The sequence below is a fragment of the Micromonospora sp. NPDC005220 genome (assembly GCF_040607895.1).
In the GTDB taxonomy this organism is placed as follows: Bacteria; Actinomycetota; Actinomycetes; order Mycobacteriales; family Micromonosporaceae; genus Micromonospora.
Genome location: NZ_JBEXHP010000042.1, coordinates 1 through 46,601 on the forward strand (window position 1 = coordinate 1; position 46,601 = coordinate 46,601).

Genomic DNA, 46,601 nt, shown 5'->3' on the forward strand with positions numbered 1-46,601 from the left:
GCGCTCGCCGGTGACCTCGACGACGCGCTCCGGCTGGCGGACCGACTGCTGGCCACGGCCGCTCCCCCGGACCGCTCCGAGGCGGCCGTGGTCGCCGCCACGGCCCTGGCCCACCGAGGTCACGTCGGTCGCAGCGTCGAGCTGTTCCGGTGGTCGGGCACCGCCTCGGCGGCGGCGTTCGCCATCGTCGGCGGGCTCGCCACCGGCGACCTGGCCGCCACCGCCGAGTCACCGGCGGGTGACCCGGCGGGCGAACCGCCCACCCTGCACGCCAGCGCCGCCCGACTGATGGCCAACGGCGTACGGGAGAGCGTGACCGGCCCGCCGACCGCCGCGCTGTCCGCGCTGGTGCAGGCCGCCGCGCTGTTGGAGCCGGACGGACGAGCGGCGCTGCTGCCGGACAGCCCGGCGGCCCTCGCCGCGTTGACGGCGGTGCACTGCGGTGAGCTGGAGATCGCCGAGCGGGTGCTGCACCGCGCCCTGGGCGCCGGTGTCGGCGGCCCACTGATGGCGCGCCGCCACCGGCTGTTGCAGGCCTGGATCCTGATGGTCCGTGGTGACATCCACGCCGCCGGCGAGCGCCTCGCCACTGTGACGCTCGACGGGCGGCAACTGGAGTCCCGCGACCAGCTCTTCGCCGCCGCGATCCGGATGGGCATCGGCCGGCGCAACAGTGACCTCGGGGCGCTCAAGCGGGGTTGGGGGCAGGCGCTGGAGGCCGTGGTGCGCCACCCCGTCGACCTGTTCACCCTGCTGCCGCTGGGTGAACTGGCCATCGCGGGGGCGCGGCTGGGTGACCTGGCCCGGCTGGAGCCGTACCTGCACCAGGGACGTGCGCTGCTGGACCGCCTCGACAACCCGCCACTGTGGAGTGTGCCGCTGCACTGGAGCGGGCTGCACGCCGCCATCCTGACCGGTGAGCCGACGGTCGCCGACGAACACGTCGCGGCGCTGCTCGCCGCCGCCGGCCACAGCCGGTACGCGGCCGTGGTCGCCGCCGCAGCGGAGAGCTGGGTGGAGGTGCTCCGCGGGGTCGTCGAGCCGACCCGGGTGGAGGCCGCCGCCCGCGGGCTGCACGACACCGGGCTGTGCTGGGACGGCGCCCGCCTCGCCGGCCAGGCCGCCATCCGCACCGCGGACCGGCGGGCGATGACCACCCTGCTGGAGTGCGCCCGGGCGTTGCAGGGGCGGCCCTCCGGTGGGCACGGCGGGCAGACACCGACAACCGGTGCGAGCACACCAGGAGCCACCGGTCCCACTCAGCACGGGCTCAGCGACCGCGAGTACGAGGTTGCCGAGCTGGTCCTGGCCGGATTGACCTACCGGGAGATCGGCGACCGACTCTTCATCTCGGCCAAGACCGTCGAACACCACGTGGCACGGATGCGTAACCGGCTGAACTGCGCCAACCGTGCCGAGCTGCTGGCGCTGCTGCGCACCCTCGTCGCCGACCGGGCCAGCGACACCGCCGGGCAACCGTGGCCGCAGCGGGCGAGCCGATGACCCACACCGATGTTCGGCTGCTCCGGACCAGGCTGGCCGTGCTGGCCGCCGTGCTGATCACGCTCTGGTCGTACGCGGCCTACGTGTCCAGCCAGGATGCCGTCGACCTGCTGCGCGTCCGGGCGCTGGCGGACACCCTGGGCCAGCCCATCGACCGCCTGATCCTGAGCCTGCAGACGGAACGCCGGATCACCGCCGAGACCATCGCCGGGGCGGGGCAGACGACGCCCGAGCTGGTCGCGGCCCGGCACGGCACCGACCGGGCCGCCGCCGAGATCCGCGAGTTCACGAAGGGCCGCGACCTTCGACTGCTCAGCGCCGGCCCGGTCCGCGACCGGGCCGGCGAGCTGGTCCGCCGGCTCGACGGCCTGGGCACCACCCGGTCCCAGGTGGACACCGGGAAGCTCGACCAGGCCGCCACGATCGACGGGTACGACGAGGTCGTCGACGTCGCCTTCCGGGTGTACGGGCCGGAGTGGGGCGCGTACGAGAGCGGGCTGGCCGCCGACACCCGCGCGGTGATCGCGCTGGCCCGTGCCCGGGAGTTGCTCGCCCGGGAGGACACAGTGGTCAGCGCGGCCCTGACCGGCGCACGGCTCGACGTCGACGAGCGGCGTCGGCTGACCGCGCTGGTCAGCGTCCAGCGGTACGCGCGCACCGAGGCCGTGGTCGGGCTTCCGCCCGACGACCGCGCCGAGCATCAGCGGCTGGCCACCGGCCCCGAGTTCGCGGCCCTGCTCGCCCTGGAGGACCGGCTGTTGCTTCAGGCGGGCACCGCCAACGCCCTGGCCGGTCTCACCGTGCAGGGCTGGCGGGCCGCGGCGGACGCCGCCCTCGGGGCGCTGCAGACGCTGGTGACGGACACCGCCCGCAGCAGCGTCGAACGGGCCACCCCCGGCGCTGCTGTGCTCATCGCGCGGACCGGGGCGGTGGTGGGGCTCGGCCTCATCGTCGTGCTGGTGCTCCTGCTGAGCTGGGCGGGCACCGTCCGACGCCTGACCGACGAGCTGACCAGGCCGGACGACGTCCCTCCGACCCCGGCGCAGGACACGCCGGCGCCAGCCCGGGAACCGGCGACGCCGAGGGTTGACGCCGAGCGGGAGCTGTTCCTCGGGCTGACCAGACGCAACCAGGCCCTGCTGCGCGACCAACTCAGCCTGCTGGACGGGATGCAACGTCGGGAGCGGTCCACCGAGGAGACCGGCGAGCTGTTCCAGCTCGACCACCTCACCACCCGGGTCCGACGCAACGTGGAGAAACTGATCTCGCTGGCCGGCGCGACACCCGCCCGCCGCTGGCGACGCCCGGTGCCACTGCTCGACGTGGCCCGCGGCGCGGTCGCCGAGGTGCCGGACTACCACCGGGTCCTGATCGCGCCGCACTGGCCGTGGTCGCTCGCGGGGCCGGCCGTCACGGACGTCATCCACCTGCTGGCGGAGTTGATCGAGAACGGCCTGGCCTTCTCCGGGGCGGACACCACCGTTCGGGTCAGCGGCGAGCACCGACCGCAGGGGTGCGCCGCCGTCGTCGTCGTCGACGAAGGGCCCGGCCTGAACGCCGCCGCGCTGACCGAGGCGAACCACCTGCTCGGCAACCCATCACCGGGCGGCCCGCCCGCGGGCCGCGCCGGTTGGTACGCCGCTGCCGTACTGGCCCGCCGCTGCGGCGCTCAGGTCTCGCTGCGCCCCAGCCGGCGCGGTGGGACTGCCGCCATCGTGCTCCTCCCCTCGACGCTGGTCACGGTCACCGACACCGGCCGCACCCCGGCCAGCGCACCACCCGGCACCCCGTACCCACCGGCCCGCACCCGCGCCGAAGTGCCCGACCCGCGCGGCGACGGCGCGCTGCCGACGCGGGTCCGCCACCCCGGGCCGGTCGGCCCGGAACAGGGCAGGACCAGCCTCGACACGGTCGAGTTACCAGTCGCGAAAACAGCAAGGAGACATCAATGACGTCTGCAGTGGTCACCGAGAACGGCCTGACCGACGCCCTGAACTGCCTGGTCGACCGAGTGCACGGCGCGGAGTTCGCCGTGGTGCTCTCGCCGGACGGGCTGCCGCTCGGCAGCTCGCGGCAGGTCGGGGAGAACCTGGCCGAGCAGATCTCCGGCGTGGTCGCCGGCCTGATCGCGTTGGGGCTCGCCGCCACCCGGACCTGCGACGCGGGTCGTCTGCGCCAGGTCGTGGTGCAGATGTCGCGCGCGTTCCTGTTCATCGCCACCATCCCGAACGGCACCATCCTTACCGTGCGGATCGCCGGTGACGACGTCGAGGTCGGTGACATGGCGTACGAGGTGGCGCTCTTCGTGGGGCAGGCCGAGCGGCACCTGCCGATCACGCTGGGGCCGGCCTCCTCGGTGACGATCGGGGACACTGGTGCACTCCAGCGGCGCCGCTGACGAGGCGTGGTACGACGACGACGCGGGCCCGGTCGCCCGGCCGTACACGATGACCGGGGGGCGTACCGCGCCCGCACGCGGCCAGTTCGACCTGATCTCGCTGGTGGTCGCCCGGCGGGGGGTCACGCCCCCCACACCGCTCTTCCCTGAACAGGCGCGGATCGTTGAGCTGTGTCACCATCCAGTGTCGGTGGCTGAGGTCGGTGCCGAGTTGGACCTTCCGCTGGGGACCGTCCGGGTGCTGCTCGGCGACCTGCTCGCGACCGGGCTGATCGAGACACACCAACCGCCGATGCTGTCGGAGCTGCCGACCGAGGATCTGCTTGAGGCGATACTCGTCGGGCTTCGCGCGCTGTGACCGGGCTGGTGCCACCCGCCACCCGGACGGATCGTGGGCGCGCACCCGGCGACGAACTGAAGGAGAGACAGGCAGTGCCGGCAACACCACCCCAGCCACGCCGTACCGTGGCGATCATCCTGCTGGATCGGGTCGTGGCCCTCGCCACGGCCACACGGCGGGTGCTCACCGGTCGGGAGGACGTCTCGCGGGCCACCTGGGTGGCCCTCATCGCGGCGCTCGGGGTGCTGATCGCGACCGTCGTGTCGGTCGTTGGGGTGCTGCGTACGCCGGAGAAGCTGACGCCGGTGACCCTCGACCCGCCGCCGTCCGTGGAGCAGGTGGGCGAGTCGCCGTCCGGTACGCCCCGGGCGCAGGCGCGACCGGCGGTCACCAGCCCGGCGGTGCCCGCTCCCCCGCCCGCCACGGCGTCCTCGGTCCCACCGGCCGCCGCGTCGTCGACCAGGCCCACGCCTACCGGTGCGAGCGCCGAACCCACTCCGGCGGCCCTGGGCGCCGACTTCGCCATCACGGACAACGCCCTGCTCAGCTACGGCGCGACCGTGACGATCAACAATCCCGGCTCGGTCCCGGCGCCGCGGTGGACGCTGGTCGTCACCCTGCCCCGGGAGTCGCTGGGGATCAGCGACGTCGAGGGGGCACAGGCCAGTCGGGACGGTGCGGTGTGGACGTTCGTGCCGGACGGGACCACCGGTCAGGTGCCCGGCAGCGCCTCGGTCCGGGTGGCGTTCCGGGTCAATGGTTCGTTGACGGGTTCCGCCCCCAAGGCGTGCACCATCGACGGGGCCGCCTGCGCCGGTCTGCCGAACTGACCGGCGGCGGTGGACGCGTGGTCGACCCGGTCGGCGGGTGGCGAGCATGTTTCATGCTGGAGTGGTGATTCGTTTCGTACTGAATGTGCTGTGGCTCATTTTCGGCGGTGGCCTCGTGCTGGCGGTCGGCTACGGCTTCGCCGCGCTGATCTGCTTCGTCCTGGTCGTCACCATCCCGTTCGGTGTGGCGTCGCTGCGCCTCGCGGTCTACTCGCTGTGGCCCTTCGGTCGCACATTGGTGCCCAAGCCGGGCGCGGGCGTCGGCTCCGGCCTGGCGAACATCCTCTGGGTGGTGCTGGCCGGATGGTGGCTCGCGCTCTCCCACATCCTCGCGGGCATCGCCCTCTGCGTCACGATCATCGGGATCCCGTTCGGCATCGCCAACTTCAAGCTCGTTCCGGCCGCGTTCTGGCCGCTCGGCCGCGAGGTCGTCGACGCACCGTGACCCGCTCCGGGTCGGTCCACAGCGGACCCCGCCCGGTCACCCGCAGCACACACCGCAGCTAACCCTCATCCGACGCCAAGACCGCCGTCACGGGCCGTTCCTAGCCTGTGCGGGCATGGCGACACCACCCGTCGTCGCCGTGCTGAGCAGGAACGGGGTTCGCATGCCACCGCCGACGACCGCCACCCGACCGACCGGTGCCGCCGCCTGGTTGAGCTGCGCCGCACCGCGCCCTACCGCCCGGCTGCGACGCCGTTCGACCAGCTCACCGAACAGACCCCTTGATCAGGTGATGAAAAGTAGTCGCCAGGAGCGTTTCTGACCTACTTTTCATCACCTGATCATGTCGCGGAGGCGCCGCGACCGGTGGAGTGGGGTCATGGACAACTGGTGGGACGGATTACCCGACCGGTTCGCGGTCTGCTCGCGTACCGACCGGGTGAACGTAATGGCGCTGCTACCGGCTACGGGCAGGTTCGTTGTCGCCCGGCTCGACGGAAAGAGGATGACGGACGCGGACCACACCTTCTACGAGTTCTCCGACGCGCTGCTCTTTCCCGGCTACTTCGGCTGGAACTGGAACGCGTTGTCCGACTGTCTCCGTGATCTGCACTGGTTGCCGGCGGACGGGTACCTGGTCGTGATCGAGAACGTCCAGCGGCTGTTGTCGAACAGCGCCGAGGACCGCCACATCCTGTTTCAGATCCTCTGGCAGGCCGTCGAACGCTGGGCGAGCCCACTCGGCGGAGTTGTCCCATTCACGGTGCTGCTGCTCTGCGACAGCGACGTGGAGGCTTCAGAGGTGCGGCACGAGGTTGCCGCTGCGTCCGGACGATCACGGAGAGGGGAACCAACGCACCCCTTCCACTCCTAACGCCCGTTCGCGCACATCGTCGAGCCGGGTTCGGCAGCGCCCAGGGCGGTGTCGCATTCAATGACGACATACCACAGAGGCAGAGTCAGTGAAGGCGAATCCCATGACGCAACCCACGCCTGCCCGTGTTCGGCTCGACGCCAGGCCGCGCACGGGTGCGATTCGCCCGCCGCCCACGAGGCGTACGCCCGGCTGGCCATGCTGCTCGACGCGGCGACCGGCGACGCGTCGGCGGCCCGGCGGCGAGCGCAGCCGGCGGAGGGGCTGCGTAAACACCCGGTCTGACCCGCACCGCCCCAGGGCCGCCCGGGGGCGGCCCTGGGGAGATGTCGAACCTAGCTGCCGAGCGTGACGTGGAGGATCTTCTCGTTGCTGTTGTTCGGGGTGCTGTCCTTGTCACCGACGTTGGTGGTGGTCAGCCACAGTCCCCCGTCGGGGGCCGGCTCCACCGTCCGCAACCGGCCGTAGGTGCCGCTGAAGTAGGTCTGCACGTTCGTCAGGCTGCTGCCGCTGATCACCGCGCGGTACATCCGAGCGCCTCGGGCGCAGGCCACGTAGAGCGCGTCACGCACGATCGTGATGCCGGAGCAGGACCCTTCGGCGGTCGGGTAGGTACGCGCCGGCGCGATGAACCCGGCCGTACCGCAGGAGCCACTCGTGCCCTCGCACGCCGGCCAGCCGTAGTTTCCGCCCTTGGTGATCAGGTTGGTCTCGTCCATGATCGAGTTGCCGAACTCCTGCTCCCACAGCCGGCCCTGCGAGTCGAACGCCAGCCCCTGGGGGTTGCGGTGGCCGTAGCTCCACACGTAGTTGCCGAACGGGTTGTCCGAGGGGACGGTGCCGTCCGGGTTGAGTCGCAGGATCTTGCCTTCGAGGCTGGACCGGTCCTGGGCGTAGTTGCCGTTCTGGGCGTCGCCGGTGCTGGCGTACAGCTTGCCGTCCGGGCCGAACCGCAGCCGACCACCGTCGTGGTACTTGTTGCGCCGGATCCCGGTGAGGAGTACCTGCTCGCTGGCGGTGTTGAGTCGCCCGTTCTCCAGCCTGATCCGGACGACACGGTTGTCGCTCGGTGAGGTGTGCATGATGTACAGCCAGCGGTCGCTGGAGTAGCTGGCCGAGATGGCGAGCCCCAGCAGGCCGCCCTCACCGTCGGTGCTCTGCACGTTCGGCACCGTGCCCAGGTTGGTCTTGGCCCCGGTGGTCGGGTTGAGCTGGATGATGTCGTGCGCGTCGCGGCGGTTGTAGAGGACGCTGCCGTCCGGCAACGTCACCAGACCCCACGGGATGTCGGTGTCGGTGCCGACCTGCCGCACCCCGCACACCGGGTTGGCGCACGCCGCACCGGTGGTCACCGTCGCGGTGCCGCTGCGCGACGAGGCGTTGTCCTGCGCGTCCCGGGCCACCACGTAGTACTGGTACGCGGTGTTCGCCGCCAGACCACTGTCGGTGAACGTGGTCGCCGGGGGCGCGCCGGTGACCGTGCCCACCTTCACGCCAGCCCGGTGGATGTCGTACGCCCGAACCCCGATGTTGTCGGTCGACGCCGTCCAGCGCAGTGTCACAGTCGTGCCCGACGCGGTGCCGGTGAGCTGTTGCGGCGCCGTCGGTGGCTGGCTGTCGGCCTGACAGGGCGGTGGGGTGATCGAGACGGTGGCACTGGCCTGCGACACGTTGCCGGCGGCGTCGCGGGCGTTGACGTACAGGCCCCAGGTCGCCCCGGCGACCACCGTCAGGTTGGTGGAGAGCGTCGTGCCACTCACCGACGTCATCAGCTGGCCGTCGTGGTAGATGTCGTAGAAGGCCACCGCGACGTTGTCCGTCGAGGCGTTCCAGGCGAACGTCACCGAGTTGCAGGTCAGGCCGCTCACCCGCGGGCTGCCCGGCGCCGTCGGCGGCTGGGTGTCGGCGCTGCCGAGAGACGTCGTCCAGCGCTGGTTGGACTGCCCGTTGCAGGTCCAGAGCCCGACGGTGGTGCTGTTGGCGGTGCCCGCGCCGGTCACGTCCAGGCACAGGCCGGACTGGACGCCGACGATGGTCCCGGAGGTGTTGATCCGCCAGCGTTGGTTGGCGCCGCCGGTGCAGTTGTTGATCTGCAGCGCGGCCGGGGCGGTGGTGTCCTGGCCGACCACGTCCAGACACCTCGTCTCGCCGTAGACCCGCAGCTCGCCGGAGGAGGTGAAGGTCCACGCCTGGTTGGCCTGGCCGTTGCAGTCGTAGATGTTGATGCCGGCGCCGACCGTCTGGACGTTGCCGACCACGTCCAGGCAGCGACCGCTGGCCACGCCGACCACCGTCGACGGTGCGGCGGCGGACGCCGGCACACCGACAGCCAGGCTCAGCAGCGTCACCGCCGCCATCGCCGCCGGCAACAGCCGCCGTCGTGGGTGGCTCGGGTTTCTCCGCGCGACGACTCGCATCCGTCCTCCAGGGTCAGGGCATCGACCGGCCCACCCAGACGACCATCCGCCCGACCACGCCGAACAAATACATTCACCATCAAAGATGTGTCTGCCGCCCAAGTCAAACGATGTCCCTCGATCGGGGGCAAACCCGCAGGCCGGACCGGCCACCAGGCGCTGCGCACGGGACGGCTGCAGACCGTCGTGTGGGCGTACCAGAACGGGGTGGTCCACCGCTGGCAGCCGGCCCGGTTCCGGGCGCGGCGGTGGGTCGACCCGTAGTCGAGAGTGGACACCGCCGGAGTACGATCCCGCTCGTACCGCTGTGGTGACCTCCAGCTGACGACCCCTCGATAGGAGCCTGGCATGGCCGGTCCGGACCCCGAACTCGCCGCGAAGCTTCAGCCCGACGTGCCGCACGCGGCACGAATCTGGAACTACTGGATGGGCGGCAAGGACAACTTCCAGTCCGACCGGGCGGCCGGCGACGCCGTCGCCGAGGTCTACCCGGAAATCGTCCTCATGGCGCAGCAGTCGCGCGTGTTCCTGGTGCGGGCCGTGCGTCACCTGGCGGCCGAGGCGGGCATCCGGCAGTTCCTGGACATCGGCACCGGTCTGCCCAGCATGCAGAACACGCACGCGGTCGCCCAGGGCATCGCGCCCGACGCTCGGATCGTCTACGTGGACAACGACCCGATGGTGCTGGTGCACGCGCGGGCGCTGCTGGCCAGCACGACGTCGCAGGGCGTCACCACCTACGTCCCGGCCGACTACCACGATCCGGAGAAGATCCTCGCCGAGGCGACGCAGACGCTCGACTTCGACCAGCCCATCGCCGTGATGTACATGGGCGTGCTGGGCTACGAGCCCGACCTGGACGTGGTGCGTTCGATCGTCGGTCGCACGATGGACGCGATGCCGTCCGGCAGCTACCTCGTGCTCTGGGACGGCACCAACACCAGCCCGGCGGTGGTCGCCGGTGCCGACCGGCTGGCGCAGAGCGGCGGAGTTCCGTACATCCTGCGCAGTCCGGAGGAGCTCGCGAGTTGCTTCGACGGGCTGGCGATGGTGGAGCCGGGCCTGGTGCCGATCCCGCTGTGGCGACCGGAGGATCCCGACGCCGTCGGGATCGACGCGTACGGCGCGGTGGCCCGCAAGCCCTGACCGACCCGGCGTCCGCCCCGCCTCCGCCGTGACGGCGGGAGCGGGGCGGTGTCGTTCAGCGGGCGCACGTCAGCGTCAGGCCGTCGGGCACCGCGCTGGTCGTCACGAGGAGGCCGAACGTGGTCGCCCCGTCCAGCGCCAGCGTCCCGTTGTAGGAGGCGTTGCGAACGGTGACGTCAGCGCCGGCCGTCTCGGCCACCCCACCCCAGGCCGTCTGCACCCGCTCGTCACCGGACCACCGCCAGGAGACGCGCCAGCGGTCCAGCGGCAGCGTGCCGGTGTTACGGACCGTGACCGTCGCGACGAAGCCGCTGCCCCAGCGGGCGTCGATAGTGGCCGTCGCACGGCAGGAGGTCAGCGGGGCGGTGCGCGCCGACCCGATCAGGTACGGATCGCGCTTACCGTCGGGGTCGCTGAACCGGTACCAGTACTCCATGTCGGGCGTCAGAGCCCCGATGGTCACCGTGCCGGCGCGCTCCGGGCCGGAGACGGCCTCGGCCACCGGCGTCCGCCACTGTTGGGCGTCCTCGCGGCTGGTGAAGAGGCTGACGGTCATCGGCGGGTCATAGCCGCAGGGCGGCCGAAAGAAGATCGAGTACGAGATGGTCACGCTCGTGGTGGTGACCCCGGCGACGCTCGCCGTGATCGGCAGAGCCGGCGGACAGGTGATGGTCGGCGACGGTGTTGGCGTGGGTGTCGCTTCGACGGCGGTGGTCGTCCCGGTCCAGGCGGCCACCGCAACGGTCGTGACAGCGAGGAACATGCGAAGCATCGGTACCTCCGTGCTTACCGGGCACCGAGGACCGAGGTGGTAGCCGGTGCCGCGCTCGGGTGCCGGTCGCCGACGAGGGCTGCCCGGCACGGGTGACGTGGCCACCTCGCGCGCCCCGTGGACCGGCGGAGTGCTGGTGCGCGCTGGCTCCCCGAGCACGACCGAACCACAGCATGGCAGCCATCAGGCATCGATACAACCCGATCCCGATCCCGTCGAACATCGTCCGTTTTCTCGTCGCCGCAGGGACACCCGCCGGGCGCTCGTACCGATAATGATTCATCGTGATCTATTCGTTCGGACACGGGAGCACATCATGCTCGACGCACACAGCACGACCCGGCGACCCCGGGTGGTGAGGGCACTGCTCGCGATGGGCACCGCTGCGGTGCTGGCGGCTACCGCACTGGCCGCACCGACCCCCGCCGACGCCGCCGTCAGCCGGGCCGAGCTGGCCCTCCGCTGGGCGCCCATTCACTACCAGGACGTCGATGCCACCGGCAGCCACGCCCTGAGCGGCCAGTCGGACTACGTCACCCGGGTCGACTTCGACGGTGACCTGAACGGCCGCAACAACTGGGACCGGGCCGGCCAGGCGGGCAGCTCACTCGCTGCCCACGCCTACTACTCGGTCGTGGAGACCAGCACCCACTGGTACATCACGTACTTCTTCTTCCACCCGCGCGACTGGACCGACCACCCGTTCTTCGAGACCGAGCACGAGAACGACGGTGAGGGCGCGCTGTTCGCGATCGAGCGCGACGGCTCCACGTACGGCGTTCTCCGCTCGGCCGTCACCGTCGCGCACAGTGACTTCTACTCCTACACGCCGGCCGGCAGCACCTGGACCAGCGGCGGGGAGAGCATCGACGGCACCCTGCGGTTCCAGGCGTCACCGCACGACACGTTCCAACACCCGGTGACGGCGCAGGAGGCACAGGGACACGGCCTCAAGGCCCACCCGCAGTACGACATCAACGGCGACGGCCTGATCTACTACCCGTCGACCGTCGCCGAGACGCCGAGCAGCGGTAACGACCGCGACGTGCGGTATCAGCTGATCGACATCTTCGCCGCCGGCGGCCTGTGGGCGCAGCGGTCCAACGCGAGCCTCTTCGCCAGCCTCGGCACGTTCGCCGGTGACACGTCCGGCGACTGCGGCGTCGGCACCTGGAGCTGTGCGACCAACTCGGCCAACGCGCCCTGGGGCTGGGACGACGGCAACGACGCCCCCGCGCGTGGGGAGATCGCCAGCGACCCGGCGAAGCTGTCGGCCGCGTACTTCACGGTGCCGACCGGTCTGTCCCGCACCTACACCTACAACCCGTACGCGGGCGCGGCGGCGGCGCTCGCCGAGGCGGCGCGGACGGCTCCGCCGACGGTCGACTGATGCCTTCGTCTCCCCGGGGTCGGGCCGTGCTGGTCCGTCACCGGGGAGACGGAGGAGGTCGGCACGGCCCGCGGGGGTGCCAAAAAGTTTTGTGCACTTCCTACAACTGAGGGACGGTGGGTTCGGTGGTTGCGCCATAGCGCTGGCCGCCGCCACCCGGAAAGGTGATCACTGCTGGGAGCCGTTCGTCTCGTGGCGAGCAGGTCGAGGTCTAGCTAAGGGGTTTTTCGGGTGTTCAACCGTGTCGCCATCGTCAACCGTGGTGAAGCCGCCATGCGGCTCATCCACGCGGTCCGCGAGCTGGCCGCGGAGACCGGCATCCCGCTCGAAACCGTGGCTTTCTACACCGACGTCGACCGCAACGCCACATTCGTCCGCGAAGCAGACATCGCCTACGATCTTGGCCCGGCGTCCGCCCGCCCGTACCTCAACCTGGCGGTGCTGGAGCGCGCCCTGACCGAGACCGGCGCCGACGCCGCGTGGGTCGGCTGGGGCTTCGTCGCCGAGGACCCGGCGTTCGCCGAGCTGTGCGAGAAGATCGGCGTCACCTTCGTCGGCCCGAGCGCGGACGCCATGCGCCAACTCGGCGACAAGATCGGCTCGAAGCTGCTCGCCGAGAAGGTCGGCGTGCCGGTCGCGCCGTGGAGCCGCGGCGCCGTCGAGACCCTCGCCGCCGCCCAGGCGGCGGCGGCCGAGATCGGCTACCCGCTGATGCTGAAGGCGACAGCTGGTGGTGGCGGGCGCGGCATCCGCGTGATCAGGAACGAGGCCGAGCTGGTCGACGCGTACGAGCGCACCAGCCAGGAGGCGGCACGGGCGTTCGGCAGCGGCATCGTGTTCCTGGAGCGCCTGGTCACCGGGGCTCGGCACGTCGAGGTCCAGGTGATCGCCGACGGGCAGGGCACCGCGTGGGCGCTCGGCGTCCGCGACTGCTCGGTGCAACGACGCAACCAGAAGGTCATCGAGGAGTCGGCGTCGCCGGTGCTCGACCCGGCGCAGGCCGCCGAGCTGAAGACGTCGGCCGAGCGGCTGGCCGTGGCGGTCGGCTACCGCGGCGCGGCGACCGTCGAGTTCCTCTACCACCCGGGTGACCGGTTGTTCGCGTTCCTCGAGGTGAACACCCGCCTCCAGGTCGAGCACCCGATCACCGAGCTGACCACCGGGTTCGACCTGGTCAAGGCCCAGCTGCACGTCGCCTCCGGCGGGCGGCTCGAAGGTGCGCCGCCGGCCGAGCGGGGGCACGCCATCGAGGCGCGCCTCAACGCCGAGGACCCCGACCGCGACTTCGCGCCGTCGCCCGGCCGCATCGCCCGGCTGGACCTGCCCAGCGGCCCCGGCATCCGGGTGGACACCGGCGTCAGCGAGGGCGACACCATCCCGGCCGACTTCGACTCGATGATCGCGAAGATCATCGCGTACGGCCGCGACCGGGACGAGGCGCTCGGCAGGCTGCGCCGGGCGATGGCGAACACCACGGTGATCATCGAGGGTGGGGCGACGAACAAGAGCTTCGTGCTCGACCTGCTCGACCAGCCCGAGGTGATCGACGCCAGCGCCGACACCGGCTGGATCGACCGCGTCCGCGGCGAGGGCCGGCTCGTCACGCACCGCCACTCCGCTGTCGCCCTGGCGGCCGCCGCCATCGAGGCGTACGAGGAGGAGGAGCGCGTCGAGCGGCAACGGCTGCTGTCGACGGCAGCCGGCGGACGTCCGCAGGTGCAGCACGCCAGCGGCCGACCGTTGGACCTCAAACTGCGCGGCGTCGATTACCGCACCCGGGTGGCGCGCGTCGGCGCGCACCGCTTCCGGGTCGGCATCGAGACCGGGTCGGTCGTGCGCACCGCCGACGTCGAACTCGACCGCTTCGACCGGCACACCGGGCAGATCGTCGTCAACGGCATCCGCTACCGCCTGCTCACCGGCACGTACGGGCCGACCCACCTGGTCGAGGTGGACGGTGTCACGCACCGGGTCAGCCGGGACGAGGGCGGCGTGCTGCGTTCCCCGATGCCCGCGCTGGTCGTCGCCACCCCGCTGGAGGTCGGCGCCGAGGTCGAGGCGGGTGCGCCGGTGCTGGTGCTGGAAGCGATGAAGATGGAGACGGTGCTGCGGGCCCCGTTCAAGGCGCGACTGAAGGAGTGCGCCGTCTCGGTGGGCAGCCAGGTGGAGGCGGGTGCGCCGCTGCTGCGCCTGGAGCCGCTCGCTGACGACGCCGAGGAGACCGCGGCCGACCCGAGCGCCGAAACCGTCGAACTGGACCTGCCCAGCGCCGCCGCGGACATCCCGGCGGACGAGCGCAGCCGGCGCGGTCAGGAGGACCTGCGCGGTCTGCTGCTCGGCTTCGACGTCGACCCGCACGACGACAGTCGGGTCCTCGACGACTACCTGGCCGCGCGGCAGGCGGCCACCGCGGCGGGTCAGCGGCCGCTCGCCGCCGAACTCGACCTCATCGAGGTCTTCGCCGATCTCGCCGAGCTGAGCCGCAACCGGCCGACCGGCGAGGACGGCGGCGCCGCGCACGTCCACAGCGCCCGGGAGTACTTCCACACCTACCTGCAGAGCCTCGACGTCGAGCGGGCCGGGCTGCCGCACGCCTTCCAGACCAGGCTCGGCAAGGCGCTCGGCCGGTACGGCGTCACCGACCTGGACCGCACCCCCGCCCTCGAAGCCGCCGTCTTCCGGATCTTCCTCGCCCAGCAGCGGGCGTCCGCGGACGCGCAGGTCATCGCGGCGCTGCTGCGCGCCTGGCTGCAAGAGACCCCACCGGACGAGTCGCTGCGTGAGCCGGCCGGTCTCGCCCTGGAGCGGTTGATCGCCGCGACCCAGGTCCGTTTCCCCGTGGTCGCCGACCTCGCCCGCGGCGTGGTGTTCGCCTGGTTCGCCCAGCCGCTGCTGCGGCTCAACCGCGCCCGCGTCTACGCCGACGTCCGCGCGCACCTGCGGCACCTGGACGCGCACCCGGACGCGGCGGACCGCGCCGAGCGGATCGCCGAGATGGTACGCAGCACCGAGCCACTGGTCCGGCTGCTCGGTCGGCGACTCGTCCGTGACCACCTGGACAGCGCGGTGATGCTGGAGGTGCTGACCCGGCGGTACTACGGCAACAGGGCGCTCACCAGCGTGCGCACCAACACGGTGGCGGGCTGCACGTTCGTGGTCGCCGAGCGCGCCGACTCGACTGTGGTCTCCGCCGCGGTGCGCTTCGACGCGCTGGGCGGCGCACTGCGCGGCCTGGCCGAGCTGGCCGACGGCGAAAGCTCCGTGGACGCCGACATCTACCTCGGTTGGGAGAACCAGCCGGAGGACTTCGACACGATGGCGGCCGCCCTGGCCGACGTCATCGCGGCACACCCGGTGCCGCCGCAGGTCCGTCGGGTGACCACCACCGTGGCGGGCCGGCGCGGGGCGGTGATGCACCACCACTTCACGTTCCGCTCGTCCGACGCGGGGCTGACCGAGGACCGGCTGATCCGCGGCCTGCACCCGTACATCGCGCAGCGGATGCAGTTGGACCGGCTGCACAAGTTCGACCTGACCCGGTTGCCGTCGTCGGACGAGGAGATCTACCTCTTCCAGTGCGTCGCGCGGGAGAACCGCTCCGACGAGCGGCTCGTCGCGTTCGCGCAGGTGCGCGACCTGACCGAGCTTCGGGAGCAGGACGGCCGGCTGGTCGCGCTGCCGACGACCGAGGGCGTCATCGCCGCCTGCCTCGACTCGATCCGCCGCGCCCAGGCGGTACGACCGTCCAAGACGCGCTTCAACACCAACCGGATCGTGGTCTACGTCTGGCCGCCGAGCGAGCTGACCCGCGAGGAGATGGCGATGGTCGCCGGGCGGGTACGCCCGACGACGGCGGGGGCCGGGCTGGAGGAGATCCTGTTCATCGCGCGGCAGCGCGACCGCCGGACCGGCGAGCTGACCAAGATCGCCGTACGGATCACGTTCGACGCCGCGGGCAATGCTGAGCTGGTCATCAGCGAGCCGCCGGTCGAGCCGATCGAGCCGCTGGACGAGTACCGACTCAAGGTGCTGCGGGCCAGCAGCCGCAACACCGTGTACCCGTACGAGTTGACCGGCCGGCTCGGTGACTTCGTCGAGTACGACCTCGACGACGACCACAGGTTGGTTCCGGTGGACCGGCCGAAGGGGCGCAACAGCGCCGCCATCGTCGCCGGGGTGGTGACCACACCGACCGAGCGCTACCCGCAGGGTGTCACCCGGGTGGTGCTGCTCGGCGACCCGACGAAGTCGCTGGGCGCCCTGTCGGAGCCGGAGTGCCGGCGCGTGATCGCCGCACTGGACCTGGCCGAGCGGATGCAGGTGCCGCTGGAGTGGTGGGCACTGTCCGCCGGGGCCCGGATCTCGATGACCTCCGGCACGGAGAACATGGACTGGGTGGCTGCGGCGCTCAAGCGGATCGTCGAGTTCACCCAGGCCGGCGGTGAGATCAACATCGTCGTCGCGGGCATCAACGTCGGCGCGCAGCCGTACTGGAACGCCGAGGCGACGATGCTCATGCACACCAAGGGCATCCTGGTGATGACGCCGGACTCGGCGATGGTGCTCACCGGCAAGCAGTCGCTCGACTTCTCCGGTGGCGTGTCGGCCGAGGACAACTTCGGCATCGGCGGCTACGACCGGGTGATGGGGCCGAACGGGCAGGCGCAGTACTGGGCGCCGAACCTGACCGCCGCCCGCGACGTGGTGATGGCCCACTACGACCACACGTACGTCGCGCCCGGCGAGGACGCCCCCCGACGGGCGGTCACCACCGACCCGGCCGACCGGGACATCTCCGACTTCCCGCACGACGTGGCGGGCAGCGCCTTCGCCACCGTCGGGGAGATCTTCTCCGCCGAGTCCAACCCGGACCGCAAGAAGCCGTTCGACATTCGTACGGTGATGCGGGCCCTCGCCGACCAGGACCACCCGGTGCTGGAGCGCTGGGCCGGCATGGCGGACGCGGATACCGCTGTCGTGCAGGACATCCACCTCGGCGGCATCCCGGTCTGCCTGCTCGGCATCGAGTCCCGGTCGGTGCCACGGCACGGCTTCCCGCCCACCGACGGTCCGGACACCTACACGGCGGGCACGCTCTTCCCCCGCTCGTCGAAGAAGGCCGCGCGGGCGATCAACGCGGCCAGCGGCAACCGGCCGCTCGTGGTCCTGGCGAACCTGTCCGGTTTCGACGGCTCACCGGAGTCGATGCGCAAGCTGCAACTGGAGTACGGCGCCGAGATCGGCCGGGCGATTGTGAACTTCCGCGGGCCGATCGTCTTCTGCGTGATCTCGCGCTACCACGGTGGTGCGTTCGTGGTGTTCTCGAAGGCGCTGAACCCGAACATGACGGTGCTGGCGTTGGAGGGCTCGTTCGCCTCGGTGCTCGGTGGCGCACCCGCCGCCGCTGTGGTGTTCTCCGCCGACGTCAACGCCCGTACCGCGGCCGACCCGCGGGTGCGGGACCTGGAGGCGCGCACCGCCGCCGCGACCGGCACCGACCGCGCCGCGCTGACCGCGGAGCTCGACGAGCTGCGCTCGTCGGTGCGCGCGGAAAAACTCAGCGAGGTGGCCGCGGAGTTCGACCGGGTGCACAACATCCACCGCGCCGTCGAGGTCGGCTCGGTGGACGCCGTCATCCGCGCCGCCGAGCTGCGGCCGCGCATCATCGAGGCGATCGAGGCCCGCCTGGGTTAGCCCGCCCGGTACGCCCACACCACGTCAGCACCACCGGTCGTCGACCGGTGGTGCTGACCGTACCCGGGGAGTGAGGCGCTGGGCGGTATGGCAGTACCCACCCTCAGCCGGTTCGTCGCTCGTGGCTCGGGCCGGTGTCGGCCTGCCAGGCGGCGACCAGATCCTCGCGCGCCCTGGCGACCCGGGACCGGATGGTGCCGACGGGGCACTGGCAGACGTCCGCCGCCTCGGCGTAGGACAGGCCCAGCACCTGGGTGGCGACGAACGCCTCGCGACGCTCCCGGGTCAGGCCGGCGATCAGCTGGTGCAGGGTCACGCCCTCGTCGGCGCCGCCGGTGATCGCGCCAGCGTCCTCGGCCGCCGCCTGCCAGTCCGGCACCGAGGCCACCCTGGGTCGGACCACCGCCGTCCGGACGTGATCCACGGCGACGCGCCGGGCGATGGTGAACACCCAGGTACGGGCCGACGAGCGGCCGGCGAAGCCGGGCAGGTTGCGAAGTGCCCGCAGGAACGTCTCCTGGGTCAGGTCGTCGGCCTCCCCCGGCCCGGCCAGGTGCGACAGGAACCGCCAGACCTGGTCCTGTAGTGCCCGGATGAACGCTGTGGCGGCCTGCCGGTCACCCTGGCCCGCCTGCCGCGCCCACCGGGTCACCTGGTCGTCGTCAGCGACGCCGTTCCGCACAGACCACCGTCCTGTGTGCCACCGGGCGCTCCTTCAAACCGAGATGCCGTCGTCGCAACGCCGCCGGTCGGCCGCGCACTCTGGTGGTCGCCGGCCGGGGTGGAAAAGTTCCCGGGCATCCCCGTTCGACTGATCTCGCGGATGTCCGAGGTGACGGGAACCGGGGCCGCTCAGCTCGGGACGGGCTGGTCCGCGCTCTCGCGTTCCCTCGGCACGACCGGGTCGGGCATGCTCCAGGAGCGCCACAGCTGGCTGTACCCGCCCCCGGCCCTGAGCAGCTCGGCGTGCGTGCCGTGCTCGGCGACGCGCCCCTGATCGAGGACGACGATGCGGTCCGCGGTGGCCGCCTGGCTCAGGCGGTGGGCGACGATCAGTGTGGTACGGCCCTCGGTGGCCGCCACGGCGGCGCGGTCGAGGTCGCGCGCGCCGGCGCTGCCCGCCTCGGCGGTGGCCTCGTCGAGGACCGCGACGGCGGGATCGGCGAGGACGAGGCGGGCCAGCGCGAGCTGCTGGGCCTGGGCCGAGGTGAGCTGCCGTCCACCCTCCCCCACCGCGGTGGCGAGGCCGTCCGGCAGGGTCCGCACCCACTCGGTGGCGCCGACCAGGTCGAGCGCGGTGGCGATCTCGGCATCGGTGGCGTCCGGGTCGGCGAGGCGCAGGTCGTCGGCGAGCGGCCCGGCGAAGACGTGCACCTCCTGGCTGATCAGCGCGATCTCACGACGGAGGCGGTGCTCGTCGAGCTGTGCCAGCGGCAGGCCGCGCAGGGTCACCGCACCGTGGGTGGGCGCGATGATGCCGGCGATGATGCCGGCGAGGGTGCTCTTGCCCGCGCCGCTCGCGCCGACGAGGGCGACGCGTTCCCCGGGTGCGAGCCGTAGGGCGATGTCCCGCAGCACGACCGGCCCGTCGTCGTAGCGGTGCTGCGCGACGGTCACCTCCAGTGCCGCCGCCCGGTCGTCGCGGGTGGGCTCGGCGCCGGCGGAAGCCACGGTGTCCGGCAGCGTGGTGACCCCGACGAGGCGAGCGAGGCTGGCCCCGGCCTGCAACACCGAGTCCGACTCGAACAGCAGCAGGCCGATGGGGTTGAACAGGCGGTGGAAGTAGAGCGCGGCCGTGGTGGCGGCGCCGACGGTGGCCAGGTCGCCGCGGACCAGCAGGAAGCCGGCGAGCAGCACGGCGGCGAGACCCACGAACTCCGAGCGGTTGATGCGCAGCCCGAAGCGGGTGTAGAGACCGAAGATCTCCAGCGACAGGTCGCGGGCGACGCCGGAGCGATCCGCGATCCGCGCGACGTGGGCGTCCTCCATCCGGTAGGCGCGCACGGTCGCCGCGCCCCGCAGGGCCTCGGCCGTCGCCTGCGCGCGCTCGCCCGTCGCCACCCGCTCGCGGGCGTAGTACGGCACCGAACGCTTGAGGTACCAGCGCAGCGCCAGCGCGTACGCCGGGGCGGCGACCAACCCGGCGATGCCGAGCCGCCAGTCGAGGGCGAAGAGCCCGGCCGCGGTCAGCACGACCGACAGCAGCGCGCCGAGGAAGGCGGGACCGCTGGTGGCGATCACATTCGTCACCACCGCCACGTCGTCGCCGGCTCGGGCCACCAGGTCCCCGGTCCCGGCCCGCTCAAGGGTGGCCGACGGCAGGTGCAGGGCGCGGTCGAGGACCCGCTCCCGGAGTCGGGCCAGCACGGTCTCGCCGAGGCGCGCGGCGACCGCGGCTCCGGCCGCGGTGAGGAGTCCGGCGAGCACGGCCGCGCCCGCGATCACGCCGGCCCAGGCCACCACCTGAGGCGTGTCGGTCCCGGCGATGACGTCGTCGACGAGGCGGCCGAGCACCCAGGGGGCGACGAGCCCGGTCGCGGCGGCGGCGATCAGCAACGTGCCGGCGACGGCGCTGAGCCCCGGCAGGTGGGCCAGCTCGGTGCGGAGGGCGGCCCAGGTCTGCCGGCCGGTGGCGGTGGGCAGCAGCTGCCGGGTGATCGGCTCGGAGGTCATCGCAGGGTCTCCTCCCGGTAGCGGGCGTCGCTGGCGAGCAACCGCTCGTGCGGACCTTCGGCGACGACCCGTCCCTGGTCGAGCACGGCGACCCGGTCGGTGATCCGTAGCAGCGCCGGGCTGGTGGTGATCAGGACAGTGCCGCGGGTGCCCGACCCGCGAGCCTCGGCCAGCCTCGCGGCGAGCAGCCCCTCGGTCACCGCGTCGACCGCCGTGGTGGGGTTGTGCAGCACCAGCACCGGCGGGTCGGCGACGAGCGCCCTCGCCAGCCCGATCCGCTGCCGCTGCCCACCGGAGAGGTTCGCCCCGCGTTCGGTGAGCTGGCGGTCCAACCCGTGCGGGTGCGCGGCGAGCACGTCCTCGGCCGCGGCAGCCCGTACGGCGGCCCGCAGGACCTCGTCGTCGACGGTGGCGCCGGCGCTGAGGTTGGCGCGCAGCGTGCCCTCGAACAGCGCCACGTCGTGCTGCTCGACCAGGACCACGGCGCGCGCGGCGTCGATGTGCAGCTCGTCGGCGGGCACGCCGTCGACGCGGAGCGTCCCCCGGTGGTCCGCCCGGGGCACCCGGCCGGCCAGCAACGCGACCAGCGCCTCGGCGTCGCTCGGCTGGTAGGCGAGCACGCCCAGGATCTCACCGGCGTGGACGCGCAGGCTGACGTCGTCGAGGCCCGCGTACGAGATCGCGTCGAGGGCGAGCCGGGACGGGCTCGGGGCGGGCGGTCCGGCGTCACCCGGTTGGACGACCGGCGCGGCGCCGAGGACCCGGGCGACCCGCCCCGCGGAGGCACGGGCCATGGCGAACAACTGGACGCAGTACCCGAGCGTCTGCACCGGCTCGGCGATGAACTGGGCCAGCCCGACCACGGCGACCAGCTCGCCGACGGTGAGTCGGCCCTGTAGCGCGAGCCAGCCCGCGACTCCGGCGACCGTCGCGAGGAAGAGGCCGTTGACAGTGGTGGTGAGCCCGAGGTGCAGGCCCTTGGTGGTGGCCGCGCGCAGGGTGACGTCGAGCGCGTGGCGGCTGGCGCCCGCGTACCGGCGGGCGGCGTGGTCCTGCGCGCCGATCCCGCGCAGCACACGCAGGCCGGTGACGAGGTCGACGGCGAGGGCGGTGGTGGCGGCGAGCGCCTCCTGCTGCGACGTGCTGCGCCGGGTGAGCAGCGGCGCCATCCGCTGGAGGGCGACGACAAGCAGGGGTACGCCGATGAGCACCCCGAGGCCGAGCGGGACGTCGACGACGAGCAACGCGACGGCCGCGACCACGATGGCGGTGAGCGCGGCGGCGGTGAGTCCGGCGACCCGCACGACGAGCGCGGACAGCTCGGCGTCGGAGGCCGTCACGGACAGCAGTTCGCCGTCCCGCATGCCCGACCGGCGTCCGCGCGGGTCGAGGGCGCTGCGGACGATCTCGACCCGGGTGGCGTGCGCCTCGTGTTCGACGGCGGCGAACGCGAGTCGCGCGCCGGCCCGGTAGGCGAAGGCGAGCACGGTGAACAGGGCGGCCAGGCCGGCCAGCGAGAGCAGCAGGGCGCGGACGTCCCCGGTGGCCACCGCGCGGTCGATGACCACGCCGATGGCCACCGGGACGAGGGCTTCGGTGGCCTGGTGGGTGCAGAGCAGCGCGGTGCCCGCGGCCACCCGGGCGCGCTGTCGACGCAGCGCGCGACGGAGCACCACGCCACCGGTGGTCTCGACGACTGTCATGCTCGGATCGATGAGGGCACGGCGACAGACTCCACTTACGATTAGGGTTGCCTAACCTAACATGCCCTCGAAGCGGCGGTGGATGGGCGGTCCAGCGTGCCGCGCCGCTCACCAGTCATGGACCGTGCCGTCCTTGAGCCGGTTGAACGGCAGGTACGCCGGCTCGTACGGGAACCGGGCCGCCGCCTCCTCGTCGAGTTCCACCCCGAGCCCCGGTTGGTCGCCGGGGTGCAGGTAGCCGTCGGTGAAGGTGAACGACTGCCGGAACACCTCGTTGGCCAGCGGGGTGTGCTTCATGTACTCCTGGATCCCGAAGTTGTGAATGGCCAGGTCCAGGTGCAGCGCCGCGGCCATACCCACCGGGGAGATGTCGGTGGGGCCGTGGATGCCGGACTTGATCTGGTACTGGGCGGCGAAGTCGAGCAGCTTGCGCATGGCGGTGATGCCGCCGGTGTGGGTGACCGCGGACCGCACGTAGTCGATCAGCTGCTCGCGGATCAGGGTCTGGTAGTCCCAGACCGTGTTGAAGACCTCCCCGATGGCCAGCGGGGTGGTGGTGTGCTGGCGGACCAGCCGCAGCGCCTCCTGGTTCTCCGCCGGGGTGCAGTCCTCCAGCCAGAACAGGTCGTACGGTTCGAGGGCCTTGCCGAGCTTGGCGGCCTGGATCGGGGTCATCCGGTGGTGCCCGTCGTGCAGCAGCGGCAACTCCGGGCCGAACTCGCCGCGCACCGCCTCGAAGACCGACGGTAGGTGGCGCAGGTACGCGCGGGTGTCCCAGTCCTCCTCGGCGGGCAGCGGGGTGCGCTGCGCGGGTTCGTAGTCGTAGCGCTGGCCGGTGGCGCTGGGCTGCGCGGCCACGCCGTAGACCGCGTTGATGCCGGGCACCGAGGTCTGCACCCGGATGGACCGGAAGCCCTCGTCGAGGTGGCGGCGGATCGAGTCGAACAGCTCGGGGATGTCCCGCCCGGACGCGTGCCCGTACGCCATGATCCCGGCCCGGGACGCGCCGCCCAGCAGCTGGTACAGCGGCATACCGGCGGCCTTGGCCTTGATGTCCCACAGCGCGACGTCCACCGCCGCGATGGCCGCCATGGTGACCGGACCGCGCCGCCAGTACGCCGACCGGTACAAAAACTGCCAGGTGTCCTCGATCCGGTGCGCGTCCCGCCCCATCAGCAGCGGGGCGACGTGGTCGCGCAGGTAGGAGGCGACGGAGAGCTCACGGCCGTTGAGCGTGGCGTCGCCCAGACCGGTGATGCCCTCATCAGTGGTGATCTTGAGGGTGACGAAGTTCCGGTCGGGGCTGGACACGATGACGTCTGCTGCGACGATCTTCACGGGGGTGCCTTTCGTTCTGACCGGCCCGGAGGGGGGCTTCGTGCTCCACGCAGGAGCCGTTGGGGTGGTCCGCTACTTCGCGACATCGGGATGTTAGGCCGACGAGTCGGACGCTGCGCCGACCCGAGGGGTCGCCGACGGCGCGGGGCGGAGGATCCGGGTGCGGAGGCTCCGCGCCAGGACGGGGACCACCACCGCCGCGGCGACGAGGTGCAGCCCGAGCAGGGCGATGATGGTGGCCGCGTTCGCCCCGGAGATGAGGGGCGGGACCAGCGACATCGCGGTCAGGGCTACCGCCGTCCACACGAACCGGTCGGCGGGCCGAGCACTCCATCGGAGCAGAGCCACGGCGATGACGACGCCCACGACCGAGAAGAAGCCGGTCACCACGGCGATCCCGGACAACGGGATCGTCTCCCCACCATCGGGGATCTCGAAGTCGACGCCGGCGGCCCGGGCCAGCGTGGCGGCGAGAGTGGTGGCCACCATTGCCGCGAGTGTGGCAATCAAGCCGGTGCCGGCGAACGCGTCGTGCCACTCCGCCGCGACGACCTCGGCACGCGTGCCGCCGGGCAGCGTGAGCGTCCACACCGGGACTACTCCGTGTCGTCCGCCGGCAGACGCGTCGGCAGCCCGAGCCGGGGGAACTGGTCATCGTGGAAGGTGACCAACTCGGTGATGGCGCCGCCGGTGATGCGCAGGACGTCGATCGTCAGCGGCAGGTACGCGCCCTCCTGCTCCCGCCAGTGGTAGAAGGCGATGGCGGGCTGCCGGTTCACCGAGGTGGGGACCGCGCGCAGGCCCGTCATGCCCTCGAAGCCGTCCTCGACCCAGCTGTTCAGCACCGCGTCGCGGCCGACGTACAGGCCCGGCGTGGGCGGCATCGAGTAGCGGACGTCCTCCCGCAGCATGGCAGCGAGCACGTCGACGTTCGTGGCCACGCTGGCCTCGGTGAAGCGGCGCACCAGCTCGCGCGTCCCGGCGTCCTCCTCACCGCCGGTCCAGTCCTGCCGCTCGGCGGGCAGGTGCTCCCGCATGCCGGCGCGCGCCCGCTGCAGGGCGCTGTTCACCGAGTTGACCGAGTCCCCGAGCAGCTCCGCGACGTCCTTCGCCGGCCAGCCGAGCACGTCCCGCAGGATCAGCACGGCCCGCGCACGCGGCGCGAGGTGCTGGACCGCGACCAGGTACGCCAGCTCGATCGTCTCCCGCGCGACGGCGACGGCCTCCGGCTCGTCGGCATCGCCCGCGGGCAGCTCGTCGAGCAACCGGTCCGGGTAGGGCTGCAACCACAGCACCTCGCCGCCGGTCGCCGGCTCCGGGCGGCGCTTGGCGAGCAGGTCCAGGCAGGCGTTGGTGGCGATGCGGTACAGCCAGGCCCGGAACGTCGACCGCCCCTCGAAGGTCTCCCGCCGCCGCCAGGCCCGCAGGAACGTCTCCTGCACGGTGTCCTCGGCGTCCTCGAACGACCCGAGCATGCGGTAGCAGTGCACGTGCAGCTCCCGCCGGTGCCGCTGCGCCAGCCCCGAGAACGCCGGCTCGTCGACCTCGCCCAGACCACTCACGCCCAGCTCCTGAAGCCGCGTGTCCGCACTCATCACGTCATCCTTCCGCCTCGTCATGTCCTGTCGTAGGTATGACGGGCGCGGACCCGACAACTCATCACGGCGGCCCCTGCCGCCGTGCCGGTGTCTTGTGCTCGCGAGCCCTGGACGTGCCGGTTCAGCGCATGATCAGGTGATGAGAAGTAGGTCAGGCAGGGTCGTGGAGCCTACTTTTCATCACCCGATCATGCGCGGTGGTGACGGGAAAGCCCCCGGCGCTACCGGGCGGTGCCGCCACCTGATCGGCTCGCGCCGGCGGCGGAGGGCCGGTGCGCGATGCGGGGCGCCCGCACGGCGGAGGCGTTGCCTGACCCCGGGCGGTAGTCCCGTGCCGCGCTGGCCACCATCTCGTCGGCATCGCGAGCGAGCGTCTGCCGGATGTGCTGCGGAACGAACTCGGACGTCGCCATCGCCAGGCGGACCTGCACCGCGCGGTCGTCGACCAGGCGGGCCAGGTCCGCGTCGCTGAGCTCGACGGCACGCACCAGCGCGGCACGGACGTCGACCACCGGGTCCGCGGCGAGCGCGCTGCGCTGCTCGGCGGTGGTCCGCGGGTTGCGGGCAACCCCCTTGCGTACGCGTGCGGTGCGATCGGCCAGCAGGGCGGTGATCACGTCGGGGTCGTGGGTGTGCGTGGCGAGTCGTTCCCGTACCTCGGGTGAGACGTCGTCGATCAGCCTGGCGGCCAGCTCCGGCTCCAGCTCAGGACTCTCCGCGAGGAGACCGCGAAGCTCCTTGTCCGAGGTCTCCGACATGACCCGGCGGATCGACTCGTCACAGGCCGGATTGCCGGCGACCGCCCAACGGACCCACCGGTCGGCGTCCTTGACCAGGCGCATGAGGTTGGCGATCGAGGTGGAGGGGTTCCTCGCCACGGCCTCGCGGACCTGACGATCAGGGTCGCGAGTGAGCGGTCGGAGGGCCTGCGCGGGTGCGTCGGCCCGAGCGGCGACCGCCTTGCGGACCAGTACCGACGGGTCGGACGCCAGGTCGATAAGGGTCATTTGTGGCGTTGTGGGGTCCTGGGCGAGCGCGAGCCGAGCGTCAGCGTTGCCACCGATCGGACGGTGGGCGGTGGTGCCGGACCCGCTGTGACGGTCGGCCGCGCCGACGTCCTGCTGTTTCCCCATGGCGCAATCATGTCACGCACCCGATCTGGCGTTCGGCAGCCGCAGGCCAGACCCGACTCTCATTACGCGACCGTGACCCAGCGCCCCCCTGATCTCCTCCGCTGCCCTCATCCCCGGCTCGGCGGGCACGCGACATGGCCGCGAGACAGGCTCACGCCGGACCAGGTTCGGGCCGGACACACGCGCGAACGACGCCTACCCTCTTCGGTTGTGATCTCGACCGTGTGGCGGCTACTCACCCGCCAGATCGATACCAACCGGGCTCAGGACGACACCGTGCTGCGCGAGGCATGCACGCAGGCGCGGTACGGCTCTGACATCGAGCCGGCCCGCAAGGCCATGGCTGCCACCCGGGGTGACTACGACCGCCGGGCGCGGTACGTCCGCGTGCTGGCCGAATCGACAGCTGGTGGGCTGGGATCCCGAGTCGACCGTACGACCGGCCGGGTCGACACGGAGGCCGCTTGGACCGACCAGTGGGCGGCACGCTCGCCCACCTGTCCGGACGCTCAGCTCGTCCGTGCCCATTCCCTGATGGCACGAGCCTGGGAGGTACGCGGCGGGGGCTGGGCCGCTGCCGTCCGTCCAGAGCAGTGGGCTGAGTTCCGCCGCCTACAGCAACTGGCCGCAGAGGTGAACGACCTGGCCATGCGGCTGGCACCCGAGGACCCCACGCCGTGGGCGAACCAGTTGAAGCTCCTGATCGACCAGAGCGCGTCGACGGAGGACGTCGAGGAGACGTGGCGTGAGCTGACCCGGCTGGATCCCTGGCATCGGCGAGGCCACACCCTCAAGTTGACCTACCACTGCAGGAAGTGGGGCGGCTCGCACGAGGCGATGTTCGACTTCGCCAGGTCGGTCGCCGCCGCAGCGCCCGCAGGCTCGCCGTTGCACGTGCTGCCCGTGTGGGCGGCCGCCGAGTGGGCGCTGTGGGAGCAGGATCGCGAGTCGCCGGGAAGCACCGCCGACGAGATGGGCCAGCGTTGGCGGCAGGATCCGATCATGCAATCCGATCTTGACAACGCGTTGTCCCTGTGGTTTCACCAGCCAGCCACCCGGCACGCCGACTGGCTCAACGACGCGAACTTCTTGGCGTACGGGCTGGCGCGCACTGGCCGCGACGCCGACGCCGCGCCGGTCTTCGCGTCGATCGGCCGGTACGTGACAAGCGTTCCGTGGTCCTGGTGGGGTGACCGTGTGCGCGGCGACGTCGCCTTCATCCGAGCACGCCGCCGCGCCCGCCGCGCTGCCTGACACGCATCGCCACGATCAGCGCTGGGCAGGCAATCGCAGGCCGGACATGCCTCCGTCCACCGGCAACGACGAGCCGGTCACCGAGCCGGTCGCGGGCGACGCGAGGTAGACGACGGCGGCGGCCACCTCGTCGGCGGTCACCAGGCGGCCGGTCGGCTGCCGGGCGGCCAGCTGCCGCTTCTCGGCGGTCGGGTCGGCCGCGCCGGCGAGCAGGCGGGCCACCCAGGGCGTGTCGACGGTGCCGGGGGCGACGCAGTTGACCCGGACGCCCTCCGTCACCAGGTCGGCGGCCATGGCGAGGGTGAGGGCGTGCACGGCACCCTTCGACGCCGAGTACAGGGCGCGTTTGGGCAGACCGGTGGTCGCCGCGATGGAGGAGATGTTGACGATCGCCGCGGCCGACGAGCGGCGCAGGTACGGCAGGGCGACGGCGCTGGTTCGGGCCACGCCGGAGACGTTGACGTCGAGCACCCGGCTCCACTGCTCGTCGTCGTTCTCCTCCACCGTGCCCACGGCCGAGATGGCGGCGTTGTTCACCAGGATGTCGATGCCGCCGAACGCCGCCGCGACCGAGGCGACGGCCGCGCTGAGGGAGGACCGGTCGGCCACGTCCGCCCGGACGCCGAGGACGCCGGGTTCCTCCGGCAGACCGGACAGCTCCAGGTCCAGGACACCCACCCGGGCGCCGGCGGCGAGGAACGCCCGGGTGCAGGCCAGCCCGATGCCCGACCCACCTCCGGTCACCACCGCCACGAGACCGTCACACCGCATCAGGCGTCCCGGAGCACGTTGCGTTGCCGGCCGAGGCCGTCGATCTCGACCTCCATGACGTCGCCGGCGGCCAGGTACGGGAACCGGCCGGAGAGCGCCACCCCCTGCGGGGTGCCGGTGTTGATGACGTCGCCCGGCTCCAGGACGGTGTACTGGGACAGGTGCCAGACCAGGTACGCCACGTCGAAGATCATGTCCTTGGTGCTGGAGTCCTGGCGGGGCTCGCCGTTGACCCAGGACCGCAACCGCAACGCCTGCGGATCGCCGACCTCGTCGGCGGTGACCAGCCACGGGCCGAGCGGTTGGAACGTCTCGCAGGACTTGCCCTTCGACCACTGCCCGCCGGAGACGGCGAGCTGGAAATCCCGCTCGGAGACGTCGTTGGAGAGCACGTACCCGGCGATGTGCGCGAGGGCGTCGGCCGGCGAGGCGAGATAGCGGGCCCGTCGGCCGATCACCACCGCCAACTCGACCTCCCAGTCGGTCTTCGTCGATCCGCGCGGGATCAGAACCTCGTCGTACGGGCCGACGACCGTGTTCGGCGCCTTGTAGAAGATGATCGGGTCGGTCGGTGGGGCGGCACCCGACTCGGCGGCGTGCGCGGCGTAGTTCTGCCCCACGCAGAGCACCACCCCGGGCCGGGCGATCGGTGCGCCGACCCGCTGACCGGTGACGTCGATCTCGGGCAGGTCGGTGGCCTCGCGGACCCGCTGGACGCCGTCGCCGGCGAGGAACTCGCCGTCGATGTCGACGGTGAGCGACGAGAGGTCGACGTGCCGGCCGTCGACGTACAGCACGGGGCGTTCCCGCCCCACGGGCCCGACGCGCATGAATCTCACGAACCAACCTCCAGTGCACAGGTACGAATCGCCGCGGTAGCCGGACAGCTGCTCGCGTCGATGATCACGGCGTGGCGGGCAAACCTATTTCGTATAGGATGTTGCCCTGCCAGTGTGTACTGGCTCACACCGGAACCGTCAAGGGGTTCCTGAGGAGACGTGATGGCCCAGCAGGAAGCGCGCGAGGGTCGACTCCGTCCCGCCCGTCGACTCACCCTCGCCGAGGACGTCTACGAGTCGATAAAGACGCTGGTCATGGACCACATCCTTCCGCCCGGCGAGCGGGTGAACATCGACGCGCTGGCCCGGGAGCTGGACGTCTCCCCCACCCCGGTGCGGGAGGCACTCGCCCGGTTGGAGGCCGACGGCCTGGTCCGGAAACGCCCGCTCTCCGGTTACACCACCACGCCCCTGTTGAGTCGCGCCGAGTTCGACGACCTGTTCGACGTCCGCCAACTGCTGGAGGGCGCCACCGCCGGGCGGGCCGCCACGCACGCCTCCGCCGAGGCCCGGCAGCGGATCAGCGTCGAGGCAGCCGCGAGCATCGACGTGGAGGCCGGCGACGGCTATCGCCGGCACGCCGCGTTCACCGCGCTGGACGCGAAGTTCCACGACCTGATCGCCGAGGTGTCCGGCAGCCCCCTGCTACGGGACACCATCACCCGGCTGCACTCACACCTGCACCTGCACCGGCTCTACTTCCCGGTCGGCGGCGCACCGGACACCAACACCGAGCACCAGCGCATCGCCGCCGCCATCGTCGCCGGCGACGCGGCAGCCGCCACCGAGGCGATGCGCGCCCACCTCAGCGCCGCCCGGGAGCGCCACCTGCCCGCCTTCGACCAACTTCCCACCCCCGCAACACCGCGCGACCCGGCGTGACCCACCCCGACCCATCCGAGGAGCCGCCATGCGGATCGCCCTCTTCATCACCTGCGTCAACGACCTCGCGTTCCCGGGCACCGGCATCGCGGTCACCCGCATCCTGCGGCGGCTCGGCCACACCGTCGACTTCCCCACCGCCCAGACCTGTTGCGGCCAGATGCACGCCAACACCGGCTACCGGGCCGAGGCCATGCCGATGGTGCGCAACTACGTCGACGTCTTCGACTCCTACGACGCCGTCGTCGTGCCCTCCGGGTCGTGCACCGCGATGATCCGTGACCAGTACCCGCGCCTGCACCCGCCCGCCACCTCGGTGGCCGCCCGCACCTACGAGCTGTCCGAGCTGCTCGTCGACGTCCTGGGCGTCACCGACGTCGGCGCCGAGTTCCCCGAGACGGTCACCTACCACCCGACCTGCCACGGCCTGCGGATCCTGCGCCTCGGTGACCGGCCGCTGACCCTGCTGCGCCAGGTACGCGGGATCAAGCTGGTCGAGCTGGGCGACGCCGAGGAGTGCTGTGGTTTCGGCGGCACGTTCGCCCTGAAGAACCCGGACGTCTCCACCGCGATGCTCACCGACAAGTGCGCCCGGGTCCGCGACACCGGCGCGCGGGTGCTCGCCGCGGCCGACAACTCCTGCCTGGCGCACATCGGCGGCGGCCTCGACCGGCACCGGTCGGGTGTACGGGCCGTGCACTACGCCGAGATTCTCGCCGGAGCCAGCTCATGAGCCAGCCGGTCGCGCCCGCCACCGGGAGCGGGCGGATCCGCACGCCACTGCCCTTCCCCACCGCCGCCAGACCGGCCGTCGCCGACCAGCAACTCCGCGCCAACCTGCACCGGGCCACCCGCACCATCCGCGCGAAGCGCGCCCGGGTCGTCGACGAGGTACCCGACTGGGAGGCGCTGCGCGACGCCGGCTCGGCGATCAAGGCGGACGTCCAACGTCGGTTGCCGGAGTTGCTGGAGCAGTTCGAGGCGTCCGCCACCGCCGCCGGCGCCACAGTGCACTGGGCCCGCGACGCGGCCGAGGCGTGCCGGATCGTGGTCGAGTTGACCCGGGCCGCCGGGGCCGACGAGGTCGTGAAAGTCAAGTCGATGGCCACCCAGGAGATCGAACTCAACGAGGCGCTGGAGGCCGCCGGGATCGCCGCGTACGAGACCGACCTCGCGGAGTTGATCGTGCAGCTCGGTGAGGACACCCCCTCGCACATCCTGGTGCCGGCGATCCACTACAACCGGGCGCAGATCCGGGAGATCTTCCAGCGTCGCATGCCCGACGCGCCGGCCGACCTGAGCGACGAACCGGCCGCGCTGGCCGAGGCGGCCCGCGCGCACCTGCGACGACGTTTTCTCTCGGCCCGGGTCGCCGTCTCCGGCGCCAACTTCGCCGTCGCCGACACCGGCACCCTCGTGGTCGTCGAGTCCGAGGGCAACGGGCGGATGTGCCTCACCCTCCCGGAGACGCTGATCAGCGTCGTCGGCGTCGAGAAGCTGCTGCCGACCTTCACCGACCTGGAGGTCTTCCTGCAACTCCTGCCGCGATCCTCGACCGGCGAGCGGATGAACCCGTACACCTCGATGTGGACCGGCGTCACCCCCGGGGACGGCCCGCAGGACGTGCACGTCGTGCTCGTCGACAATGGCCGGTCCGCGGTGCTCGCCGACCCGGTGGGGCGTCCGGCGCTGTCCTGCATCCGCTGCTCCGCGTGCCTCAACGTCTGCCCGGTGTACGAGCGGGCCGGCGGGCACGCGTACGGCTCGGTGTACCCGGGGCCGATCGGGGCGATCCTGTCGCCGCAGCTGACCGGCGTGGCCGACAACGCCTCGCTGCCGTACGCGTCGACCCTCTGCGGCGCCTGCTACGACGCGTGCCCAGTGAAGATCAACATTCCGGAGATCCTGATTCACCTCCGTCAACAGGCACCGCATCCGCCGGCCGAACGGGCCACCATGCGCGTCCTGTCCTGGGTCATGCGCAGCCCCCGGCGCTGGGCCGCCGCCCTGCGCCTGGCCCGGACCGGCGCGGGGCCGCTCGGGGCGTACCGTGAAAAAAGCACCGGCGCCCGCACGCTGCGGCGACTGCCCTGGCCCGCCTCGGCGTGGACCCGGTCGCGTGACCTGCCGCTACCCGCGCCGCAGACCTTCCGGGAATGGTGGGGGAAGCAGTGAGCGCACGTGACGAGATCCTGGCGCGGCTCCGGACGGCCCTGGCCGACAGCCCGCCGCCGGTGCAGGTGCCCCGCCGGTACCGCCGGGCCGACGACCGCCCCGACCTGATCGACACCCTGGTGGACCGCCTGGAGGACTACCGGGCGGTCGTCCACCACGGCATCGACGCCCTACCTGGGCTGCTCAGCGAGGTCGACCGGCTCGCCGTCCCCACCGACGTTCCCGCCGACTGGCTGGCCGGCTACGCCGGGCAGCTGCACCGCGACGCGCCCCCGCTGTCGCCGGCCGCGCTCGACGGCCTGGACGCGGTCCTGACCGGCTGCGCCGTCGCGGTCGCCGACACCGGCACCATCATCCTCGACGCCGGCCCGGCGCAGGGGCGGCGCGCGCTCACCCTGGTACCCGACCGGCACATCTGCGTCGTCCGCACCGACCAGGTCGTCGGTCTGCTGCCGGAGGCGCTCACCCGACTGGAACCCCGCGCGCCGCAGACCTGGATCTCCGGTCCGTCCGCGACCAGCGACATCGAGCTGAACCGGGTCGAAGGGGTGCACGGCCCACGCCGACTGGAGGTCGTCCTGGTCGGCTCAGGAGTCTGACGACACCTGCTCGCGGGTCTCGCCCGCCGTGTCCCGCAACGGGATGCCGCGCACGTTGAGCAGCATGACGATGCCCACGCCGACCACCAGCGCGATGTCGGCGACGTTGCCGACGAAGAAGCCGGCGTAATCGATGAAGTCCACCACGTGCCCCCGCGCGAAACCCGGCTCCCGGAACAGCCGGTCCAGCAGGTGCGTCGCCGCTCCGCCGAGCACCAGGCCCAACGCCACCGCCCAGGCCCGCGACGTGACCCGCCGGGCCACCACCGTCACCGCGACCACCGCCGCCGCCGCGAACACCGCGAAGATCCAGGTGTACGCGGAGCCGATCGAGAAGGCCGCGCCCGGGTTGTAGACGAGGCGCAGTTGCAGCAGCTCACCGAGAATGGTGATGGTCTGCCCGTCGGAGAGCGCGGACTCGGCCCAGTACTTGGTGGCCTGATCGGCAGCGAGCACCACAGCAGCGATCAACACGACGGCGCGGAACATTCCGGAACAGTAGCTGGTCAGCTGGACCGTCACCACCGGCCGACCAGAGCACCGGCGCGTACTGGCACAGGCCGAAGGTCCTCAGGGAATGAGGATCGTCTTGCCCCGGACACGGCCGGACTCGGCGTCGAGATGCACCGAGGCCAGATCGGCGAGCGGACGCGACGCGGCGATGTCGACCCGGACGGCGCCCGCGTCGACGAGCTTGACGAGCGAGGCAAGGTGACCTGTGTCGTTGCGGGCCACGAAGCTCACCGCTGTCACCGACGACCCGGCCGGCGCCGTCAACGCGACGGTGGCGGACACGACAACGCCGCCGGGGCGCACCAGCGACATCAGTGCCGCCGCGGGCCGCCCAGCGAGGTCGACGAGGTTGAGGATCACGTCGACCGGGCCGTCGAGCGCGTCACCGAGGGGTGCGGCCGTGTAGTCGATCGTCTCGTCGGCCCCGAGCTGGCGCACCACGTCGGCGCTGCGCGTGCTGGCCGTGGCGATGACGTGGGCCCCGGCGTGCTTGGCAAGCTGCACAGCGAACCCACCGACTCCACCGCCGGCCCCGTTCACCAGCACCCGCTGTCCGGAGGTGATGCACGCGTGCTCGTACACCGCCTGCCAGGCGGTGAGGCCGGCGATGGGGATGGCCGCGGCGTGCGTGAGCGGGACGGCGGTGGGCGCCACGACGAGGGTGTCAGCCGCAGCGGTGACGAACTCGGCCGCGGCGCCGCCCGTGTCGACCCGTCCGATGACCCGGTCGCCCACGGCGAGGGTGTGCACGTCGTCGCCGACCTCGACGATCGTGCCGGCGACGTCCCCACCGAGGGTGTACGGGAGCTCCAACGGGAGGACGGCGCGCAGCAGCCCGCGCCGCAGCCCGACATCGGACGGGTTGAACGAGGTCGCGGCGACCTGGATGAGGACGTCACCTCGGTCCGGGGCCGGGCGCGGCACGGCTTCCTCGCGGATGACCGAGGCGGCACCGTACCTGTTCATTCGCATGGCTCGCATATTTCGAACCTAGGTCGGCAGCCGAAGACGATCCATGCTCCGTGGTCCTCGATTCATACTCGTTCGTGTCCCGTGGGTATCCTGCGCGGGTGGACGTGCTCAGCGACGTGATCACGGCCCTGCGAACCGGCCAGCCGCGCTCCGCGCGTGTCGCGTGGCACGCCCCGTGGGCGCAGCAATTCGCCTCCGTACCTGGCTCGGCCGGCTTCCAGATTGTCCTAGAGGGACCGTGCTGGCTCGTCGCCCCGGACATCGGCCCGATGCGGCTCGCGCCCGGGGACATCGTGTTCCGGCCACACGGCCGAGGGCACACGCTCGCCGACAGCCCATCGACCTCACCTGACGCACCCGCCTGCGACCCGAACGAGCTACCGCTCCAGCCTTACGCCGACAACGTGGTCGGCACTCCCGCCGACACCGCGGCGTCCGCGACGGTCACCCTGTGCGGGGCGTACCAACTCGACCCGATCCACGCGCACCCGCTGCTCGACGACCTGCCCGAGCTCATCCACCTGCCGGCGCACCTCGGGCGGCACCCCGAGCTACGCGCCACCGTGGACCTGCTCGCCACCGAGCTGCAACGACCCCGCCTCGGCACCGACGCCATCATCCCGGCGCTGCTCGACACCCTGCTGTTGCACATCCTGCGTACCTGGCTCGACCAGAACCCCCCGCCTGGGACGGTGAGCACGGGCTGGGCGGCGGCACTCAAGGACCCGGCCACCGCGGTCGCACTGCACGCGATCCATCGCGACCCGGCGCGGCCGTGGACCGTCGCGACACTCGCTGCGGAAGCGGGGCTGTCCCGAGCACCGTTCGCCCGCCGTTTCACCACACTGCTCGGCCAGCCGCCGCTGACCTATCTGACGTGGTGGCGGATGACCACCGCCTCCCGACTCCTCCGCCAATCCGACAAGCCGTTGAGCGTCATCGCGGCTCGGGTCGGCTACACCTCCGAGTTCGCCTTCGCCAACGCGTTCAAACGCCGGTACGGAACCTCCCCCGGCAGGTACCGCCGTAACGGATAGCAGTCGCACCTACAGGGCGGGATCTCCACGCAGTCACGGCAGGAACTAACCTCTATCGTCTACAGCCTGCGGGCGGACGGATTCACCGGCACAGGGATGGGCAGATGACCGACGACCACGACGCCGCCGCAGCGATGAACTTCATCTTCGAAGCCGGCGTCCTCAAACGCGCCGCCCGCACCGGCTGGTGGTTCGCCGGCGTCAAGCACCCCGAATCCATCGCTGAACACTCCTTCCGAACGGCGCTCATCGGAATGATGCTCGCCGCCATGGAGGGCGCCGACCCAGCCCGAGTGTCGATGCTCTGCACCCTGCACGACACACAGGAAACCCGAATCACCGACATCCCCCACATCGCCAAGCGCTATCTCACCGCCGTACCCAACACCGCCGTCACCGCCGACCAGGTCTCCGCCTGTCCTCCGGCCGTCGCCGACGTCATCACCACCGCCGTCGCCGAATACGAAGCCGGCGAGACACCAGAAGCTGTCGTCGCTCGTGACGCCGACAAGCTGGAATGCCTCGTCCAAGCCGTCGAGTACCGCCATCAAGGCATCGACAACGTGCAGCGCTGGATCGACAGCTCACGAGCCGCCCTGAAGACCGCCAGCGCCCACCGCATCGCCGACGCCGCCCTCACCGGACAACCGCTCGCCTGGCTCACTCCCCCGCCGCAGGAGTAAGAGTTCAATCCTGCCGGTGCCAGACCTCAGACGTTCCCCGACGGCATCAGACGCACACGGTTTAGGAACGGTTAGCTCTCGCTGCACACACCCTCGTCCTAACAGGGCATACGTCCGAGGGCTTGCCACCGTTCTGCATGATCATTCCGCGCATGTTCCGGATCTTGCCGCTCCTCGGGAGCGACGTTGCCAATGTCCACCTTGGCGGCTAGGCCAGTGCGGCGGGTCGTGGGGTCTACCTCCAGGCGTATAACGGCTCGGCCGCGCCCGAATAGACTCCAACAATGCCGGGCATCTCTCCTCGACTCCGACACCGCATCGACGCCGACTTCCCCCACCACGCCGACGCGGTCGTGGACAGGCTGCACAGTCTCGATCAAATAGTCGCGGACTCTCGTCAAGACCCGGAGCGGATGTTCGCAGCGGTCGTGCGCCTCGCTCAGGGTCGACTCGACAAGCTCGATAATGCCTTACGTCTGGCCCGAGAGGACTGGCGTGATCTCTTGATCGGAGCTGACTTCGGTGACGAGGACTGGCCCGCCCGCCTCTCAGCCTGGCTCGGCGCTCCGGCGCCGACCGGTGGCAGCGTTCGTCGTAGCCGTCGGACCCCTCGTTTGTAAGTTCTGTGCAGCAGGTCCACCCAGGTCCGGGAACGGTCGCCAGCTCGGAGTTGCGTCCGTCTCCAAGCTCGCTGATGCGCGCCTGTCCGGCGGCGTTGCTGTCGACAGCGTTCCCGGCGGTGCCTGTGGCCGGAGCGAACCCCGGCCAAGCGAAGCGCCGGGAGCTATGACGGCCGGGTCTCGGACTCGGACTCGGCCGTCGCCCGGTCGAACGCGAACACGACCTCCTCGTTGCCAGCCTCAACACGGGCAAGCCGTGCGAGGGCTACTCGCTCGCCGGCCATGCGTCTCAAGGCAGCCTGGTAGGCCTTAGCTTGCTCATCAGACGGTGCCTCACCACGGACTACCCGCGTGAAGCGGTTGCGGCTTTGATCAAAGGCAGTGGCGGCTGCAAGGAGGTCACCGCATGCGTCTAGCAGACGATCGGCAACGTCGATAGCTTGCTGCGACCCCACGACATGAACTTGTGACCAAGCATCGCTGACGGGTCGCCAGTCTTCGCTCAGCCAATCGTGAAGCTCGAACGAGTCGAGTGGTCGTCGTTGACGAAGTGTGACGCTGAGACCCTCCGCGAGGCCGGACCGGAAGCGAATCGTCTGACGGACGGCGTCCGCTCGCAATGCGAGGGTCAACGTGCGCGCCAGCAGGTCCTGGTAAGCCGCGATCCGCTCCTGCTGGGCGGCGTCCCTAGCGGACCACCGCCGCTGCACCCACAGCAGTCCAAACGTCGCCAGCGTTGTAAGGAGCGAAGCTCCGATTGCCGCCACTACTGGCGCCCAGATCTCAGACCTACTCACGTGAGGCAGGTTAGAGGCTCTGGGCAACAGCTACGCCGACAGTTGGCCGGCCCACGACGCCGTCTAGCCGATCCGCGCATTACGAGTTGGCACTGGAGCACTGGTTGCTCCCCTACTGAGGACTCCACGCCGAGCCGAGCACCGTCCGCTCTGGACGGTTGCGTCCGTGTCGACCCATTTCCGGACTCCAGCTCCGGCATTGACACTTCGCATCAGAGTGGGCCAGACCGCAGGCCATGCCGCCGTACGCGATCCTGCGTCGCATTCGAAGGGCCGGCCCAATCAGCGTGGGAACGGACCCAGAGGTGACTTGTCGCCTACTGACCACTTGTGACCGAACGGGTCCGTGAAGCCACCTTGACGGTGCGTCCCCCAGGGCACGTGGTGATCCTCGATTCCCACTCCGGCGATTGCGCCCGCGGCCACGGCGCGCTCGATGAAGGTGTCGGGATCATCGCCGAACACCTCAATGCGGGTGCTTGTGACCCCCGCCTGGCCGGGACTGGTCTCTGTGAGGTTCTCGGGATTGACCTCATGGAGGAAGAAGGCCGCGCCACTGATCTCAAGGCCGGCGACGCCACCAAGGTTCCACAACTCTGTCGCGCCCAGCGCAGCCTTGCACCAGGCGACCGCAGCGTCAGCATCCGGGACGATCAGCATCACAGAGATCACTGATGGCGAAGCGGACACCGTGTCGCCGGACGGCACGGAACGATCTCTCAGTTCCTCAGTCATACCCACAGCATGCCCGATGTCACCAGCAGCGTCTCCCCAGTCCGGCCCACGGCCAGACTCCACCAGCCCCGAAGACGAGCAGCTCGCGAAGCGTCAGTGCCGTCCAACCCTTTGCTGAGATCACTTCACTGGACCTGCGTCGAGTGTTGCGCTGGTCCGCGGTCGTCTGCTGATGGTCGCCGGTTTGGCTGCTCAGTTGGCTGCTCGTGCCGCAGCCGGGCAACACTGCGCCTTCGCCCGCGGTCGCCTCGCAAGCGGAGGAGGTAATCCAAGATCTCTTCTGAGCATTGGCTGATGGTCTCGGGCTCGTAGTAGTACCGCCGGACGCCTTGGTCGATAACCATCACTCGGGCTAGCGCTTCCCGAGCGAGCATGTTCTTGACGTTGTGGTTCTCGATGGCCGCCCTGATCACCGAGTATTCTAGGGCCATGCGCTCAGCGTCAGGCAGGTGCTCCACGCCTTGGGCCGCTGTTATTGCAGACCGGCTTGCCTCCTCCATTGCCACAGCCCCGATGGCATCATTGATCAGTTCCTCGACGTGCGACGCCTTGCGTGCCCGCACGTTGAGCCAGTAGGTGAGGGCTGCACCCACCGCTATCGAGGCAAGCGGCACAACGACGCTCGTGAGCAAGTCCATGAGGACATGGTCCGTCGAGCAGCGCCGCTGCCGCGACCCCCAGCCAAGCCGCCACCCCGCGCATCGCGAATCTTGGCGCCATCTGACATCTCGATTACAAGCTCTGTTCATCTCGTCCAGGGGTGTCCGTCCGCGTCTGTGACCTCAGGCGACTGCCCGCGCCCGATCGCTGCCGGCCGTTCTCGTCCGGATCGGTTGCTGTCGCCATTGCTGTCGAGCGGCGGTGGGAAGTGGGCCGGCCCGTTCCTATTGCCTGAGGTCCCAGTCGTGTCGCCGAACACCGAACTCTGCCGTGGCCTGTTCCATAGCCTCAGCAACGGTGTACGCAAGGGCCACCTTGCTCCTCCGCACCGAGTGCGATCATGAGGCATGACTCTGCCCTCCCTCACGGTTGACCGCTGGATCGGGCACGCATCGGGCATGGCCAAGGCTACGGTCTGTTCCGCACCGGGTTTGATGGAGACATCGAAACCTGGGAGAAGATCAAGCTATGCCGGCACCGAAGAAGTACCCCGATGAGTTGCGTGAGCGTGCGACCCGGTTGGTGATCGAGGCCCGCCGGGATCCGGCCAGCGCGGTCGGCGCGATCCGGCGGATCGCCGACCAGCTCGGAGTTCATCCGGAGGCGTTGCGGACCTGGTTGAAGCAGGCCGAGACCGATGCCGGCCAGCGTGCGGGTACCACCAGCAGCGACGCGGAACGCCTTGCCGCCTTGGAACGGGAGGTGCGTGAGCTGCGCCGGGCGAATCAGATCTTGAAGTCCGCGGCGTCTTTCTTCGCGGCGGAGTTGGACCGTCCGTCGCGATGAAGGTCGACTTCGTCGACTCTCAGAAGGCCGAACACGGTGTCCAGCCGGTCCTGCAGGCGCTCGAAGGCACGCCGGCACAGATCGCACCGTCGACCTACTACGCCGCCAAGACCCGCCCCGCCTCGGCCCGGTCGCGGCGCGATGAGGAGCTGACCGTGATGATCGAGCAGATCCACGCGGCCAACTACGGCGTCTACGGGGCACGCAAGGTCTGGCACGAGCTGCGCCGGCGTGGCATGCCGGTGGCCCGGTGCACCGTCGAGCGGCTGATGCGCCAGGCCGGGCTGCGTGGGCTGCTGCGCGACAAGTCACCGCGTACGACTCGGCCGGCGGCTGAGACCGGCCGCCCGGGTGACCTGGTCAGACGTGACTTCACCGCGGAACATCCGAACCACCTGTGGGTCGCCGACCTGACCTACGTGCGCACCAGTGTGGGCTGGGTGTACGCCGCGTTCGTCCTCGACGTGTACTCCCGCATGATCGTCGGCTGGCAGGTCTCCACGTCGCTCTACACGGATCTGGCTCTCGACGCGTTGAAGATGGCGATCTGGCGCCGCGAGAGTCAGGGAGCTGACCTGCGTAAACTCGTCCACCACTCGGACCGAGGAGTCCAGTATCGAGCGATCCGCTACACCCAACGGCTCGCCGAGGCCGGCGCCGTCGCCTCGGTCGGGTCCAAGGGCGACTCCTATGACAACGCGATGGCCGAGGCGTTCAACTCGCTCTACAAGGCCGAACTCATCCGCAACCAAGGTCCCTGGCGCGGCCTCGACGACCTGGAGATGGCCACCGTCGAGTACATCGACTGGTACAACAACCGCCGGCTACACGGCGAACTCGGACACATCCCACCCGCCGAACACGAGGCCCTACACGCGATGACCCAACCGGTCACCGCACCCCTGAAAACCAGCTAACCAACTCTCCATCAAACCCGGGGCTTGACAGTCCAAGGACCGCCAGGGCCCGCTCAACCAGGCGCAAGAACACTTGCCACGGTGGCGCAAGGCCAAGGGTCTCCACACGCAGCACACGCTTGGTGGCCGTCGCGCGTCATGTGGTGTTCCTTCACCATCTTCTCGTTGAACCGCGCCAGAACGGCGTAGTCCCCACCGCGCCTCTTGTCGTCATCGATCCGCGCGTAGAGCTGAAGAACCACCCAGTCCTTCGGCTTGTCCTGCAACGAGGCGTGAAGCCAGTTGGTCCCCATGTCACTCCTGAGCGTCAATCGATCGACCATCCTGGACGCTGGCTCACACTATCCGACGTACAGGTCGTCGTCCGTCGCCCACCAGGCCAGCCGCCCCGACATGGTGGCTGGCCTGGTGTTCTTGGGGCGCTGATGGTCCGTCGGTGGTTGTCTCTGGTCAGCGTTTGACGGCCCGGTGACGACCCAGATGACCCAGGGACGGCCCAAGAGCAGCCACCCGCCGGGATGCCACCTAACGACCAAGTCGCCATGCAGGTGCTGAGGCACGCCCGCTTCTCCGTGACGATGGAGATCTACACGCAGGTATCAAACAAGGCGACTAGAGACGCCCTCAAGCCCCTTGGCGATTCACTCGACCACTGACGCCGTTGCTGTACTTGGCTGCTGTACGACAGCAGAAAGGCCACCTCCCAAACCCGGGAAGCGGCCTCTGACTTGCACCAACTGAGAGTGGGCGATACTGGTATCGAACCAGCGACCTCTTCGGTGTGAACGAACGGCTCTGCTCAGCCGGCGACGTCCACGACGACCTTGCCCTCGGCCATACCGTCGGCGACCAGCCGGTAAGCGTCCATGACCGTGTCGAGCGTGATCCAGCGCCCGTCCAGTCGGGGACGCAGCGCACCGGCGTCGGCCAGCGTCGCGATCTCGCGCAGGATGTCGCCGTGGTGTTCGCGGCCCCGTCCGGTGAGCATCGGCAGCAGAGTGACCACCCCGGAGTAGGTCGCGCCACGGAACGACAGCGGGGCGAGCGAGTGTGAGCCCCAGCCCAGCGCGCTGACGACGTGCCCGTGATAGGTGCGTACCGCCGCGAACGAGGCGTCGAGCGTTGCGCCACCCACGAGCGCCTCCCAGGAGGTGACAGCCGCCAGCGGCAACGCGGCGGCCTCCCGCATCGAGAGGCTGCTCGGCTTGTGGGCCAGCTACCGGGCGTCCACGGCGGCGTACTCGCCAGCGAGCCCTTGCAGGTCACCGACGCCCCCGCACAGCCCGTACACCTCGTCTCCGGGCTCGAAGCCGGTCACGTCGGCGCCGACCGCCACGACGACGCCGGCAAGGTCCAGGCCGAGCACCGCGGGTAGCTGGATGCGCGCGTGCGCGGCCCTTCCTACCTGGATCTTCGTGTCGAGCGGGTTGATCCCGCTGGCGACGACTCGCACCAGCACCTGCCCCCGGACCCGGGAGTGGGGTCGCCGATCTCCTCGACCGTCAACGGATCGTCGAACTCCCGCAGCGCCGTAGCGCGCACAACTTCCACACTCTCCGTGAGCGGAATGGCACCTGGACGCTATCCGACCGGGTTGCCGGCCGGGTGGCCTCCTCGGCGACCCGTGTCGGCACCCGGCGGAACTTTTGCCACGTGCGGAAAAAGATCGTCACCTCTTGAAAAAAGTCTCGCGAGGGTGAGGATATCCAGATGCGTCGTCTCCCCCAGACTTGCGGCCGGGTGGTCTCGGGCCTCCTCGCGCTCCTCCTCGTCTCGGCGGTCGCTCTCCTCGCGTCCGCTCAGCCCGCCGCAGCTCACGGGACCCTCGCGATGTCCACGCCGGCGGGTGGCGCCACGGTGCGCGAGCCGTTGACCTCGGTGCAGCTGTTCTTCACCGAGAAGGCCGCGGCCAACGCGTTCTTCACGATCACCGCGCCGGGTGGCATCCGGGTCGACAATGGCTGGTCGTACGGGGAGCCGAAGCCGCTGGACCAGCCGGTGCGCGAGTACTTCCTGGTCAACGGCCAGTTCGAGCCACGCGAGTACACGACCGGGTTCCCCGCGACAGTGGCGGTCGCGCACCTGCCGGCCAAGGGCCAGTACTCGGTGAGCTACCTGTCGGTCGCCTCGGACGGAGACCCCGTACGCGGAACGTTGACCTTCCGCTACGACGGGCCGGTGACGGCGGCGCCCAAGGGGTGGAGCCCGCCGTCGAGCCAGCCGGATCCGGCGCTGTTGGCCACCGCCGAGCAACACGGGTCATCCGGGCAGGTTTCGGCAGTGCCGACAGTCGCGGCCGAGACGGCGATTCCGCCGTCCGCGACAGCGGTTGCGCCGACCGAATCGGCTGATGAGAGCGGCCCCGGAGCGGTGGCGTGGACCGGCCTGGCGGTGGTCGCGGTGGCGGTCGCGGCGGCCGGATTCGTCGTCTGGCGTCGGCGGACGGCCCCCACTGGCGGACCCGTCGGCCGGGGCCGCACCTCGTCGGTGACGTCCGGTCGACGCAGCGCCGGCACCCGTCCCGGGACCAGGACCTCCGGCAACAGGACCGCCGGTGTCAGGACCGCCGGTGCCAAGAACGCCGGTGGTAGGACCGATGCAGGTAGGACCGGCGGGGCAACCGACGGCGGTACGCAGGCCCCGGGCGGTAAGCGGCGGCCCAGCGCGGTGCCGGCCGCGCGTAAGGACACCACGGTCGTCGTGGCTCGGACGGGCGTCGCGGTCGGTCCAACTCCGACCGATGAGGACGCGACAACCCCCGCCACGACGGACAGTCGACCGCCCGTCGACCCCGGAGCATCGCCCGACCCTGACCTCGCCGCCGCGACGCCCGGGTCTCGGCTGAGCAACACCGGCCTGGCGCTGTTCGTCGGTGCCCTGGTGCTGGCCCTGCTCGGCGGCTTCGGGTTGGCGCGCATCAGCGGCAACGAGGGCCCGGCCGCCAACACCGCCCGGCAGCCGGCAGGCGGTCCGACCGACTCCGGCCCGGCGGTGTCCGCGGCCGACGGACACCAACACCCGGCGGGCACCGGACCGCACACGCACCGGGGCGACGGCGGAACAGGCGAGACGCTTGCCACCGGGACGACCGTCAGCGCCGGCGGCTACACGCTGCAACCGCTGGAACGAACCCAAACCCCCGGGGTACGCGCCGACTACCGCTTCCGGATCGTCGGCACCGACCGGCAGCCGGCTACCCGCTTCGCGGTCGTACACGACAAGCCGTTGCACATGATCGTGGTGGGCCGCGACCTGACCGGTTACCAGCACCTGCACCCGACGATGGCCTCCGACGGCACCTGGAGCGTCCCGCTGACGCTGGCCCGACCCGGTGGTTACCGCGTCTACGCCGACTTCTCCGTGACCGCGGCCAACGGCGCGCAGGTGCCGCTCGTGCTGGGTGTCGACCACACGGTGCCGGGGGCGCACACCCCCGCCGTGCTGCCGCCCGCGCAGTCACCGGCGACGGCCGGGCCGTACTCGGTCTCGATGACCGGCACCCCGACGGTGGGGGTGACGGCGCCGATGCAGTTCCAGGTCCAGCGCGCCGAGCCGGCCACGCCGGTGGGGTTGGAGCGGTACCTGGGCGCGTACGGGCACCTGGTCGTCGTCCGCGAGGGCGACCTCGGCTACGTGCACGTCCACCCGGAGCAGGAGTTGGTCGACGGGACGGTCCAGTTCTGGCTGACCGCGCCCAGCTCGGGCCGGTACCGGGCCTTCTTCGACTTCCAGGTCGAAGGGACGGTACACACCGCCGAGTACACGATCAACGTGCCCTGAGCCTGGAACTTCCTCCCTGCTGCGGCCGACCATCCAGCCAGCAGCAGTCATCGGAGGAAGAACACATGCTCAGCACCAGCCCGCCCGGTCCGCGCCGCCGCTCGGCCGCCGTCCTCGCCGCCGCCGTCCTGGCGGTCAGCGCCGCCGGGTGCGGTTCGTCCGCCTCTCCGGCGACCGGGCAGGCGAATGCGTCCGCGTCGGCCTCGGCCAACCCGGACGCCGGGGTGCTCGGCATTCGTGACCCGTGGGTGAAGGCCGCCGACAAGGGGATGACGGCGGCCTTCGGGACCCTGGTCAACGACGGCGACAGCGATGTCACTCTGACCAGCGCGGCGACCTCGGTGTCGCCGATGGAGCTGCACGAGATGGCCATGAAGGACGGCAAGATGGTCATGCAGGCGAAGCAGGGCGGCACCGTGATCAAGGCCAGGAGCACGCACGCGCTGGAGCCGGTGCAGGGCTCCTATCCGTTCGCTGTGGCCGATCCCACCTCCAGCGCTGCGCCGGTTGCCAACGTCAGCGGGTCAACGCCCGCCCCGTCCGCCGCCGCGGCAGCGGAGTCCGACGGCGGTCCGGGCGTCGGTGCACTCGTCGCCGGTGCCGCGTTGGCCCTCGTCGTCCTGGTGACGGCTGGGTTGCTGTGGCGACGGGCGGCCCGGCCCGACCAGCCCTGACGTCGGAGCCTCGATCTCCCCACCTCCCCGGGAACCACCGGCGTCTCTCCCCCGACTACCGGTTAGGGCCGACGCGACACCTCACCGGGCGACCAGACCAGTACGGGAAACACCTTCGTGCCTCCCGACTCTTCCGATCGGATCAGCATGTCTCTCACCGAACTGTCCGGCACGCCGCAGCCGGAACCCGCCACGACCGCCGAGAAACCGGCCCGAGCCGCCCGGCGCACATCACCGTTCGGCGCGCTGCTGCTGCGGCTGCACTTCTACGCCGGCATCCTCGTCGCCCCGTTCCTGGTGGTCGCCGCACTGACCGGCCTGGCCTACACCGTGACCCCGCAACTCGACACCATCCTCTACGGCGACCAGCTGACCGTCGCCCAGGTGGGTGACCGGCAACTGCCGCTGGCCGAGCAGATCGGGGCCGCGCGCAACGCGCACCCGGACGGCAGCATCACCACCGTGCAACCCGGCGCTGGCGACCGGACCACCGCTGTGGTGTTCTCCCTGCCCGAGCTTGGCGAGAAGCAGCACACCGTCTACATCAACCCGTACACCGGCGAGTCTCAGGGGCAGCTCACCACCTGGTTCGGGTCCACGCCGACCACCACCTGGCTGGACGACCTGCACCGTAACCTGCACCTGGGCGTCGTGGGGCGGCACTACTCCGAGCTGGCCGCCAGCTGGCTGTGGGTGATGGCGCTCGGTGGGGTCGTCCTCTGGTGGCGCCGCCGCGGCGCCGCCCGAGCCGCCGCCCGGCACCTGTTCGTGCCGGACCTGTCCGCCGGTAAGGGTGTCCGCCGTACCCGAGGATGGCACGCCACCACCGGCATCTGGCTCACCGTCGGGCTCCTCTTCCTCTCCGTGACCGGTCTGACCTGGTCCCGATTCGCCGGCGCGAACTTCGCCGCCGGCCTCGACGCGCTGAATGCCCGCACTCCGGAGATCTCCACCATCCTCACCGTCGGCCCCACCGCCCCTGCCGACACCGGCGGCGGTCACGAGCACGGTGCCGCCGGGGCGGGCGGGGTCGTCGAGTCGGCGGCCTTCGATCGGGTCCTGTCGGTCGCTCGCGGCGCGGGCCTCTCCGGTCCGGTCGAGATCAGCCCCGCGTCGGAGCCGGGCTCCGCCTGGACCGTCGCGCAGGTCGACAACACCTGGCCGGTCCGGAAGGACCGCATCGCCGTCGACCCGGCCTCGGACACGGTCACCGCCCGCAGCGACTTCGCCGACTGGCCGCTACTGGCGAAACTGAGCAGCCTCGGCATCCAGGCCCACATGGGGATCCTTTTCGGACTGATCAACCAGGTCCTGCTCACCGCGCTCGCCCTCGGCCTGCTCTGCGTCATCTTCTGGGGTTACCGCATGTGGTGGCAACGCCGGCCCACCCGCGCCGACCGCCGGGCGATCGCCGGCACCCCGCCGGCCCGCGGCGGCGTACGCGGCCTGCCGCTCTGGGCGCTGCTGATCGGCGTGCCGGTGACAGTGGCGATCGGCTGGGCGCTGCCCCTGTTCGGGCTCACCCTGCTCGCCTTCCTCGTCATCGACGTGGTGGCAGGTGCGGTGTCTCGACGCCGGCGACTCGCCGCGGCTCCCACCTCCCCGGCACCCGCGGGGAGCTGATCCACAGGTCCGGCCGTCCGTCGGACGACG

Annotated in this window: 40 protein-coding genes; 21 read left to right on the plus strand and 19 right to left on the minus strand. The window is 71.1% G+C overall.

The window, feature by feature from the left end:
• From ABZU52_RS17495 to ABZU52_RS17525, 7 genes are all read left to right on the plus strand, one after another.
• Nucleotides 1-1,503: LuxR C-terminal-related transcriptional regulator (locus ABZU52_RS17495; protein ID WP_354972044.1), on the plus strand; the 1,503-nt coding region annotated here is incomplete at its 5' end.
• A complete protein-coding gene (locus ABZU52_RS17500; RefSeq protein WP_354972045.1) occupies nucleotides 1,500-3,455 on the plus strand; it encodes a nitrate- and nitrite sensing domain-containing protein in 1,956 nt (651 codons plus the stop codon). The genes ABZU52_RS17495 and ABZU52_RS17500, both read left to right, overlap by 4 nt.
• Nucleotides 3,452-3,901 carry a roadblock/LC7 domain-containing protein gene (locus ABZU52_RS17505; protein WP_354972046.1) on the plus strand — a complete coding sequence of 150 codons (450 nt, stop codon included), beginning with the start codon at nucleotides 3,452-3,454 and terminating at the stop codon, nucleotides 3,899-3,901. The genes ABZU52_RS17500 and ABZU52_RS17505 overlap by 4 nt, the downstream gene beginning before the upstream one ends.
• Nucleotides 3,879-4,259 (plus strand): DUF742 domain-containing protein, encoded by a 381-nt coding sequence (locus ABZU52_RS17510; protein WP_354972047.1) that lies wholly within the window; start codon nucleotides 3,879-3,881, stop codon nucleotides 4,257-4,259. Before ABZU52_RS17505 ends, ABZU52_RS17510 begins: the two co-directional genes overlap by 23 nt.
• Nucleotides 4,260-4,333: 74 nt before the next feature.
• Complete coding sequence (locus tag ABZU52_RS17515) at nucleotides 4,334-5,071, plus strand: cellulose binding domain-containing protein (RefSeq protein WP_354972048.1); 738 nt, start codon at nucleotides 4,334-4,336, stop codon at nucleotides 5,069-5,071.
• Between the two features lie 64 nt (nucleotides 5,072-5,135).
• Nucleotides 5,136-5,516 (plus strand): YccF domain-containing protein, encoded by a 381-nt coding sequence (locus tag ABZU52_RS17520; RefSeq protein ID WP_354972049.1) that lies wholly within the window; start codon nucleotides 5,136-5,138, stop codon nucleotides 5,514-5,516.
• A 448-nt stretch (nucleotides 5,517-5,964) separates the two neighbouring features.
• Complete coding sequence (locus ABZU52_RS17525; RefSeq protein ID WP_354972083.1) at nucleotides 5,965-6,390, plus strand: barstar family protein; 426 nt, start codon at nucleotides 5,965-5,967, stop codon at nucleotides 6,388-6,390.
• Between the two features lie 335 nt (nucleotides 6,391-6,725).
• On the opposite strand, the gene ABZU52_RS17530 is transcribed toward ABZU52_RS17525, so the two are convergent.
• Nucleotides 6,726-8,807, minus strand: coding sequence for a PQQ-dependent sugar dehydrogenase (locus ABZU52_RS17530; RefSeq protein WP_354972050.1), 2,082 nt, complete (start codon nucleotides 8,805-8,807; stop codon nucleotides 6,726-6,728).
• 348 nt (nucleotides 8,808-9,155) lie between these two features.
• On the opposite strand from ABZU52_RS17530, the gene ABZU52_RS17535 reads away from it, so the two are divergent.
• Nucleotides 9,156-9,953 carry an SAM-dependent methyltransferase gene (locus tag ABZU52_RS17535; protein WP_354972051.1) on the plus strand — a complete coding sequence of 266 codons (798 nt, stop codon included), beginning with the start codon at nucleotides 9,156-9,158 and terminating at the stop codon, nucleotides 9,951-9,953.
• A 55-nt stretch (nucleotides 9,954-10,008) separates the two neighbouring features.
• Here ABZU52_RS17535 and ABZU52_RS17540 read toward each other — a convergent pair whose 3' ends face one another.
• Nucleotides 10,009-10,725, minus strand: a complete 717-nt coding sequence (locus ABZU52_RS17540) for a cellulose binding domain-containing protein (RefSeq protein WP_354972052.1) — start codon at nucleotides 10,723-10,725, stop codon at nucleotides 10,009-10,011.
• Between the two features lie 316 nt (nucleotides 10,726-11,041).
• Between ABZU52_RS17540 and ABZU52_RS17545 the strand changes: the two genes are divergently transcribed.
• Both ABZU52_RS17545 and ABZU52_RS17550 read left to right on the plus strand, forming a co-directional pair.
• Nucleotides 11,042-12,115, plus strand: coding sequence for a hypothetical protein (locus ABZU52_RS17545; protein WP_354972053.1), 1,074 nt, complete (start codon nucleotides 11,042-11,044; stop codon nucleotides 12,113-12,115).
• A gap of 231 nt (nucleotides 12,116-12,346) precedes the next feature.
• Entirely contained in the window at nucleotides 12,347-17,809 is a 5,463-nt protein-coding gene (locus ABZU52_RS17550) for a carboxyl transferase domain-containing protein (RefSeq protein ID WP_354972054.1), read from the plus strand.
• A 103-nt stretch (nucleotides 17,810-17,912) separates the two neighbouring features.
• Here ABZU52_RS17550 and ABZU52_RS17555 read toward each other — a convergent pair whose 3' ends face one another.
• The 7 genes from ABZU52_RS17555 to ABZU52_RS17585 all read right to left on the minus strand — a co-directional run bounded on the left by ABZU52_RS17555 (nucleotide 17,913) and on the right by ABZU52_RS17585 (nucleotide 26,254).
• Nucleotides 17,913-18,491: a sigma-70 family RNA polymerase sigma factor gene (locus tag ABZU52_RS17555; RefSeq protein WP_354972055.1), complete on the minus strand. Its 579-nt coding sequence runs from the start codon at nucleotides 18,489-18,491 to the stop codon at nucleotides 17,913-17,915.
• Nucleotides 18,492-18,661: 170 nt separating this feature from the next.
• A complete protein-coding gene (locus ABZU52_RS17560) occupies nucleotides 18,662-20,482 on the minus strand; it encodes an ABC transporter ATP-binding protein (protein WP_354972056.1) in 1,821 nt (606 codons plus the stop codon).
• Nucleotides 20,479-22,185, minus strand: coding sequence for an ABC transporter ATP-binding protein (locus ABZU52_RS17565; protein ID WP_354972057.1), 1,707 nt, complete (start codon nucleotides 22,183-22,185; stop codon nucleotides 20,479-20,481). Before ABZU52_RS17565 ends, ABZU52_RS17560 begins: the two co-directional genes overlap by 4 nt.
• 108 nt (nucleotides 22,186-22,293) lie before the next feature.
• Nucleotides 22,294-23,523, minus strand: a complete 1,230-nt coding sequence (gene manD, locus ABZU52_RS17570; RefSeq protein ID WP_354972058.1) for a D-mannonate dehydratase ManD — start codon at nucleotides 23,521-23,523, stop codon at nucleotides 22,294-22,296.
• Nucleotides 23,524-23,616: 93 nt separating this feature from the next.
• Nucleotides 23,617-24,114 carry a DUF6069 family protein gene (locus ABZU52_RS17575; protein WP_354972059.1) on the minus strand — a complete coding sequence of 166 codons (498 nt, stop codon included), beginning with the start codon at nucleotides 24,112-24,114 and terminating at the stop codon, nucleotides 23,617-23,619.
• Between the two features lie 5 nt (nucleotides 24,115-24,119).
• The gene (locus tag ABZU52_RS17580) at nucleotides 24,120-25,118 is read right to left on the minus strand and encodes an RNA polymerase subunit sigma-70 (protein WP_354972060.1); all 999 of its coding nucleotides are present in this window, start codon (nucleotides 25,116-25,118) and stop codon (nucleotides 24,120-24,122) included.
• 224 nt (nucleotides 25,119-25,342) lie between these two features.
• Nucleotides 25,343-26,254 (minus strand): hypothetical protein, encoded by a 912-nt coding sequence (locus ABZU52_RS17585; protein WP_354972061.1) that lies wholly within the window; start codon nucleotides 26,252-26,254, stop codon nucleotides 25,343-25,345.
• Between the two features lie 210 nt (nucleotides 26,255-26,464).
• Between ABZU52_RS17585 and ABZU52_RS17590 the strand changes: the two genes are divergently transcribed.
• Entirely contained in the window at nucleotides 26,465-27,508 is a 1,044-nt protein-coding gene (locus ABZU52_RS17590; RefSeq protein WP_354972062.1) for a DUF4034 domain-containing protein, read from the plus strand.
• A gap of 15 nt (nucleotides 27,509-27,523) precedes the next feature.
• On the opposite strand, the gene ABZU52_RS17595 is transcribed toward ABZU52_RS17590, so the two are convergent.
• On the minus strand, nucleotides 27,524-28,279 hold the full coding sequence (locus tag ABZU52_RS17595; protein WP_354972063.1) for an SDR family oxidoreductase: 756 nt from the start codon (nucleotides 28,277-28,279) through the stop codon (nucleotides 27,524-27,526).
• Nucleotides 28,279-29,118: a fumarylacetoacetate hydrolase family protein gene (locus ABZU52_RS17600; protein WP_354972064.1), complete on the minus strand. Its 840-nt coding sequence runs from the start codon at nucleotides 29,116-29,118 to the stop codon at nucleotides 28,279-28,281. Before ABZU52_RS17600 ends, ABZU52_RS17595 begins: the two co-directional genes overlap by 1 nt.
• 162 nt (nucleotides 29,119-29,280) lie before the next feature.
• Between ABZU52_RS17600 and ABZU52_RS17605 the strand changes: the two genes are divergently transcribed.
• Genes ABZU52_RS17605 through ABZU52_RS17620 form a run of 4 tightly spaced genes read left to right on the plus strand, consistent with a single transcriptional unit; the run spans nucleotide 29,281 to nucleotide 32,774 of the window.
• A complete protein-coding gene (locus ABZU52_RS17605) occupies nucleotides 29,281-30,000 on the plus strand; it encodes a GntR family transcriptional regulator (protein WP_354972065.1) in 720 nt (239 codons plus the stop codon).
• Between the two features lie 28 nt (nucleotides 30,001-30,028).
• A complete protein-coding gene (locus tag ABZU52_RS17610) occupies nucleotides 30,029-30,733 on the plus strand; it encodes a (Fe-S)-binding protein (RefSeq protein ID WP_354972066.1) in 705 nt (234 codons plus the stop codon).
• Nucleotides 30,730-32,175: a LutB/LldF family L-lactate oxidation iron-sulfur protein gene (locus tag ABZU52_RS17615; protein ID WP_354972067.1), complete on the plus strand. Its 1,446-nt coding sequence runs from the start codon at nucleotides 30,730-30,732 to the stop codon at nucleotides 32,173-32,175. The genes ABZU52_RS17610 and ABZU52_RS17615 overlap by 4 nt, the downstream gene beginning before the upstream one ends.
• Nucleotides 32,172-32,774 carry an LUD domain-containing protein gene (locus ABZU52_RS17620; protein ID WP_354972068.1) on the plus strand — a complete coding sequence of 201 codons (603 nt, stop codon included), beginning with the start codon at nucleotides 32,172-32,174 and terminating at the stop codon, nucleotides 32,772-32,774. Before ABZU52_RS17615 ends, ABZU52_RS17620 begins: the two co-directional genes overlap by 4 nt.
• Here ABZU52_RS17620 and ABZU52_RS17625 read toward each other — a convergent pair.
• Together ABZU52_RS17625 and ABZU52_RS17630 are read right to left on the minus strand one after the other, a co-directional pair.
• Complete coding sequence (locus tag ABZU52_RS17625) at nucleotides 32,763-33,263, minus strand: signal peptidase II (protein WP_354972069.1); 501 nt, start codon at nucleotides 33,261-33,263, stop codon at nucleotides 32,763-32,765. The genes ABZU52_RS17620 and ABZU52_RS17625 overlap by 12 nt on opposite strands.
• Nucleotides 33,264-33,344: 81 nt before the next feature.
• Entirely contained in the window at nucleotides 33,345-34,268 is a 924-nt protein-coding gene (locus tag ABZU52_RS17630) for an NADP-dependent oxidoreductase (RefSeq protein WP_354972070.1), read from the minus strand.
• An 89-nt stretch (nucleotides 34,269-34,357) separates the two neighbouring features.
• On the opposite strand from ABZU52_RS17630, the gene ABZU52_RS17635 reads away from it, so the two are divergent.
• A complete protein-coding gene (locus ABZU52_RS17635) occupies nucleotides 34,358-35,296 on the plus strand; it encodes an AraC family transcriptional regulator (RefSeq protein ID WP_354972071.1) in 939 nt (312 codons plus the stop codon).
• 104 nt (nucleotides 35,297-35,400) lie between these two features.
• Entirely contained in the window at nucleotides 35,401-35,979 is a 579-nt protein-coding gene (locus ABZU52_RS17640; RefSeq protein WP_354972072.1) for an HD domain-containing protein, read from the plus strand.
• Nucleotides 35,980-36,763: 784 nt separating this feature from the next.
• On the opposite strand, the gene ABZU52_RS17645 is transcribed toward ABZU52_RS17640, so the two are convergent.
• The 3 genes from ABZU52_RS17645 to ABZU52_RS17655 all read right to left on the minus strand — a co-directional run bounded on the left by ABZU52_RS17645 (nucleotide 36,764) and on the right by ABZU52_RS17655 (nucleotide 38,769).
• Nucleotides 36,764-37,396, minus strand: coding sequence for a hypothetical protein (locus ABZU52_RS17645; RefSeq protein ID WP_354972073.1), 633 nt, complete (start codon nucleotides 37,394-37,396; stop codon nucleotides 36,764-36,766).
• A 282-nt stretch (nucleotides 37,397-37,678) separates the two neighbouring features.
• A complete protein-coding gene (locus tag ABZU52_RS17650) occupies nucleotides 37,679-38,131 on the minus strand; it encodes a VOC family protein (protein ID WP_354972074.1) in 453 nt (150 codons plus the stop codon).
• 125 nt (nucleotides 38,132-38,256) lie between these two features.
• Complete coding sequence (locus ABZU52_RS17655) at nucleotides 38,257-38,769, minus strand: hypothetical protein (protein WP_354972075.1); 513 nt, start codon at nucleotides 38,767-38,769, stop codon at nucleotides 38,257-38,259.
• A gap of 490 nt (nucleotides 38,770-39,259) precedes the next feature.
• Here ABZU52_RS17655 and ABZU52_RS17660 point away from each other — a divergent pair.
• Nucleotides 39,260-40,494, plus strand: a protein-coding gene (locus ABZU52_RS17660; protein WP_354972076.1) for an IS3 family transposase whose coding sequence is annotated in 2 segments (ribosomal slippage) — nucleotides 39,260-39,539 and nucleotides 39,539-40,494 — 1,236 coding nt in all. Because the reading frame shifts where the segments join, the coding sequence is not laid out codon by codon here.
• Nucleotides 40,495-40,547: 53 nt separating this feature from the next.
• On the opposite strand, the gene ABZU52_RS17665 is transcribed toward ABZU52_RS17660, so the two are convergent.
• From ABZU52_RS17665 to ABZU52_RS17675, 3 genes are all read right to left on the minus strand, one after another.
• Nucleotides 40,548-40,787 (minus strand): hypothetical protein, encoded by a 240-nt coding sequence (locus tag ABZU52_RS17665; protein WP_354972077.1) that lies wholly within the window; start codon nucleotides 40,785-40,787, stop codon nucleotides 40,548-40,550.
• 506 nt (nucleotides 40,788-41,293) lie between these two features.
• On the minus strand, nucleotides 41,294-41,683 hold the full coding sequence (locus ABZU52_RS17670) for a zinc-binding dehydrogenase (RefSeq protein WP_354972078.1): 390 nt from the start codon (nucleotides 41,681-41,683) through the stop codon (nucleotides 41,294-41,296).
• 27 nt (nucleotides 41,684-41,710) lie between these two features.
• Nucleotides 41,711-41,947: an alcohol dehydrogenase catalytic domain-containing protein gene (locus ABZU52_RS17675; protein ID WP_354972079.1), complete on the minus strand. Its 237-nt coding sequence runs from the start codon at nucleotides 41,945-41,947 to the stop codon at nucleotides 41,711-41,713.
• 257 nt (nucleotides 41,948-42,204) lie between these two features.
• Between ABZU52_RS17675 and ABZU52_RS17680 the strand changes: the two genes are divergently transcribed.
• The 3 genes from ABZU52_RS17680 to ABZU52_RS17690 all read left to right on the plus strand — a co-directional run bounded on the left by ABZU52_RS17680 (nucleotide 42,205) and on the right by ABZU52_RS17690 (nucleotide 46,571).
• A complete protein-coding gene (locus ABZU52_RS17680; RefSeq protein WP_354972080.1) occupies nucleotides 42,205-44,274 on the plus strand; it encodes a copper resistance protein CopC in 2,070 nt (689 codons plus the stop codon).
• A gap of 65 nt (nucleotides 44,275-44,339) precedes the next feature.
• A complete protein-coding gene (locus tag ABZU52_RS17685; RefSeq protein ID WP_354972081.1) occupies nucleotides 44,340-44,948 on the plus strand; it encodes a copper chaperone PCu(A)C in 609 nt (202 codons plus the stop codon).
• 147 nt (nucleotides 44,949-45,095) lie between these two features.
• On the plus strand, nucleotides 45,096-46,571 hold the full coding sequence (locus ABZU52_RS17690) for a PepSY domain-containing protein (RefSeq protein ID WP_354972082.1): 1,476 nt from the start codon (nucleotides 45,096-45,098) through the stop codon (nucleotides 46,569-46,571).
• The last annotated feature ends 30 nt before the right edge of the window (nucleotides 46,572-46,601 follow it).

Bases quoted from the DNA above. Each gene is read 5' to 3' on its own strand.
- ABZU52_RS17560 (WP_354972056.1), bottom strand. From the start codon at position 20,482: ATGACCTCCGAGCCGATCACCCGGCAGCTGCTGCCCACCGCCACCGGC.
- ABZU52_RS17670 (WP_354972078.1), bottom strand. From the start codon at position 41,683: ATGCGGGAGGCCGCCGCGTTGCCGCTGGCGGCTGTCACCTCCTGGGAG.
- ABZU52_RS17530 (WP_354972050.1), bottom strand. From the start codon at position 8,807: ATGCGAGTCGTCGCGCGGAGAAACCCGAGCCACCCACGACGGCGGCTG.
- ABZU52_RS17690 (WP_354972082.1), top strand. From the start codon at position 45,096: ATGTCTCTCACCGAACTGTCCGGCACGCCGCAGCCGGAACCCGCCACG.
- ABZU52_RS17565 (WP_354972057.1), bottom strand. From the start codon at position 22,185: ATGACAGTCGTCGAGACCACCGGTGGCGTGGTGCTCCGTCGCGCGCTG.
- ABZU52_RS17625 (WP_354972069.1), bottom strand. From the start codon at position 33,263: ATGTTCCGCGCCGTCGTGTTGATCGCTGCTGTGGTGCTCGCTGCCGAT.
- ABZU52_RS17540 (WP_354972052.1), bottom strand. From the start codon at position 10,725: ATGCTTCGCATGTTCCTCGCTGTCACGACCGTTGCGGTGGCCGCCTGG.
- ABZU52_RS17535 (WP_354972051.1), top strand. From the start codon at position 9,156: ATGGCCGGTCCGGACCCCGAACTCGCCGCGAAGCTTCAGCCCGACGTG.
- ABZU52_RS17610 (WP_354972066.1), top strand. From the start codon at position 30,029: ATGCGGATCGCCCTCTTCATCACCTGCGTCAACGACCTCGCGTTCCCG.
- ABZU52_RS17525 (WP_354972083.1), top strand. From the start codon at position 5,965: ATGGCGCTGCTACCGGCTACGGGCAGGTTCGTTGTCGCCCGGCTCGAC.
- ABZU52_RS17595 (WP_354972063.1), bottom strand. From the start codon at position 28,279: ATGCGGTGTGACGGTCTCGTGGCGGTGGTGACCGGAGGTGGGTCGGGC.
- ABZU52_RS17585 (WP_354972061.1), bottom strand. From the start codon at position 26,254: ATGGGGAAACAGCAGGACGTCGGCGCGGCCGACCGTCACAGCGGGTCC.
- ABZU52_RS17630 (WP_354972070.1), bottom strand. From the start codon at position 34,268: ATGCGAGCCATGCGAATGAACAGGTACGGTGCCGCCTCGGTCATCCGC.
- ABZU52_RS17685 (WP_354972081.1), top strand. From the start codon at position 44,340: ATGCTCAGCACCAGCCCGCCCGGTCCGCGCCGCCGCTCGGCCGCCGTC.
- ABZU52_RS17615 (WP_354972067.1), top strand. From the start codon at position 30,730: ATGAGCCAGCCGGTCGCGCCCGCCACCGGGAGCGGGCGGATCCGCACG.
- ABZU52_RS17655 (WP_354972075.1), bottom strand. From the start codon at position 38,769: ATGGACTTGCTCACGAGCGTCGTTGTGCCGCTTGCCTCGATAGCGGTG.
- ABZU52_RS17665 (WP_354972077.1), bottom strand. From the start codon at position 40,787: ATGGGGACCAACTGGCTTCACGCCTCGTTGCAGGACAAGCCGAAGGAC.
- ABZU52_RS17605 (WP_354972065.1), top strand. From the start codon at position 29,281: ATGGCCCAGCAGGAAGCGCGCGAGGGTCGACTCCGTCCCGCCCGTCGA.
- ABZU52_RS17650 (WP_354972074.1), bottom strand. From the start codon at position 38,131: ATGACTGAGGAACTGAGAGATCGTTCCGTGCCGTCCGGCGACACGGTG.
- ABZU52_RS17505 (WP_354972046.1), top strand. From the start codon at position 3,452: ATGACGTCTGCAGTGGTCACCGAGAACGGCCTGACCGACGCCCTGAAC.
- ABZU52_RS17545 (WP_354972053.1), top strand. From the start codon at position 11,042: ATGCTCGACGCACACAGCACGACCCGGCGACCCCGGGTGGTGAGGGCA.
- ABZU52_RS17580 (WP_354972060.1), bottom strand. From the start codon at position 25,118: ATGAGTGCGGACACGCGGCTTCAGGAGCTGGGCGTGAGTGGTCTGGGC.
- ABZU52_RS17680 (WP_354972080.1), top strand. From the start codon at position 42,205: ATGCGTCGTCTCCCCCAGACTTGCGGCCGGGTGGTCTCGGGCCTCCTC.
- ABZU52_RS17500 (WP_354972045.1), top strand. From the start codon at position 1,500: ATGACCCACACCGATGTTCGGCTGCTCCGGACCAGGCTGGCCGTGCTG.
- ABZU52_RS17640 (WP_354972072.1), top strand. From the start codon at position 35,401: ATGACCGACGACCACGACGCCGCCGCAGCGATGAACTTCATCTTCGAA.